Below are 57,671 nucleotides of genomic sequence, written 5' to 3'. Positions count from 1 at the left end.
GAAAAGAACGTATCCGGTATTAGCTCCGGTTTCCCGAAGTTATCCCAGTCTTATAGGCAGGTTGCCCACGTGTTACTCACCCGTCCGCCGCTAATCTCAGGGAGCAAGCTCCCATCGATTCGCTCGACTTGCATGTATTAGGCACGCCGCCAGCGTTCGTCCTGAGCCAGGATCAAACTCTCCGAAGAAATGTTTGACTTGCTCATTTTGCTTTTTTGATAGTGTGTGCTCACTTAAAATTTAACGTTGGCGCTTTGTTTTGTTCAGTTTTCAAAGAGCAATGTCTTTCGAAACAGCTTATTTATAATAACATTTTTCATTACTCGAAGTCAACAACTTTTTAAAACTTTTTTTAAGTTTGTAATTTGTTTGCAACTCGTTCGTAAGGACAGATATAAATATAACACCATTACGTTAACTGCGCAATACCTTTTATTAAGTTTTTTGAGATAATATTAATTTTCTTTCAAACCTTAGAATCCAATCGATTAAAAGGCATGAAATTATAATTAAAAAACAAAAACCGAATTGAACTTCCCGAGATCATGAGCTACGCCCAAAGAATCCCAGTCGTTCAAATTCGGTCCTGCAATCATTACTCATCTTGCATTATTAACGATGTCTCATTAACGGGAATAACAGAACATCACGTATAGAAGGAGAATTGGTCAATAGCATAACCAGACGGTCAACACCAATTCCCAATCCGCCTGTTGGCGGCATTCCATATTCTAAAGCTTCCAAGAAATCCTCATCCATTTCATGAGCTTCATCGTTACCTTGCTCCCGTTCTTTTAATTGAGCTTCAAACCGTTGACGTTGATCAATAGGGTCATTAAGTTCCGTGAAGGCATTCGCATGCTCCCTACCCACTATGAATAACTCAAAACGATCTGTGAAACGGGAATCTTCAGGATTCTTCTTAGCTAACGGAGAAATTTCCACTGGATGTCCATAGATGAATGTAGGCTGAATTAATTTGTCTTCTACCTTCTGTTCAAAGAATTCATTCACTATATGACCAAACTCCATGGATTCCTTAATTTCAATCCCGTTTTCTTTAGCAAGCTGCTGAGCTTCTTCTTTACTCATTTGAGCCCAGAAGTCCACACCTGTGTATTCTTTAACGGCGTCAACCATGTGAAGTCTTTTCCATTCCGGTTTTAGCTCTATCTCGTATTCCCCATACTGGATCGTAGTCGTCCCCAGGACCTCTTGAGCTATATGAGCAATCAGGTTTTCCGTTAAACTCATGATATCCTTATAATCTGCATAAGCCTCGTATAATTCAATCAATGTGAATTCCGGATTGTGTCTTGTAGATACTCCTTCATTCCTGAAAACCCGGCCAATCTCATAAACTTTCTCTAATCCGCCAACGATTAAGCGTTTTAGATGAAGCTCGATCGCAATCCTTAAATTCAAAGGCATATCCAGGGCATTATGGTGAGTAAGGAAAGGGCGTGCAGCAGCTCCACCAGCAACAGAGTGCAATAGTGGCGTCTCCACTTCCAGGTATCCTTGATCATCCAAATATCGTCTCATAGCTTGAACAATACGACTGCGCATGATCAACGTGTTTTTACTTTCCTCATTTGTAATTAAATCCACATAACGTTTCCGATATCGCTCTTCAACATCCTTTAAACCATGAAATTTATCAGGCAGCGGACGAAGGGCTTTTGCAAGGAACACATAGTCCTTCGCTTTAATGGATAGTTCCCCAACTTTTGTTTTGAAAATAACACCAGTGATCCCTACGATATCCCCAAGATCCGTTTGGTTGAAAATTTGGTATGAATCTTCACCTATTTTATCTAAACGAACGTAGATTTGGATTTGACCGCTTATATCCTGAATATGGGCAAATCCCGCTTTCCCTTTACCGCGCTTGGTCATGACACGGCCAGCAATCGTAACCTCAATTTCTTTTTCCTCAAGGTCTTCCTTTTCTAATTCCCCATAGGCACTGACTATCTCCAGAGTTGTATGGGTGCGCTCGAATCTGCTCCCAAAAGGGTCTTGTCCATTATCAATCATGGTCTGCATTTTATCGCGTCTTACCTGCAGTTGGTCATTCAATTCTTCATGACTCACGAAAATCATCTCCATCTTTATTAATAAAAGCCTTATATAATTAATCAATATTTCTTTTACATACTTATTTATTCTTACATAAAGTACAGGAATTCAACAGCTTTTTATCTTAAAATCTTGTTTATGTACATATAAAAACTGCCAGGATTACTGGCAGTTCAAGATAAGCGTATTATAGGAAAACAGGAAGGTAATGTCAAACATCAGACCATTTGGATATTCTGTTGCTTCGCTTCAATATCATCAACAAGTCCATAAAGAAGACTTACAACATCTTCCCTTGTTTCACAATCATTGATCCCCTTACGACCCTTAGCATTCCCTTTAACACCTTTTAAATACCAAGAAGCATGCTTACGCATTTCACGAACGGCGACATTTTCATTCTTCAATGCAATTAGACGATCCATGTGAAGAACACAAACATCCATCTTTTCACGAACAGAAGGTTCATCCATCAGTTGTCCGGTTTCTAAATATTTAACAGTCCGGTACATCATCCATGGGTTACCTAGAGCTGCACGGCCGATCATGACTCCGTCAACACCTGTTTCTTTCAACATTCTTTCGGCATCCTGTGGAGTTTCCACATCACCGTTCCCGATAAGAGGAATATTGATCGATTTCTTCACTTCACGAATGATGTCCCAGTTAGCCTTTCCTTCATACATTTGCACTCGAGTTCTGCCATGCATGGAAACAGCTTTTCCACCTGCGCGTTCAACAGCCTGGGCATTTTGAATGGCAAAGACATGCTCTTCATCCCAGCCAATGCGCATTTTCACAGTCACCGGCTTTTCAACGGCATCGACCACTGCTGAAACCATTTCATAAATCTTATTCGGATCGAGAAGCCACTTCGCCCCTGCGTCACATTTAGTGATCTTAGGGACAGGGCAACCCATGTTGATATCAATGATATCAGCAGTTGTATTTTTATCTACGAATTGTGCAGCTTCCACCAAAGTTTTTTTTTCACCGCCAAAGATTTGTAAGCTTAACGGCTTTTCTCTTTCATCTATATAAAGCATATTCATCGTTCTAGCATTTTGAAGAACGATTCCCTTATCACTGACCATCTCCGCACAAACTAGACCAGCACCAAATTCCTTGACGGTCAAGCGAAATGCCGAGTTACAGACTCCTGCCATCGGTGCTAGCACAACCGGATTCTTCATTTCTATATCGCCTATTTTTAACACGTTGGACCTCCTATAACATTCTTTCATTTATCCTCAGGTGGTTGAAGCTCCTCAATGGAAACATGGAGTATTTCCGCCACCTCCAGTAAAAATGCTTCCGAGGGGTTGCGATTACCTCGTTCAACTTCTCCCAGCAAAGAAACGGATACACCTATTTCTTTCGCAAAACCTTCCTGGGTATAACCCTTTAACTTTCGAAAAGCGCGAATACGCCTTCCCCATTTTTCGCCTTCCATAATCGAACTCCTTCTTTATCCGAAATCTGTTCAAACAGGTCGCTCAAAGGTGTATGCATTTGCGGAAGTATAATATCAGGGTCCACTTCCATTAAAGGCACGATAACAAAAGCCCTCTCGTGCATACGAGGGTGCGGGACTGAAAGAATCTCTGTCTCAATATTTTCATGATTATATAACAAAATGTCAAGGTCTAAAGTACGGGGACCCCACCTAATTTCCCTTTTTCTCCCAAATTCTTGTTCAATTTGCATACAAGCGTGAAGTAACTCTTCTGGTTCTAAATCCGTTTCCACTTTAAGAACAGCATTCAAAAAGCAGTCCTGGTCTGTGTATCCAATCGGTTCTGTTTCATATAAAGACGAGCAGGCAACCAACTTGATGGACGGGTTTTCAGCTAATAATTGGAAAGCTTCCTGAAATGTATCAAGGCGATTCCCCAAGTTCGATCCAATTGAAAGGTAAGCAATATTCACCACAATCAGCGTCCCCTTACAATCTCTATAGCAACCGAGTCATAGTGCCCTGCTATAGGTGGATCTGGTTTATAAACCTTCACGGTGCATTTCTCGATTGAAGAATACTTATTAAGTAATTCCGAGGCAATCTTTTCAGCGACCGCCTCCACTAACTTATAAGGTTCACCCTCAACAACGCTTTTACACACTTCATATAACTCGCCATAATTAATGGAGTCCTCGAGCTTGTCACTCTTCCCTGCCTTGGCTAAGTCAGTCTCAACGATCAGGTCCACTTTAAACCGTTGCCCAAGCTTCGTTTCTTCCGGAAAAACCCCATGATAACCGTAAAACTCCATTTTATTCACAAATATCTTATCCATTTCATTCACCTTTTCCTAAAAGAGCATCCATCATCTTTGCAGTCCGTGACATTTCCTTTACATCATGCACACGAACCATTTGACAGCCTTGCTGAATTCCATGGCAGATTGTAGCGGCAGTGCCTTCCATCCGCTCATTAGGCGGCAAATCAAGGACATGTCCAATCATGGACTTTCTTGATGTAGCAAGTAACACGGGATAGCCTAATGATACCAGCTTATCAAGATTCCTCATCATTTCCAAATTTAACTTTAGGTCCTTCGCAAACCCAATGCCTGGATCGAGGATGATGTTTTCCTCCTTGACTCCTGCATCCTTTACCAACAAAATGCTTTCGTATAAATCTTGAAAGACATCCCGAACGAAATGTCCGTACTCCATATTATCCCTGTTATGCATCAGAATAATCGGCACCCCATATTCCGCTGCAACCTTAGCCATCAAGGAATCTGCTTTCCCGCCCCAAATATCATTTAATATATGGGCTCCTGCTTTTACCGCCTCTTCTGCTACTCTTGATTTATACGTATCGATAGATATAGGCACCTCAATATTACGGGAAATCGCTTCGATTATCGGGGCAACTCTTTCGATTTCCTCCTCATCCGATATCCTCTCATAATTTGGACGGGTGGACTCTCCGCCTATATCCAAAATATCCGCTCCGTCGTTGACCATCCGTTCAGCGTGCTTCAAAGCAGCATCTACCCTATTATATTTCCCTCCATCTGAAAAAGAGTCCGGCGTAACATTCAAAATCCCCATAATCAATGTTTTCTTGCTGTAATCCAATTCAAATGAACCGCATGTTATTTTTGACGCTTCAGCTAATGACATCCATCGTTCTCCTTCTCCTAATGAAATCTATATATACGAGTTTACCCATTTACATAGGTTAAGTGCAAGCTACATCAAGAATGGGAACACTCTTTAAAACTTTTCTACATAAAGAAAAACAAAGCCCCTAGGGACTTTGCTTCTCGTTTAAAGCATGGTCTTACTCAAAGTTATATAATGGCGTACTTAAGTATCGCTCACCATTACTTGGTATGATAGCAAGGACTTTTTTGCCTTTTCCCAGTTTTTCAGCTACTTTAATAGCCGCAGCAATTGCGCCTCCAGAAGAAATACCACCGAGGATTCCTTCCTCTTTAGCTGCTCGGCGAGCGTAATCGAACGATTCCTCTGTATTGACCTGAATGATTTCGTCATAGAGATCTGTATTTAAAATACTTGGGATGAAGCCTGCACCGATTCCTTGAATTTTATGCGGCCCAGGGGTTCCACCGGATAATACAGGAGAATCCGCAGGCTCAACAGCGTAAATTTTAATGTCAGGATATTTTTCACGTAAAACTTCACCAGCACCTGTAATCGTTCCTCCAGTACCGATTCCGGCAACGAATGCATCCAGACCTTCTTCACCAAAGGCTTCAACGATTTCAGGACCTGTCGTGTTACGATGAACTTCAGGGTTGGCTTCATTCTCGAATTGTTGAGGAATAAAGTAGCCTTTTTCTTTAGACAACTCTGTAGCCTTGGCGATTGCACCTTTCATTCCTTCAGGTCCAGGTGTAAGAACTAACTCTGCCCCATAAGCACGAAGCAAGTTACGGCGTTCCAAGCTCATTGTCTCAGGCATAACAAGGATTGATTTGTAGCCTTTTGCTGCAGCTACCATGGCAAGTCCTATTCCAGTGTTTCCGCTTGTAGGTTCGATGATCGTATCTCCCGGCTTAAGGTTGCCGTTTTTCTCTGCTGCTTCGATCATCGCAAGGGCGATACGGTCTTTTACACTGCTCCCCGGGTTAAAGTACTCAAGTTTCAAATAAATATCTGCGCTGTTTTCATTTTGAAGCTTGTTTAACTTCACGATAGGTGTTTGTCCAATTAAATCAATTACAGAATTAGCTATACGTGCCATTTTCTCCACTCCTTATCATTTCAATGCCGAGTATGTTTATTGGTTTTATAAATTAAAGTTACCAGTTTTAATAGTTCATTGTCAATGATTATCTATTATATTCTAAATATTCTCACACATCCAATGACCTATTTTTGTTCTTTCATTCCGTAAAACCATTCTACATCGAATTCGTCCCAGAAAATCTTCCCGGATACCGGTGCCTGAATCTGTTCAAGAGCTATTTGGCGGTGAATCTTATCTTTAACTTCTTCATACTTATACTGCTCGCCCTCTATCTTCTCATGCAGATAGAGAACCGCCCAGCCATCATCCGTTTGCACTGGATCACTCCACTTGTTCACCTGTAATTTTTCAGCAGCTGTAATATATTCCTTGGATACTTGCTCGTTATCCTGAGAAATATAACCCATGTCGCCTCCCTGGTTGGCAGTGAATTCATCAAGGGACTTTTCCATCGCTAAGACATTAAAGGAGACACCCTTCTCCAATTCACGTATGATTTGGTCCGCTTGCTTTTTTGTAGCCAAAGTAATATGGGAGATATGATATGTAGTAGGGATTCGATAGATATCCTTATTATTATCATAATATTTCTGCATGGCCGTATCCGAGACCGAAACGTCCTTGGTGAGGAGCTTCTCAAGCAGGAGGCTCGACTCAATTTCCTGCCTCAATTGACCAGCGCTTTTATTAAGAGTCTGGCCGGCAGTACCATACATCGTTTTCATCATTTTAAGTTCTCGATCAACCTCTTTTTCTGAAATTTTCACTTTGTATTTTTCTGCTGCCTGTTTCACTACCTCTTTATCAACCATATCCTCAAGTACATCTTCCCCATATCTCTTTTCGAGCTCATTAATCCACGCTTCCCGGGAAATATCCTTAGATCCAACCTTTGCAGCCGTTTCTTCTCCCATAACGGATTTCGAGATGATTAATGGTTTTATGACAAAGATCATGATAGTCAATAGGTTCAAGAAGGCAAGGCCGGCAATAATCGCCCGAAGCTTTTGTTTAGGCAAAACCCTTTTCCCCCGTCAATTATTTTTTGGTTTCCGCTTCTAGTTCCTCTAGGTCTTCTTTCGAGAATTGGTAGGTCTCATTACAAAAATGGCATTGCGCCTCTGCTTGTCCCTCTGTCTCTATAATATCCCGAATCTCCTCTTGTCCAAGGCTGATCAATGCATTGGCAATTCTCTCCCTTGAGCATTGACAAGAAAACTCGACATCCATTTTTTCTAAAATATTCACATTTCCCTCACCTAAAATCTCCGTTAAGATTTCCTCAGGAGTCAGGCCATTTTGAATCATTTTAGAGACAGGAGCTATCGTGCTTAGCCTATTTTCGATTTTCGAAATCGTTTCATCTGATGTACCAGGCATCAATTGAATGATGAATCCGCCTGCTGCAAGGATCGAGTTATCAGGGTTCACGAGGACCCCAACTCCCACTGAAGAAGGCACCTGTTCGGAAGTTGCAAAGTAATACGTGAAATCTTCCCCTAATTCTCCAGAAACAAGCGGTACTTGTCCTGAAAAGTGGTCACGCAGACCAATATCTTTCACAACAGTCATCAATCCATCAGTACCTACTGCTTTCCTTACATCCAACTTTCCTTGTTCATTCAAATCAAAATGGGTTTGCGGGTGAGTGACATACCCGCGAACTTCACCCTTTGCATTGCTATCGACCAGGATGGACCCAATCGGACCTCCGCCCTCGATTTTGATCGTCAGCTTTTCTTCACCTTTCAACATGCCGCCCATCATTACGCCAGCCGTCATTGCGCGCCCAAGGGCAGCGGAAGCAGTAGGCCATGTATAATGGCGACGCTGGGCTTCCCCTACGGTATCCGTTGTTGAAACAGCATATGCCCGAACCTGTCCTTCATAGCCTAATGCCTTTATCAAATAATCCTTCATTTATTGTGCTCCTTCCATGCTGTGTATTCCTTCTTTTTACTTCTTCACTTGCTCACGATTGCGTTTATAAATCAACTGCAATCCCTTTAATGTCAAAAATGGTTCAACAACGTCAATCACTGTAGACTCATTAGCAATTAAGGTTGCTAATCCGCCTGTCGCTATTACCGTTGGTTCTAGATTACTTTGCTCCTTAATACGATTAACGATTCCTTCCACTTGTCCAACGTACCCATACAAAATACCAGCCTGCATGGCGGATACCGTATTTTTCCCAATGATTCCTTCGGGTCTGCTGATTTCTATTCTTGGAAGTTTTGCCGCTTTTGAATAAAGGGCTTCTGTAGAAATGTTAATACCAGGGGCAATGGCTCCGCCCATGTATTGTTTATCCTCATTTATATAGCAATATGTCGTGGCCGTGCCAAAATCCACGATAATGAGAGGGCTTCCATATTCCTGAATGCCCGCAACAGCATTAACGATTCGGTCAGCCCCCACTTCACGGGGATTTTCATATTTAATATTCAATCCAGTTTTTATTCCAGGTCCCACTATAAGTGGTTTTATGCCAAAGTACTTTTTGCACATGCGTTCAAGCGCAAACATGATTGGCGGAACTACCGAAGAAATTATGATTCCATCAAATTGATCAAACGAAAGACCTTCATGTTGCAGCAAAGACTTTATGACCATTCCATACTCATCTTCTGTCTTATGACGGCTGGTCTCAATTCGCCAATGATATTTTAAAATATCTTCATCGTATACGCCTAATACAGTATTTGTATTCCCAACATCCAATACAAAAATCATCGCTTCATCACTCCGGTAATTTATTCTCCAACATCATACCACACTGTGTATTTCCCACGCTATTAGTCACACTTTTCGAAAGGTAAAAAAATCCCAGCCTCCTTTTCTTGTGTACCCAAATTCATTTATGGGTTAAGAAAAGGGTATTTCCGAGGCGGAAATACCCTTTTGATTAGTCAGCTTAAGACTTTTTATTGTCATCTTCGTTCGGGAAGGAAAGCGGCTGATCTTGAGGTGTACCTTCTTTGATTGGAGGAGTATTCAATCCTTCCTCCGTTATTTCAAGGTCCTCAGGTCCTCTCTTATCCAATGGATCTAAAAGGGCCTCTTTTTCTTCCTTCTTCGTATTGATGTTCACCTTAACATTCTCATCGGTGGTTAAATTCCCATTCAGAGCGGCATAATCACGTTCTGGCAATTTACCGTTATGGAATAAACTTTGGATTTGATCTGCATCAAGTGTTTCCACTTCAAGCAAGGTTTTAGCAACCAAATCAAGTTTTTCACGATTTTCAGTAAGTATCGTCTTACATCTTTCGTAAGCTTCCCTGATGATACGTTGAATTTCAAGATCTATTTCATATGCTATTGCATCTGAATAATTTTGATCATTGTTGAAATCGCGGCCTAGGAAAACCTGACCTTGAGAATTACCGAATTGAAGAGGTCCAAGCTTACTCATACCATATTCCATAACCATGCTGCGAGCTATGCCCGTTGCACGTTGGAAGTCATTATGTGCACCAGTACTCACTTCTCCGAATGTAACTTCTTCGGATACACGGCCACCCAAAAGTCCTACGATTTTATCTTTCAGTTCAGGCTCCGTCATGAAGAAACGATCTTCTTTAGGCAGCATCACTGCATAACCGCCAGCTTGACCACGAGGGACAATCGTAACTTTATGAACGACTTCGGCATCATCCAAAACCAACCCAATAATGGTATGGCCCGCTTCATGCCATGCTACAATATTCCGTTCCTTTTTGGAAATGACACGGTTTTTCTTAGCAGGTCCCGCGATAACGCGATCTGAAGCTTCATCCAAATCGGACATATCGATCTTCTTCTTATCTTGACGAGCAGCTACAAGTGCTGCTTCATTCAGTAAGTTTTCAAGATCTGCACCAGAAAAACCAGGTGTACGCTGAGCGATCGCTTTCAAATCGACAGTTTCTGCTAAAGGTTTATTACGTGCATGCACTTTCAGTACTTCTTCACGGCCTTTTACATCAGGGCGGCCTACCGTAATCTGACGGTCAAATCGTCCTGGACGCAATAATGCCGGATCCAATACATCGGCACGGTTAGTTGCGGCAATGATAATGATTCCTTCATTCCCACCGAAACCATCCATTTCTACAAGCAGTTGGTTCAATGTTTGTTCACGTTCATCGTGACCGCCACCAAGACCTGCGCCACGTTGGCGTCCGACTGCATCAATTTCATCGATAAAGATGATACATGGTGCATTTTTCTTAGCATTTTCAAACAAATCACGAACACGAGATGCACCGACACCTACAAACATTTCAACAAAATCAGAACCACTGATTGAGAAGAAAGGAGTACCGGCTTCACCAGCTACTGCCCTTGCAAGTAAAGTTTTACCTGTACCAGGGGGCCCAACTAAAAGTACCCCTTTAGGAATACGGGCTCCGAGCTCGGCATATTTGCGAGGATCTTTTAAGAATTCAACGACCTCGACAAGTTCCTGCTTTTCTTCGTCCGCTCCGGCTACATCATTGAAGCGCACTTTTTTCTTATCATCATTATACAATTTCGCCTTACTTTTCCCGAAGTTCATGACGCGGCCACCACCGCCACCTTGAGCTTGGTTAAGTAAAAAGAAGAAGAGAATAAAAATGATTACAAATGGAATGATGGAAGTGAAAAATGTCACCCAGCCACTTGTCTTTTCTGGAGGTTCAACAGTGATGATGTCTTTACCCAACTTAGTTACGGCATCATTGATTCGACTTTGCGAATATTCACTGAATGGTACGTACGTCACAAAGTATTTGTTTTCCTCATAACCTTTGAGCTTCCCTGTAATTTCAAATACACTGCTTTCGGGCTGCATCGTAAGTGATGTAACGTCCCCACTCTCCAAATGCTTATAGAATTCATCTTGGGTCATTTTCTCTGTTGGTTCATTGTTATTATTAAAGATGCTTACAATCCCAATGATGACCAAAAAGATCAGTAAATAAAATATCGTATTACGGAAGATCCGATTCATCCCTTACCTCCTCCCACGGGTAAACAAACTATAGTAAATACTATCATACAAAATTAATGAATTACAATAATTTAACACCGCTGTTTTTATCTGGTCTTTTCTTTCAAACAGGTACGATTAATTCGAGTAAATTTCCGGCTTCAATATGCCAATATACGGGAGATTACGATATTTTTCTGCAAAATCCAGACCATATCCGACAACAAATGCATCCGGAACGATAAATCCAGCATAGTCCGGAGTTATATCCGCTTTCCTGCCTGTTGGTTTATCCAATAAGGTAACGATTTTAATTGATTTTGCTTTTCTATAACGGAAAAGTTCCGCAAGATAGCTAAGCGTTAATCCGCTGTCGATAATATCTTCGATGATTAAAATATCTCGGCCTTCAACTGATGCATCAAGATCTTTGATGATTTTTACTTCACCGGAAGAAACAGTGGAGTTACCATAGCTTGAAACATCCATAAAGTCCATTTCAAGATGTGTATCCACACGTTTCAGTAAATCAGACATGAATGGCATGGCACCTTTTAACACTCCGATAGCGAGCGGAAACTTACCTTGATAGTCAGATTCAATCTGCGCACCCAATTCCCTGATTTTTTTTTGAAGGTCTTCCTCGGTTATTAACACTTTTTCAATATCGTTTTGCATGGTCATTGTAATTAATTGCCCCCCATGAAGAATTAAGCTTTATTATATTCTAAGTAAATTAAACATGTTTCATCAGAAATCATTTCCGGCTCAACATTCGATTTCTTTAAACCAGGAAGCCAAACGGCAGTCCCAGCTTGATCGACGATTACCGGCCACGCATTTCTTTCTAGCATCGGGATTTTTTCATTTATAAAAATCTCCTTCAACTTCTTCGTTCCACCTAATCCCTTTACTGCCATCCGTTCGCCTTCATGCCTGGTTCGGACTGTAAGCGGAAACTGAACAGCTGATTCAGGAAGTATAAAAGAATGATTTCCTCTAAGTTCCGGAATTTCTTCTTTTATATAGTGCGCTTTAATCTTATATCCATTCGGAAGAATAGTCTCACCGGGAATTTGTAATTTCAAGGAATATTCATGGCTTTTTTGCCGAAAAAATCTAAAGGTGCAAATATGATATGATTTTTCCGCAATAAGGCCCTCCGGAAGATGCAATTCTGCAGATGGCTGAGGATTTAAAAACAAAACTAAAAGTTGATCAATATGTAATGCCGAAAGCGATGACGGTTTCTCCAAATAAAGATAGTTTAATATTAGTTGAACCGCTCTTCTTTGTAAAGGTTTAGGCATCGCAAGAACCTCATCAATCTGAATAACCGCTTGATCTTTATCTTGTTGGATCCAAACCTCGGACATTTTGCTTGAAACCAGGGTCTGAAAAAACTCCTCATCTTCATAAAGCTCTTCACTGAATCGTTGAAAATGCTCATGAACCTTTCCATTTTCTTTCTTTAAAAATGGAAGAACGGCATGTCTAAACCGATTTCTTACATAGTCATCTTTTTCATTGCTCGGATCAAACCTTGGTTCAATATTATGGAGGTCCGCATATTCGATAATTTGGCCTTTCGTGATGTCAAGGAAAGGCCTGATCAGATGGCCGGTATGGAAACGTCTCTTTATGGGAATGCCTGCTCTCGCCTTGCCTGTCGCCCCTCTTGTTAATCTCATGAGCATCGTTTCGATTTGGTCATCTCCATGATGTCCCAGCACAAGAGTGGCGGCTTGATGCTTATCCATCATTTCTTCATAGAAAGCAAAACGTAACTTTCTTGATGTTATTTGTGAGCTTTCCCCTGTCTGTTCCATCCGGGCAGGGACATCAATCCTTTTTCCTTCAAACTTGATGTCCCACTGTTCACAAATTTGTTCTACATATTTATAATCCTCATATGATTCTTCGCCGCGAAACATATGATCAACACTTGCAACGATCATTTCGTAATGAAAACGAGATTGAAATTCCTTCAGGATATGGAGAAGCACCAACGAATCCGGTCCACCGGAAACGCCTATGAGCAACTTCGAGTTTTCCTGAATTAATTCGTTTCTATAAATGGTGTTCAGAACTTTTTCCTTTAACATACAATCTTCCTTCTTTATGGACAGTTATTAGTTATACGATTCAAACATGAAATGGTTTCAATTATTCCATGGAATTCGTGTATTAACTATATCATAACAACTGTTCATATATGTAAAGAACGTAGAGCATCGATATTATGGCAACAAGCAAAAAAGTTTCAAAAAACCCTCCCCTCTTATTTTTAGAATGGTTTTGGGACCTTCTTGCTTGTCTTGTTGTGGGCTGTCTTGTCGTAGGCTGCCTTGTTGCTGCCTGACTCGTACCCTTTTTCTTCGAGTGATTTTGCTTACTTAGCACAGTGACTAGATCCTCCCGCATTTGAATAGCTGTATCGTACTGCCCTTGCAGCGCTTTCTCCAACATCTTTCTATATGGGAGCAATTCCTTTTTTTGCTTAATCAAGTCGTTAAGCTGTCTATACCCCTCCCCGTTCTTATGAAAACGTCCAGGATAGGCTGAATTGATGATAATCATCCCTACCGCGAACAAGTCATATTGCGGATCTGCCTTTCTCGATCCTAGTCCCCAGTAACCTCTGTCAAAGAACTCGGTGAACTCTTTAACAGATCGGCCAATTAAAGTCGTTCCACCTACATCCACGCAACGCACTTTGTAGGCTGGTGAAGTCACGATCAAATTCTCAGGTTTTAAATCGCCGAATACCCAGCCATTTGTATGCAAGGCAGACAAACTGGTTAATAGTTGAAGCATTAAGACACCAATCCACGATGACCCTTTCTTTTCAATGAAACGCAAAAAATCGTGTCCATGGATGTACTCCATGACATAAAAAGGCAGCTGCTTTCCAGTTTTGATGAAATCGTCCGCTTCCAAAAAGGAAGGCCCAAGGGTAGACCCCTGGACCTTTGAAAAGGATTTTAGGATATTCATCTCCGAAATAATGGACGTCCCATTATCACTGAGCTTTAAAGCATAATGACGATTTTCTCTTTCCACCAAGTAGACGATCCCGTTCGCTCCACACCCCAATTCCTTAATTATTTTGTACTGGTTTTTATTCCACTTTCCAGTGACCAGACTGCCAGCCAGGAGTTTACATTGATTCCTCAAAGTATTGTTCATCATCATGTGATAACAATCCCCTCAATGAACGTTTTTTATTGAAATATGTTAATGCCTCACGAATGGCTGGACCTGTCGGAGTAAGTCCCCCTGTACTAAGCTTAGGAAAAGTTGCTGTCAATGCTTCAAGGTTCGGGGTCCAATCTAGCAACTTTTCCACATCATTTCTTTTCCCAGGAAATACGAATACGGAAAAACGGCTGTCACCCATTCTTGCATTCATACTAAGGGAAAGGTCTAATAAGGAATCTTTTACGGTAGGGAGCTTATGTTTCATGCTTGCACTTGTATCAACAAGGATCAGCACTTCTAGCTTGCTTGTTTCCCCAAGCTCATCGACCACCTCCATCACTTCTCCCCGCTTTTCGGGCGGGAGATCCTCCATCGTTCTTGAATCCCCTAATATTTGTTGAAGTTCACGATTGATAACTCCCTGTATAGTTTGAGTCATTGCCTTTTGGGTCACCATTTGGACGGTCTGTGACAGCTGCTGGGCATAGACAATTTGACTGACGCCACCTCCTGAATCAGCAATCTTTTCGATTTCCTTAAGTCCCTTTTCATCTATCACATCATTTTCCATGACACCTATGACATTGATGGTTATGCCTTGCTCCCTTGCTATTTCAGCCATGGCAGACGGCTCCTCACCATGATTTGAACATCCGTCGGTAATAAGCAAAATCTGCCTTAATGTTCCTGCTTTCATGTTTTGCTCTCCCTTCCTTTCAATCTGTTACCATAATTGACTAAAAAGAGGGAATTTATACGCCACAGACATACGCAATCAAGTCACCATCGGTGGAGTCATTGGATTTTTCCGCAAGTTGATCTTTTTTACCTTTTACCCGTCTTTCAATACCCCCACCTCACTTTTGAAATTATTTATTTTATATATATAAACGGCCTCCTACTGGGCCTTTTTCCTTTTTGGAGAAACGGGAATGGATGCCCATTTCGGTGTATTATGTTTAATTTTGGATGTTACCACTGTCATATCATCATCTATGATCCCTTTTGTTCGGATGACTTCTTCCAATATTAAATCGGATATTTCCTGAGGATCGTCTGTCTCCATTTCCTTGATTTTTCGTTTAAGCCAGAACTCGATATTTTCCACATGGGATGGACCATCGAACACTCCATCACTCATCATGATTAATATATCCCCTGCCTTCAGCTCTTCTGATACAACATCGACATCGAAATCCTGGATGATCCCCATAGGCAGGTTACTCGATTCTATTTTTATGATCTTATCACCCCTTTTAATGAAACTCGGTATCGAACAGATTTTTAAAAACTTAGCCCTTGCGTCCTGAAGATCAATCATTGCCAAATCAAGAGTTGAAAATATTTCATCGGTAGTGCGTAGAGATAATACGGAGTTTACGGATTTAATGGCTATTTTTTCTTCTATTCCCGATTGTAAAAATTTTTGAAGCAGCTTCAATGTCTCTGTACTTTCAAAATGGGCCCTTTCCCCATTTCCCATTCCATCGCTAATGGCAATTGCAAATTTACCGCAACCAATCTCCATGGTCGTAAAACTATCTCCTGATACAAGCCCTCCCCCCTTGGCAGCATGAGCCACACCCGTTTCGACCGTGAATTTTTTTGCTGACCTAAATATCACCTCACATTGCCCGTTTGGATATGTTGCACACTCTTCTGAATGGACGACTATCGTTTCCCCTAAAATGTCCGAAAGCATAGGTGCTATCAGCTTTTCACATTCCCCTCTTCCCTGGCAGTATGGAACACTCATCTCTATATCAACATTTCCTTGTTCTAGACTGTATATTTCAACATGGCCTATATGCAGGCCAAAATCCTGTATGGCCTCCATAATGGACTCCTCATGTAAATGATGATTCTTCCTTTCCCTCTGAATTTCTTTGGCGAAATCATCCATCACTGCAGAAACGCCGCGCAATTGATCCGCCACTAGTTTCCGGCTTTCTTTCACCTGCCTTTTTAACTTTTGGTTTGCCTCAAAATAAGTGAGCTCCTGTGATATTGCCCCAATGACCTGCGGTCCACGACTACAATATTTCCCCCACTCTTTGGAAGTCTTTTGAGGGAGTTGTCCATCATTTTCACTTAATTGAAGCATAATTTCCTGCATGCCATCATAGGTTGTATTAAAGTTTTTGGCCCAGCATTGTTCCTTTTTAAAACAGAGTTGGCATGTCTTTTCAGTTACCTTACTTAAAAAGTAATCGAACTCTTTCTCATCTTCCTCCAATTTCCCCCTTTCATCCACTTGGGCAAAGCTGTTTGAGAGCGCTTCAAATACATGTGAGAATTGTTCCACCCTTTGAGCGGTAACATCCCTCACTTTCCGGGCATACTGCTGCTGTTCATCGGAATTCTCAACAGTTCCCGGTATATGTTTCGCTATTTTGTTGATTATCGATGACGGTGTTAATATAAATAACGCCACAGCTACAAGTGATTCATAAAGGGTCACCATTATATTATTGGTACCCTCACCATATAAACCTATCAGTAACGTAGCAATTAAGAGGCCTGCAGCGACCCCTAACTTTTTTCCCTCCTTCAACAACCCCCCGAGCAATCCGGAAAAGGCGAGAAGGCTCATTTGATAAAGACTTGCTATACTCGCCAGGCTGAATATCAATCCAGTAACCACTCCTACAGTGGAGCCTATGGCGGCCCCTCCCGCCAGCCCGAAGAGGAGAACCAGGTATCGTGAGAATATATGGTCGAGTGATAGATCATATATCATCCAGCCAATTGTTCCTGTCATCACGGAAGCCAGTAAGATAATGATGCTTACGATTTCCTCCGTCTTTAATGATTGGGACTTTGTACGTATCGAGAGAAGCGGGATCGACTGTATGAAGATTAAGGTTAATATCATGGCCAGTCCTGCCTCTACTCCAATCATCATAAGGTCGTACAGCTGAATCGTTCGGAATACCAGATATTGCTCGGCCAAGTTAACCAGGAATAGTGAGGCAAAGACGTACATCGACATCGTCTTGAATTGTCCTTCTACGGCGGGCTTCTTGACCTTATGAAACAACAGAAGCAGGAACGCCGATGAAAAGATGACTAAGCTATTGGAATAATGTACGGTTAGGCCGCCTGCAATCAATCCGAATAGTGCTAGTGGAGCCCTGTCACGTCTCATGAGAAAAACAGCTGCGAAAAACGGAAGTCCAAATGGTGCCAACTGTGAAAGAATTAACGCTCGTCCTAATAAGAAACCGATAATGGCTAAAGAGATACCTTTCTTTATAAATATATCTTCCGTTTTCATTTGTAGTTGTTGGATCCAATTGATTGCTTCTGCCTTCGCTTCTTTTAATTGAACATCCCCAAGAGGTTCCATCATTGGTCTTTCTACTTTTTCCATTTCAACACCCCATTCATATTAGTGATTTTTATTATAAAGAGGGCATGTCTATTTTTTTGTCAGAATTTTAAAAGCGGAAAAGAAAAACGTTCGACGAAATTCTTCTTGAACAATCATTTGTATACAGGTTTTTGGACCGTTTTTGTATATATAGAAACGGGTGTTCTTTTTTTTTTGAGGAAAAGCAAAGTTTTTAGGTTATTTTTGCGGAAAATAACACGAATACATATTCAAAAAATGGAAAACGACAAACTTTATTTTTTTTGTTGACATTTTTTCCTCACGAATGTAAGATATAACTTGTGCTTCAGTAGCACTTATCATTATGGCGGCGTAGCTCAGCTGGCTAGAGCGTACGGTTCATACCCGTGAGGTCGGGGGTTCGATCCCCTCTGCCGCTATCTTTTACTATTTATCATGGCCCGTTGGTCAAGCGGTTAAGACACCGCCCTTTCACGGCGGTAACACGGGTTCGAATCCCGTACGGGTCATCCAAAACCAAAGAAGCGCCTCTGTACACTTGTACAGAGGCGCTTCTTCTTGTCGTTGAAGGCTAATGACTATGGGTATATCTTATAGAATTAAAAGAAGACAAGCCAGCAAGCTTGCCTATATCTATACTATGAAAATTTCACAGGAAAAGTTGCTATTCTATTATTTTCAGCAGCAGGTTTATCCGCGTCTTCCTCCTCGACCTCCCCGTTTCGTTTCGGTGCTACGTTTAAGGGTCGTTAAGCGGTCTTCGCTATCTTTTAAGAATTTAGCCATTTTTTGCTCAAAGTTTTCCTTTGGTTGAAAACTATTTCCTTTTGAGCGGAAGTCTTTGGAACGGTTGTCATTCCCTCTTCCTTGGCGCGGACGTGGTGTGTATGCAGGTTTTTGCTCACTTTCTGGACGGTCTATCGCTTTTTTTATGGACAAGCCAATCTTTCCATCTTTTTCTACATTGATGACTTTCACCTCAACTGTATCGCCCACTTTTAAATGATCATTGATATCTTTCACATAATTATCAGCCACTTCACTGATGTGGACAAGACCGGTTGAACCTTGAGGGAGCTCTACAAATGCACCAAAATTAGTTATGCCTGTTACTTTACCTTGTAACTTGCTGCCTACTTCGATTGACATAAAAAAAATGTTCCTCCTTAGAAATGTTAAAAAATCTCTTCACACTATATTATAACGAAAGTAAAAAAACAGTGTCAATATTAGTCACTATCTTCCTTCCCTTTTGGAAGGTTAAAAATAATTTCACCTTTGTCCGATAAAAAATAATCCCGTCTGGCTATTTTTGCAATATATTCATCATCATTAAGTTTTACGATTTCTTCTTTAAGAAGGGTCTCGTCCTTTTCCAATTTTGCTAACTTCACATGCAGATCTTCCTTCTGTTTAACTTTCTCATCCAGTGCAGCATTTTGCGTTATGAGGGTGGTAACAGCCAAAATCAAAAAGAGAGCGGCGAAAACTGAATAAAGAGTTAATCTGCGCATTAAACCACGCTTCTTTTTTTTTACGGTTTGTACTTTTTTCTCTTCTTGAGCGACGTAGGGATTTTCTATTTTGGCCACTTTCCTTTTACGAAGGCTACTCATGTTTTATCGCTCCTCATTTCTTTTTAGTTCTCCATCTATTTAGCATTCTACTTATAGAATTCTTTATTTTCAATAAAATCCCTTTTCCTTTATTATAAAACTTCCCGACGTTTTTTGTAACAAAAACCGGCAATAAATTCCATATATAGGTCAAGATCCATTTTAATGGCTTCCAGAAAATATTTAAAATAAAGAGAAGTATTTTCCCCGCCCATTTTAATAATGTCAAAACGAACTTACATATCCCGATGATGATGGCTATGGCGGATACTATCACCCATTTTATCGGCAGAAATACCAGCATGTGAACTGAAGCAGTTATAAACCTAGTCAACTTTATCACCAGTATAATCAAAAACTCCAACAAACGTTGATAGAATCCTTTGAGAAGTGCTTGATAAGCTGAAAAACCGCATAATAAGGCCAAAAATAAATAGAGGCGGAACTCTCCCTCATTCACTAAAAACAAAACATAAAAAATAAGGAGACCTTGAATGATCCAGAAGAGGAAATCGTGGATGAATACAATCCACCTTTTCCTTTCTGAACGTTTCAGAAACCGGCTATACGTATCTAGGGCAGCTCCAAAAGCACTGCCCATGCCTATCATCGCAAGCAACGTATAAAATTGGATCGTTAAGTTCATTTGAACAATTTGCCAAAGAAACCTTTAGCTTTCTCCCCTGATTGCTCATCTAAATAAACAAGGTCGAAAATCTTCCCCTTAATCGAAACGATCCCTTTATCAACGTCTAAGTTCTTCATTTGTAAGTTTTGACCCCGGATTGATAAGAATCCCATTGACGTTTCAAGTAGAAACTCTTCATTATCAAAGCTTTCCACTTGTTTGACACCGGTAATATCCAATAAACGGCGGCCTTTCATCGTTACATCATGTTCTTGGGGCGTTCCCTTTGTGTAACCAGCATTCGGATCAATATATTGGCTCATTTTTTCATCCCTCACAGTAACACTGATTTTGTACAAGTGTATGTCCATATGAAGGGAATTAGAACCAAGCCTGTCCTTACTCCTCTGCCAGCTTTTCTTCCTTTACGATTGTATACATATCTGCAGCCGCTTCTTTTTTAGTCGTTTCCTGAATTTTATCGACTCGCACAGTAACAAGCTTTTGGCCGAATCGTACAGTTAATTCATCGCCATCTTTAACATTTGAACTTGCTTTTGCCTGTTGTCCGTTAATCGTTATTCTCCCTTTATCCGCAACTTCCTTCGCAAGGGTGCGGCGCTTAATCAATCTTGAAACTTTTAGGAATTTATCTAATCTCATCGACATTCAATTCTCTCCCTTAATTAAAGTCCTTTAGCCTTTGCCTCATCCCAATATGAATCCAGTTCCTCTAATGTAAAATCCTCAAACTTCTTGTTTACCTTTTGAATGCAAGCTTCTATATATGTAAAACGCTGGTGAAATTTCTGGTTTGCTTTGTAGACGGCTTCTTCTGCTTGTATGTCATAATAACGTGAAATGTTAACAAGCGCAAAAAAGAGGTCGCCCAACTCGGATTTAATCCGGTCTATATTCCGTTTCGGGTTCATTATTTCATCTTCTAACTCCTGCACTTCTTCTATAACCTTCTTCCACGCTTCGGAAACTTCATCCCAATCAAATCCAACCTTCGCTGCCCTTTTCTGGTACTCTTCGGCACGAAGTAAGTTTGGCAGCGATTTCTCAATACCATCCAGGATGGAATTCAGAACCTTTGTTTCGCTCCCTTTCTCTTTCTCTTTGATTTTCTGCCAGTTCACTAATACCTCTTCCTCACCATTCACTTCAACATTTCCAAATACATGAGGGTGGCGTCGAATCATTTTTGAAGTGATGCCTTCTATCACATCATCAATCGTGAACATTCCTTCATCTTCACCGATTTGTGAATGAAGCATCACTTGAAGAAGGACATCCCCGAGTTCACCAACCATGCCCTCATCGTCCTTCTCATCGATGGAATCAATAAGCTCGTATGCTTCTTCTATTAGGTATTTCTTCAAGCTTTCATGAGTTTGTTTTTTATCCCAAGGGCATCCGTCAGGCCCTCTAAGGTCTGCGATGATCTGCCGCAGTTTAGAAAACTCCCGATACTGTAACGCTTCTTCTCTCACAGGCGGGACATACACACTCGTCAAGTTACTTAACTCCATCTGACGGTCGAGCTCGAACAGTGCGCATTTTGTCACTTTTTCCTGACTGCTGCCTGCTGCTGTAACGATATATACCTCATAGTCATCCGGAAGCTTTTCCATTAGCGTCAATTTCACATTGGACGCGCTGAATGCATCATACACTTGTCCAATTATCATATGCTGGGTAATGTGCAAGTCATCTGGTGAAAGATTTGTTCCATCCAAAAGCTGAAACCCTTCAATCGGATCGATTCGAACAGCTTGAAACAATGGGTCAAGGAAACTTTGCCCACCTTCTAGCTTAATCGCCATTCCAAGAGCCGGACCCTTTTCGAGCAAAAGTTGAACCGTCTTTTCCGCAACCATCGGATGCCCTGGAACGGCATATAGAACGGAACGACTTAAAGCCTCTTGTAATAATGTTTCAGCAATTTCTTCATAAACCGCTTCGAATTGATCATGCTTTTCATATATCTCGTCAAAAGCCGTGAAATTGATTCCTTCTCTTTTCAAATCTTCGATTACCGGATGATCCATCGTTCTGACGAAGCATTGCCGGGTTTGTGTTAACTTTTTATAAATCCCTAGAGGAAGCTGATCTAAATCCCCTGCACCAAGGCCTATTATCGTTATTTCATTCATGATTTCATTTACTCCTATTCGTTATTATAAATCGTTTAAACTTAGATCCTGCAGGAATAAGTGAAAGTTCTTCTTCACCGAATAAACCTGCCCGAATGGCGGTCATCACAAATACAGCTGCACCTATCGTTACACCAATCAGTGCTTGGATCGTAGCCATCAACCGGCTCTCACCTGAAAACATCACTTGGAATAAGGCATTGAACAGAAGAACCACCGTACACATGTAGACCGTACTCTTCAAGATAATGAACACGTATTTCTTTTCCATCAATGTTTTTTTAATATGTACTTTCAATACCATATAAAATAATACAGTCATGATCATAAAGGCAAGTACTGTTGCCGTGGCTGCTCCCGCAATTTTGTAATGGGGCACTAGAACAAGGTTCAAAGCCCACTTGCAAACAACCCCAACAATCGTAATGATCACCGGTACAATTGAATAACCTAAACTCTGAATAACCGCTGCTTTTGCCATGATGAGGGATGTGAATAAAATCGATAAGGAGAAGATGGCTAAAGTAATTGTCCCTTTCGCATCTGTGAACAACATATGATTGACCGGCTCCATCATGACCACCAGTCCAATCGAAGCAGCGAGTCCAATCGTCGCACTTACACGCAGCGTCAACTTAATCTTATTGAGTAATTCTTGTTCATTTTTCTTTTGCACGAATCCAGATATGACTGGTACAAGCGCCAATGCAAAAGAATTAGCCACAACTGTCCCTAGCTGAAGCAAAGGCTGTCCACGGTCATATACCCCTTTCCATTCTTTGGCTTCCATTACCCCCATCCCCGTTTTCCTTAATAGAGAATATAGGTGCAGTGAATCCACAAACTGGAACAAGATAATGATCAGGCCCGTTATGCAAAACGCCAACCCTTGAATAACCAAGGCTTTAGAAATCTTGATGAAATTTACCGGCATCATTTCCATTCGTAAAAAAAGCTTCCATTCTTCTTTTAAAATTACGAAAGCAAGAAGCAGAACCAGGCCAGTTATACCACCTGTAATCGACCCGAAGACCGCTCCCTTGCCGACCACGTAAGGAGAATAGCCCTGATACACGAATATTGTGGAAAGCACCAATATCGTCAATACCCGGATACATTGTTCAGCGACCTGCGAACTTGCCGTAGGAAACATGTCGTTTATACCTTGGAAATAGCCTCTTAATACAGATGAAATCGGCATTAATAAATAGGAAAAGGCAATGATTCTGAGCAGACTGGCTAGATTCGGATCTTTCATCAAGCCGGCAATCCAATCAGCACCAATAAACAGTACAGCAAACATTACGATTCCTATCGTACTTAAGACGACAAATGATGTCACTAAAATGTCCTTGACCGCAAAATTATTTTTAGCAGAATCCCGTTCTGCAATCAGTTTGGATATGACAACCGGGAAGCCCAGTGTTGATAACGTTAAAGCAACACCGTAGAAGGGATATACCTGCTGATAGATATAAAACCCGATGTCACCTGCGATGTTCTGATAAGGTATGCGATAGGCCGCACTCAAAACTTTTACGATGATCGCTGCAGCGCTTAGGATCAGCGCACCTCGAAAAAGTTCATTTGAAGTTTTATAAGGCTTTACAGCCATTCTTTTTCCCCTTTTCACTCTTATGTGGTAGTTATTATAGCATAATCCTAGTGGTCTTTTTTCTTTTGTAACCATACTGTTAATTAACTTCCATATTAACATCACAGAATAGGTTCCCCGACTTGTGCTCTCTTCTATTTGGTTTAACTTTAATGAAAAAGCAAAAAGGACAGCGATTGCTGACCTTTTTACATTAAAAATATAATGGCATGTCCAAGGTTACTGTTCCATTTGTCTAGCTAGGAAACTTGCTGCTGTTTCAACCGATTTCTGCTCCACTTCACCAACAGTGCCTTCTTTAGAGAAAATCAGGACGGCACCAATCGGGTCGCCACTCGCGATGATCGGAGCTGCTGTATACGATTGGACCTCTTCATCATTTGAATCAACGAAGGAAATTTGTCCGTTTGGAGATTCCAAGACAGGATTTCTTTCTTCCATGATCTTTTCCACTAGTTCACTAACGCTTTTATTTAAGTATTCTTTTTTGGAGCCGCCTGCCACTGCAATGTAAGTATCCCGATCACAAATCATAACTGGATTTCCAAGGCTATCATAAAGTGCTTCTGCATATTCTCTTGCAAAATCGCCTAATTCACTAATAGGTGAGTATTTCTTTAAAATGACTTCACCATCTCTGTCGACAAAGATTTCCAATGGATCCCCTTCACGAATGCGAAGGGTCCTGCGAATTTCTTTCGGGATGACGACTCTTCCTAAATCATCAATTCGGCGAACGATACCAGTTGCTTTCATCTAATGTTGCCTCACTTTCATCTAATTGATTTGAAAATCCTCTTTTTGTAGCAAAATCATCACCAGCTATTGTACATAGTATTTTTCTAATGGTAAGTTCTATGCACTTTGAAAAAATTTTTCTTTTTGTTGCATTTTATTACCATGGTATCTTAAAAAGAATATCTTCAAGAGGACAATCATTCATTTCAATTTTTTGTTGCTTGAGTCTCCTTTTTTACATGCTGTAAACCCTTAGCCATCTCAAAAAGAATATCGAGCCATTTGCTTTGCTCTACCCCTTTTATGTGCAGGACTAGCTTCATTCGATTCCCGTCCATGCCGAATCCTACCATACGGCCGTACTTCGAACCCAGCCCAAACACCTTTTGACCATCCACATCGCTGCTTACATTTTCCCTAAGGAGAATGCTGATTTCCTGCTTCAATTGTTTAATGCTTTCAATTCCCGCTTTTTCAGCATATACCTTCATTTCAGCAATCAGGAATAAATAGGAGACTTCTTCTGGATACTCCCCGAACCGGTCGAGCATTTCATCTTGTAATTCTTCCACTTCTTCAAGAGAAGTGATGCCTCTGAACCTTTTATACATTTCTATTTTCTGATGTCCGTCCATTATGTAGGCATCAGGGATATAAGCATCCACTTCAACATCAATTTCAAGGGTGTTTTTTTCTTCAACTGGTTGGTCATTACGTTTTGCATCCACTGCTTCTTGCAACATTTGTGAGTACAAATCGAAACCAACTGAATCAATGAAGCCATGTTGTTGGGCCCCCAGAATATTTCCAGCTCCCCTGATGGATAAATCACGCATGGCAATTTTGAACCCAGAGCCCAATTCTGTGAATTCCTTAATAGATTGGAGACGTTTTTCTGCCACTTCCGTCAACACTTTATCTTTCCTATAAGTGAAGAAAGCATATGCTACCCGATTGGATCGCCCTACACGGCCACGTAGCTGATAGAGCTGCGAAAGACCCATTCTATCCGCTTCATTCACTATAAGCGTATTGACATTCGGGATATCAACACCTGTCTCGATAATGGTTGTACTTACCAAAACATCATACTCGCCTTCTAAAAAGCCGAACATAACGGCTTCTAGTTCTTGCTCAGACATTTGCCCATGAGCATACGTAACACGGGCATCAGGTACTAACATGGAAATTTCTTCTGCTTTTCTTGCTATATCCTCTACCCGATTGTATAGAAAATAAACCTGACCATCCCTGGCCAATTCCCGTTCAATCGCTTCCGTTACCAACGAGCCATTATACTCCATGACATAAGTTTGAATCGGGAAACGGTTCTCAGGCGGTGTTTCGATGACGGACAGATCCCTCACGCCCAGCATGGACATATGAAGGGTCCTCGGAATCGGCGTAGCAGTCAAAGTCAGTACATCCACATTGGTTTTTAACCGTTTGATCTTCTCCTTATGTGTAACGCCAAAGCGCTGTTCTTCATCAATGATCAGCAAACCTAAATCACGGTACACTAGATCTTTGGATAAAATCCTGTGCGTGCCAACGACAATATCCACCGTGCCAGCCTTCAGTCCTTTAATCGTTTCCGTTTGCTGTTTTTTTGACCGGAAACGGCTCATAAGGCCAATCGAAATGGGATAATCCTGAAAACGTTCTCTAAGTGTTTCAAAATGCTGCTGAGCGAGGATTGTGGTCGGAACAAGAAATGCAACTTGCTTGCCGTCCATAATGGCTTTAAAAGCGGCACGGATGGCTACCTCTGTCTTCCCATAGCCAACATCACCGCATAATAAACGATCCATTGGTCGTTCCCGTTCCATATCCTTTTTGATTTCAACTATAGAACGTATTTGATCTTCTGTTTCGTTATAAGCGAAAGATGTTTCAAATTCTCTCTGCATATCACCATCAGGCGAAAAAGCATAGCCCTTTGCTGCTTCCCTTTCGGCGTATAACTTGATTAAATCATCAGCTATGTTTTCAACTGAGGATTGTACTTTACTTTTTACACGTTTCCATTCCGTTCCGCCAAGCTTATAAAGCTTAGGTTCTTTCCCTTCAGAACCGACATATTTTTGAACAAGATCAATTTGATCAACAGGAACATACAATTTGTCATCCGCTTGATAACGAATATGTAGATAATCTTTATGGACCCCATTTATCGTAAGGGTTTCAATTCCTAAATATTTCCCTATACCATGGTTAACATGAACGACGTAGTCACCGATTTTTAGTTCTGAATAACTCTTGATCCGCTCAGCATTCGATAGTTTCTGTCTTCGCATTGATTTCTTGGACTTCTTATTGAACAATTCCGTTTCCGTGATGATACTGAATTTCTGCATAGGTAATTCAAAGCCGCTATTAAGGCTGCCTCGTAAAATCTGTACTTTACCTGGAAGAATGCTATTTGCATCAAAAAGTTCTGCCGCCTCTATATCATAATCGGCTAAAACTGAATGCAGCTTTTTCACCCGTTCCTCATCCTGTCCAAGAATGACGACAGTAAAATTCCCTTTTTTCCAACGTTCCAATTCTGCTTTGAACACATTCATCTGTCCATGGAAATTTTGCATCTGTTTACTGGCAAAATTCAGGATATTCTGAGGATTGGTATGCGGTACGTGCCGTAAAAACAATGAAAGGTAGACAAACGGGCTGTTAGATTTCATTATTAATTCCTGCATGGGATGTGCCAATTTTATATCATGGATAATCTGTCCCTGACTTAAAAGGTCCGTGTACCAGCCAGCCTCTTCCTTTTCCAGAGAATCATTAATCTCCTGAATTCTACTGATTTCATCCAAGAACACCAAGCCATTTACAGGTAAATAATCTATTAAACTAGCTGGATTCTCATAAGCTAAGCTTAAGTATTTAAAGATCTGGTCGGGTTTATTCCCCATTTTCAGCTGTTCAAGTTCATAGCTGACCGTTTGAACAAGTTGTTCCTTTGTTTTCTCATCTTTAAGTTTCTTCAAGCTTTTACTTAAACCGCTTTCAAGCCTTGATATGATTCTTTCGATGTGCTCTGTTTCTAGCAAAGCCTCACTAACAGGACCAATCATCACTTTCTTGAGTTTCTCGATGGACCGCTGATCCTCACTCGAAAAAGTCCTTATTGAATCTATTTCCGTATCGAATAATTCAATTCTTATTGGATTAGGTTCCGTAATGGGATAAATATCGATTATACCGCCCCGGATGCTGAATTCCCCTGGGGAAGCAACCATTTCAGACCGGTTATAGCCCATGGCAATAAATTTATTAAGCGTTGATTCGAGCTCGATGTCTTCCCCTAAATTAAACGTAAGCTGATGCCTCTTCCAAATATCCTTCGAAGGAAGTACACGACGCACCCCTGGAATTGGCGCAATGACAATCCCTTTCTTCCCCTCCGCCCAAAAGTTCAATGCCTCTACGCGTTGGGCTCTTAATTCCGGACTGGCTACACTTAAATCAGCCGCAATCAATTCATTGGCGGGATATATATATAATTCTTCCTCAGGAATAAAACTGGATAAGTCCTCATGGAATTTTTGAGCCTGCAATAAATTATGGGTTACTAATAAAATCGGCCTATTTGTTTTTTCATATACGGAAGCCAGCAATAGTGATCTAGAGGAACCTGTCAAACCAGAGACCATTTGTTCCTTAAGTCCTTCATCAATGCCGGCTATTAACGAATGAACATCCTCTTGTTTGGAGAACAAGTTTTGTAATCCATTCATTTTCTTTCCCCCCTCTCTTTAACGTGCGCAATCCTAAAATCATTGTATTTGAACTTGGCCAATTCAACCAAGCGTTCTTTTTATTAACGGCAATTTTTCATTTTATGTGTTTCTGTAAACAAGACAAACGGAAAAATGCTTTGGATTTTGTCCAAAGCCCTCTTCCGCTAATGAATAATATAATCGTTTTCATATAATTCAGGGTTTTTTTGCAGCGATTCATGGCAATCTTCACATATCGCCCTTATATGCATATCTCCCTCAGAATCATAAACGATCATCTCTTGTCGCTCTTCATCAGTAAGTTGATTAAAACCTAACTGCTCCGTACTCAGTGAGTGTGCCTCGATTGAGCCCAGTTTAGTTCCGCAATGTCGGCATCGATAATGGAGAGCCATTTCGTAACCCCCTATTTTATAATAGTGTTAGTATGTACAAAAGTAGGGGGGAATTATTCAGCGAAACAGGAAGATATTATTCTTTACTTATATCTACTCTTAGCTTATTGGTTATATTCGTTCATGACCTGTATAAATGATTTTTCCAACCAGGCTTCACAAGAAGCTGCACTTTTTTCGATTGTCGCCCCTACATGATCATATTCTTCAGGCGAAAAACGTCCTAAAACGTAATCAGGTACTGGGATACGGCCAATCGGTCGGCCAATGCCTATTCTGATGCGGTTGAATTCTTGCGTACCCAAATGTGCAATTGTAGATTTTATCCCATTATGGCCGCCTGCGCTTCCTTTTTGACGAAGACGAAGTTTCCCTGGAGGCAAATCGAGGTCATCATATATAACAACTACATCCGCTATATCCACCTTAAAGAAATGCATGACAGCAGAAATGGATTCTCCTGATAAATTCATGTAGGTTAAGGGCTTAAGCAATAAAACTTTTTCTCCCTTTATCATTCCTACACCATATATTCCTTTATGTTTAGCTTGATCAAGTGGAATCGACCATTTTCTGGATAACTCATCTATTACTTCAAATCCGACGTTATGCCGGGTTTTTTCATATTGTTTACCTGGGTTCCCTAACCCTACAATAATTTTCATGATTCACACTCCGTCATTACGGTTATTTAGGGAGTTACGTTGGGACGAAGTTTTTCCAAGATCATTGACCTTAGAAAAATAGTACCCTAATTTCAAGCTGGCCTGCAAGCGACCGGAGAACTAATTAGAAAAAAATACTAATTAAAGAACTCCACTCCTAAAAATGGTCTGGTCTGTTTAATCAGAACATCCAGAGATTGAAAAGACGTAACTCATTAAGAGCTACGCCTATTATATCATGATTCACTTGTTTAATCCCGGCATCATGACTCTGGTGAAGCCTTGGTCTCCCTGCCCTCTTCATTTTCAGGGATACCACCATCTTGCTGTTCACCTGTACTTATTTCCTCTTCCTGACGAGGAGCCAAAACAGATGCAACTACTTCTTCGCCATCATTATCGATTGTAACTTGCTCATTCGATTTGATATCGGATATGTAGATTGTATCACCTACCTGAAGTTCGGTAACGTCAACATCGATCGACTCAGGAATATCATTAGGCTTAGCCGTGACCGTCACTTCATGAAGAGACTGCTGAAGAACCCCACCGTCTTTCACTCCTTTACTAACACCCACAAGATTGATACGAACCTGAGCCTGTAACTGAGCGGACATATCCACAATTAAAAAGTCAGCATGATAAATGAAGTTCTTTATCGGATCCTTTTGATAGTCAGAGAGCATGACTTTATAACTCTTACCTTCCAATTCCAAAGAAATGATACCATTACGGCCTATTTCCTTGATAGTCTTTTGAAGTTCAATATTATTGACCGAAATGGCGGTACTATCATTTTGATTGCCATATACTATCGCCGGGATTTCGCCGCTTTCTCTCAAATTCCTTAAATTAGAGTGTTTTAAATCCGTACGTTCTTTTGCAGCTAATAAATTACTCATACTATCCTCCGCCTTCCTAATTCTAAATTACAAGTTTCTCTATATTTAACATTTCCCTAAATAGTGGGGCATTAAACATGAAAGGTAAAATCAGGAGGCTTCACTAAGCGTAAACATATGGTAAACAAAGGAATCTCGCCACAAAAAAATTTTTCATTCTTTTTGTTTCTAAGCGTGAATCGCCTGTTTTTCCATTTGTCCCTCTTGCATGACTCTGTTAAGGATTTGGGCAGCTAATGATGAATATTGAAGATTATCCTTTTGCCGTGGTCTCGGCAGATTGATTTCCTTGTTCATGACGACTTTGCCTTCTTCAATTAGTATGACACGGTCAGCAAGCAGTACGGCTTCTTCAACATCATGTGTAACGAGTAAGGCAGTAAAATTCCTTTTCCTCCATAGTTCTTCTATAAGCCTTTGCATACCAATCCTCGTCAATGCATCCAATGCCCCCAACGGCTCATCCAAGAGAAGAATATCAGGCTCGTTCACCAATGCCCTCGCTAAGGCTATCCTTTGTTTCTGTCCCCCCGACAAAACGGATGGCCAATCATTTGCTCGATCTGCAAGCCCCACTTGCTCCAGTAACTCCATAGCTTTTGGCTTCCAATCCCCTTTTAAGCCGACACCAATATTTTGAAGAATTTTTTTCCAAGGAAAAAGCCTGCCATCCTGAAACATCGTACGTGACGATTTATTCAGTCCATTTAATGACTTTCCATTCACCAGGATCTTCCCGCCCGTCGGCTTATCCAGACCTGCCACAAGACGTAGTAAGGTACTCTTTCCACACCCACTCTTACCAACGATCGCTATGAATTCCCCTTTTTTAAAAGCAAGGTCCATCCCCTTTAAAACCTCAAATTCCCCAAAATCTTTTTTTACACCCTGCAACTCCAATGAATTTCCACTTTTCATAATAAAGGCCTCCTCATTGGTATGATGGATGCCATTTTAAGCATCTTTTTTCAACTATTTTGGCAAAAACATCCGATACTTTTCCTAATAAGGCATATAAGAGAATGCTGAGTACAACGATATCCATCCTCATGAATTCCCGTGCATTCATAGCCATATATCCAATTCCAGAATTAGCGGATATTGTTTCGGCAACAATTAATGTGACCCACATGATTCCAAGGGAAAAGCGGACACCCACCAAAATGGATGGAAAGGCAGCAGGGAGAATCACATTCCAGAATAAAGAAAAACCATTTAACCCATAAACCCTCGCCGCTTCAATTAAACCTTTATCCACCGATTTCACGCCATGGAATGTATTTAAATAGATAGGGAATAGGACTCCTAAGGCGACAAGGAATATTTTCGCTTCTTCTTCTATGCCAAACCATAGGATCACAAGCGGTATTAAAGCTAAATGTGGTATATTACGCAACATTTGAAGTGAAGTATCGAATAATGTTTCGGCAATGGATGATAACCCATTTAACAACCCTAGTACAAAACCAATAATTCCGCCGATGAAAAAGCCGATGAAGGCCCGCTGGGCACTGATGCCAATGTAATCTATAAGTTCGCCTGTTTTCAATAAAGCGACGCCAGCATGAAAGACTTCAGTCGGGGCGGGTAATATCCGTTCCGACAGAATCCCCCACAAAGACAGCAGCTGCCAAATTACCAAGAGCAGAATGGGTACGATCCAAGATATGAGGGAAAACCTATTGAACTTTTTGTTTAACTTTGCCTGCATCTTCTTTTTCACTTCCTTTTGTAGGGTAGTGGTCATTTGCCAGTATTTCCCCGAATGGACTCGTCGCTTTCGAAACGGGAACTTGCAGTTGTTCGACAGGGAGCAAAGGGAATAATAATTCCGCCACACGGTACGCTTCTTCCAGGTGAGGGTACCCGGATAAAACAAAAGATTCTATTCCGATTTCTTCATATTCCTTCATTTTAGCGGCAACATTTTCTGCACTTCCGACTAGTGCTGTACCGGCACCACCGCGCACAAGACCTACACCTGCCCATAAGTTTGGACTGATTTCGAGTGAATCCCTGTTTCCATTATGAAGTTGCGACATCCTCTTTTGTCCCACTGAATCAAATCGACCAAAAATCTTTTGTGAATTTTCAATCATTTCATCATCCACATATTTAATAAGTTCCTCTGCTGCCTGCCAAGCTTCTTCTTCCGTTTCTCTTACAATGACATGCATGCGAATGCCAAATCTGACTTCACGTCCATACTCTGCTGCTTTTTTACGTACCTTTTCAATTTTTTCAGCCACTTGCACTGGCGGCTCACCCCAAGTCAAGTAGACATCAATATGTTTTCCCGATATATCGATGGCTGGATCAGATGAACCTCCGAAATAGAGCGGTGGGTACGGTTTTTGTACAGGTGGCAACAGAATATTTCCACCTTCAACCTTTAAGTGATCCCCTTCAAAGTCCACACTCTCGCCAGACATTTCCTTTCTCCAGATATCGAGAAATTCATTTGTTTGCTCATAGCGTTCCTTATGATTTAGAAAGACGCCATCACCTGCCAATTCGACAGGATCCCCCCCAGTTACAACATTGATCAAAAGGCGGCCATTCGACAACCGGTCGAAGCTTGCAGCCATACGCGCAGCTAAGGTTGGTGACATTAAACCTGGACGAATTGCAACCAAAAATTTCATTCTTTCCGTTGCAGAAATCAATGAAGAACCCACTACCCAAGCATCTTCACAGGAACGACCTGTTGGAAGCAAAGCCCCTTCAAAACCTAAATGATCGACTGCCTGTGCTATTTGTTTTAAATAAGGAAGTGTAATCGCCCTCCCTCCCTTTGTCGATCCTAAATAGCGACTTTCCCCATGTGATGGCAAAAACCAAAATACTTTCATATTATTTTCCCCCTTAATTTTTTTTAACATCTGTAGATGCATCTAGAACATTAATCTTGCTTGGAATTAATTTAAGATTTAAAAATGTATCGGCAATCTTTTGTTGATCATCCAAAACCGTACTGGAAATCTCCTCAAGACCATATTCTTTTCTTTTTAATGTTTTTTCTAATGCCTCCACACTCATACCAATTTCCGGAGATAAAAACTCAGCGACATCCGTTGGGTTCTCTTCAATCCATTTATCAACTTTTATCAGTTCTTCTTTAATGATCTTTAAAGCCTCTTCGTTCTCGGCAAATGAATCAGTTGCCAAAAAGAATTCACGATTCGCCACTAGTCCTTCTCCATCCTGAATCGTTTTCGTATTAAGTTCCAATTCCGCCGCCGATAAAAATGGATCCCATATTACCCAGGCATCGATTTGGTTTCCTTCAAAAGCAGCCCTCGCATCAGCAGGTGGCAAGTAGACGGGCTGAATGTCATCAAGAGTAAGACCTGCTTCCTCTAACGCTTTGACCAATAAGTAATGAACATTTGAACCTTTATTCAAGCCAACCTTCTTACCTTTTAAATCTTTCACATTTTTAATGGGTGAATCCTTTTGCACGACTATAGCCTCTCCCGAAGGGTTTGCCGGCTGATTAGCAATATAGACAAGTGGTGCATTGGCTGCTTGTGCAAATATCGGTGGCGCCTCCCCTGTGTGCCCAAAATCAATGCTGCCGACATTCAAGGCTTCAAGTAGTTGAGGGCCTGCAGGGAATTCAGTCCAATCGACCGTATACCCCACTTCCTTTAAATGGCTTTCCAGCTCCCCCTTTGATTTTAAAATATTTAATGTCCCAAATTTTTGATAACCGATTCGGATCGCCTTGTCGGATTCCTTTGCGTCAACACTCTTGGAACTGTTTTTTTCCTGCCCACATGCACTTAATATCAGCATGAAGATGCTAAGAATGGACAACAGCACTACATTTCGTTTTTTCATATTTGCACACCCTTCTTAAATTTATATAAAAATAAAAAGCTCCTTTTCTTCACCAAAAGGACAATAGGGCAAAAAGATGCCTAGTGTTCAGTGGTAAGTGAAAGGAGCCTTCGGTAGACCGATCGGCGTTCATCATGTATGAATTCCAAGAGTTTTCTTCATTCCATAAAGATGAAATTTATTTGTACCATCATTTTATTATTAGTATTCACACCTGTCAACTAAGAATTGAGTGTTTTCTAAATATTGCGTCTTTCAACCAAAAACATGACGAGCCCAAAGGCCCGCCATGTTAAGGTTACGTCTATTAATTTTTATCAATCGAATAATGTGCTGACTGATTGTTCCTCATGGACACGAATAATTGCCTCTGCAATCAAAGGTGCTACAGAAAGTCCACTGATTTTATCGATTTTCTTGTCTTCCGATAGGGCGATCGTGTTAGTCACGACCAATTCCTTTATCGTTGAATTTTGAATCCTTTCGATGGCAGGACCTGAAAGGACTGGGTGTGTACAACAAGCATACACTGCTTTAGCACCATTCTCTACAAGTGCATTTGCCGCAAGTGTAATAGTACCAGCCGTATCGATGATGTCGTCGATCAGGATCGCCGTTTTGCCTTCAATATTACCGATGATGTTCATGACTTCAGCCACATTCGGTCTTGGGCGGCGTTTATCGATAATGGCAATCGGTGCTTTTAAGCGATCTGCCATTTTACGGGCACGCGTTACACCACCATGATCAGGAGAAACGATGACAATATCACTTAAATCTTTTTCTTTAAAGTAATCCGCTAAAATTGGAACAGCAACAAGGTGATCGATCAAAATATCGAAGAAACCTTGAATTTGTGGCGCGTGAAGATCTAATGTGATGACACGGTGGGCACCAGCAGTTTCTAAAAGGTTTGCAACAAGTTTAGCTGTAATTGGTTCACGGGCACGTGCTTTACGGTCTTGGCGGGCATAACCGTAATATGGCATAACAATATTAATCGTTTTAGCTGAAGCACGTTTAAGAGCATCGATCATAATTAAAAGTTCCATTAAATTTTCATTGACTGGTTGGCTTGTTGATTGGATCACGTAAACGTCACAACCACGAATACTTTCTTCAATGTTAATCTGAACTTCACCATCACTGAAACTTGTTACGCTACATTTACCAAGTTCAACACCGATTGCAGCCGCAATCTCTTGAGCTAAACCAAAGTTTGAATTTAAAGAGAATACTTTTAAATTAGGATCTAAATACTGATTTGACATGATGACCTCCGTCGGTTATTTATTAAATTTCAATTTATTCACATAATCTTCTTTGTTAACTTGACGAGCCCGAGCAACGGATAGAGCTTCCTGAGGTACATCTTGTGTGATGGTTGACCCTGCAGCTACATATGCCCCTTCTCCAATCGTCACAGGTGCAACAAGGTTAGAATTGCAGCCTATGAAGACATTGTCTTCAATCTTCGTCAAATGTTTATTTTTCCCGTCGTAATTCACGGTAATAGATCCGCAGCCTATATTAACATTCTCTCCAACCTCTGCATCACCAATATAACTCAAATGAGAGGCTTTGCTTCCTTTGCCAAAAACGGTCTTTTTAATTTCTACAAAATTACCGATTTTTACGGAATCCCGGATATCAGAATGAGGTCTAACATGTGCAAAAGGACCGATTTTTACGGAACTTCCAATACTGCTTTCATGAACAACCGATTGGAGGATTTCCGTTCCATCACCAATTTCACAATTACTGATTTCAGAATTCGAACCAATCAAGCAATCCTGCCCGATAATACTTTTCCCTTTTATGCATGCCCCAGGGTTAATGACCGTATCCTGTCCTATTTGCACATCTGCTTCAATGTACGTAGTAAGCGGGTCGATGATCGTTACACCATTCCTCATATGTGATTCATTGATGCGTTTCCGTAAAATCTGCTCAGCCTGTGATAAAGCCACTCGATCATTTACGCCTAACGTTTCCTCGAAATCACTCGATTGGAAGGCCGTCACTATTTCGCCTTCTTGTTTTAAAATTTCAATAACATCCGGTAGGTAATATTCTCCTTGGACATTTTCATTTGAAACTTTTTTCAGCGCGCTAAATAAAGCTTGGTTATCGAAGCAATATGTACCGGTATTTATTTCCTTAACATATCTTTCTTCATCAGAGGCATCCTTATGCTCGACGATTTTTTTTACAAGGCCGCCTTCACTGCGAAGAATTCTCCCATAGCCAGTCGGGTCATCTGCATATGCCGTTAAGATTGTTGCTTTCGCCTGACTTTGCTCATGCAATGCTATAAGCTCTTCCATCGTTTCAGCTTTAATCAAAGGCGTATCTCCGCAAATGACAAGGGTCGTTCCACTTTTTTCGGATAAAACGCTTTCCGCTTGCATGACAGCATGTGCCGTACCCAATTGCTGATCTTGTAAGGCATACTTGCATGAATCACCAAGTTGTTCTTGAACTTTTTCAGCCCCATGGCCGATGACTGTTACAATATCTTCTATTTGAAGTTGATTGACTTGATCGATAACATGTTGTACCATTGGTTTTCCGCAAACAGGGTGCAAAACCTTATAAAGCTTAGATTTCATCCTAGTACCTTGCCCAGCGGCCAATACTATTGCATAGCGATTACTCATAACAGGCCTCCATATTTACCTTTTTATCCACTAAAAATATTATCTCAAATAGTGATTCTTTTCAAGGTAACAATTAAAAGTACATATTATTGTCAACAGCTAAGGCAAAAAAAATTTCCATTTTTAACAGCCTTACTAACATTATTAATGGGACTCTTAGGAATATACGAACCACTCAAATAATAATTATACGCCTGTTGAATTGTTTTTCGAGCATGAACATAATGACAGAAACCCTCCTTCTCCCCCTTACAACAACGCGCACCCCATTATCCCAAAACACTGCTTGTATTGCTTTATGACCTGTGTGGACACCATTAAGAAGCACCGCATCCATCGTAATCCCTCATTCCGAAATCGCGTTGGCTTTTCCATTTTATTTCGATGACTAGCTGATAAGAGACCTTCACTAATAAGGATTACGCAATCCCACACTTACAAAGATTGTAAAATCAAGACGTTTAAAAGGGTTTGAAAAATAAAAAGATTGGGTATTTAAACTTTTGAAGATGCATCGCAGATATTACATTTTACTCCAAATAAGGCGTAACTTGTCTGAAAAAGTGATATGTTCTAAACCGATCCTTTCCGAATAAAATAAAAAAGAGCACTACTTATGAAGTAGGCTCTAGGTGCACGAATTATAAATTTAAAGGTTGAAAGTATAGTCAATTAAGAAGCTCCAGCTCCAGCTTCCTCTAGTTCAGTTTCAAGTTCTCCCAATCGGTGATATTCTGTTAAGACAGCTTCTTGAATTTTCCCGCGTGTAGATGAATTGATTGGATGAGCGATATCCCGGAATTCTCCATCTGGAGTTCGTTTACTTGGCATTGCTACAAATAAACCATTGTTTCCGTCGATCACACGAATATCATGAACCACAAATTCATTATCCAGTGTAATTGATGCGATAGCTCTCATACGACCGTCCGTATTCACACGGCGTAATCTTACGTCAGTTACTTCCATTTAAGCTCACCATCCCTTTTTGTTGTTGTTAAAACTTAAAGTACATATTCAACAAAAAAACGTGAACTCCTTCTATTATCTGTAAGTTTTTTAGAAAATTCAGCCTAGTTTTCAAAAATAATAGAAAACACCCTTTTCTTACAGAAAAATTACCCATTATGAATTCCCCTGAAAGAACAAAAAAAACGCCCGTTTATTTAACGAGCGCAATCACTTCAATTTCCACAAGTACATCTTTAGGAAGTCGTGCTACCTCTACACAAGAGCGGGCAGGTTTGTGACTAGAAAAATATTCACCGTAAACTTCATTAATCGAACCGAAATCATCCATGCTTTTAATGAATACCGTAGCTTTAATGACCGATTCTAATGAGGCTCCCGCTTCTTTCAATACAGCTTGGAGATTCTGAAAGACCTGGTGTGTCTGTTCCTTAACATTGCCCGTTACCAATTCACCAGAAGCAGTAAGTGGGATTTGTCCTGAACTGAAAAATAACTTATCGACGATCACACCTTGTGAGTATGGGCCGATCGCTGCCGGTGCTTCATTCGTATGTATCGTTTTCATGAAATGATTCCCCCTATTCATTTTTCAAAAAGTAATTTCCTCGACTGACATTGATTTTTTTGTCTCTTTCGACCACCTGAGTCAACTTGATTAATGAAACATAGTCCTCGACAAGACATTCTTCCGTATGTTCTGATTCGACCAGAACCGCAATTCCGGCAACTGTTGCCTTAAATTCATCCAATAAACTGACCATACCATTAATGGTACCCCCAGCTTTCATGAAATCATCTACAATTAATACATTCGAACCCTCAACCAAACTTCTCTTAGAGAGTACCATGGTCTGAATTCTCTTTGAAGATCCAGAAACATAATTGATGCTCACTGTGGAACCTTCCGTTACTTTATTATTCCTTCTTACAATGACAACTGGAACATTCAAATAATTTGCCACGGCGTATGCTAATGATATACCTTTAGTTGCCATTGTCATTATGACTGAGACATTTTTCTTGGCATACATAGAAGCGATTATCCTTCCAACCTTATTCACGGTTTGCGGATGCCCTAATATGTCTGTCATATATAGATAGCCGCCAGGGAGTAACCTTTCGGGACTGGCAATTGTTTTGCATAATCCGTCAATGAAGGCATTAGCTTCATCTTCCTTGATGGAAACAATATACTTCACTCCGCCCGCTGCACCTGGAACGGTCGTTAAAGATCCTATCCCACGTTGTTCAAAGGTATCTTTGATGATTGTCAAATCTTCACTGATCGATGACTTTGCCGAACTATACCTTTCAGCAAAATATGTCAGCGAAACAAGTTCCCCTGGATGTTCTAATAAATAATTGGTCATATCGACTAGCCTCTCGCTGCGACGAAATTTCATTGAGACACCCCCTTTGTGAATTCCGAATATTATAATGCAACTATACCACTAATGTACGTATCTATTCAAGGTTGTTTCGATCACCTAATAAGCGAACCGCATAGACTTGATCACAGAATCCCCGAAGTCCGTTATAAATCCTTTGCATGCGCGAATCATGTTCCACTAAACCAAAAACGGTCGGACCACTTCCGCTCATTAAGACCGAGTCTGCTCCAAATGTCTTCATTTGATCTTTAATATTCGCAACTTCCGGGTATAACTGCAATGTCACTTGCTCTAGAACATTGCCCAAACCCTGACATACATCCTCGTAACTGTTTTCGTTAATAGCCGAAATCATTCCAGGTACATCCGGATGCTCCATTTTTGATACTTGGAGCCTTTTGTATATATCGGCCGTAGAAACACCGATTGTCGGTTTGGCCAAGATGACCCAGCATTTTGGCGGTGCAGGAAGATGCGTGATTTTTTCCCCGCGCCCTCTGGCCAATGCCGTTCCTCCATAGACACAAAATGACACATCCGAGCCAATTTCGGCTCCTATTTCCGCAAGCTCATCCATGGAAAGACCAAGCTTCCACAGTCTATTTAAGCCTCTCAAGGTAGCTGCGGCATCACTGCTTCCACCAGCAAGTCCCGCCGCTACTGGTATATTTTTCTCTATAGTTATAGAAACACCTTTATTGATCCCAAAACGTTCCTTTAGAATAAAAGCGGCTTGATAAGCTAAATTACGATGATCATCCGGAACAAATCGATTATGGGATAGAATTTTAATTTGGTTTCCCTTTATTTCCTTTAGTTCAATTCTATCGGCAAGGTCGACTGTCGTCATGATCATTTCCACTTCATGATACCCATCAGGCCGTTTGAAAAGCACATCCAAAGCCAAATTAATTTTAGCCGGGGCTTTTTCCATAAGCTTCAATATGTCCACCTACTTTAACGTTCTTAAAAGTTCTTGTCCTATTCTATCATATTTGTTTATATTCTAAAGGTTTTTTCATCGTAATTTCAATGTATTCAAGCTAAGATTGGCCTTTAGAGGAGAATAGACACATGTAGGTACATGGGAGAGCAGCTCGTTCCTGCAACCCAAAAGACTTGCTACATACCCATATAGCATTACCCGATACATAAAAAAACCAGACTCCTTATTTACAATGTAAGCAAAAATGAATAGTGCTATACATTATATAAAGAGTCCGGCTTCGTTCACAAGGACAGCATGATACAATTAAGTGTTATCTTACTCTTTGTTCACTAATTGACGTTGTGCTTTTTCGATAGCAAGTTTTACCATGTTACCTGCGTCTTTGGCTCGGATTCCTCCCCAGCCTTCTTTTTGGACAACATCGTAAAATCCAAGTTCTTTTGCCAATTCTTCTTTAAGACCATCTGACATAATCCCTTTTTTCCTGCTCAAGCGAAGCAACCCCTTTCACATGCTGTCACATGCCTAGTGTTTGCATCATACGCTATTTCATTACATCCTTTTTACGCCTATATTGGGCCGCTCAGGTAATTTATACAAAACAAAAAGCAGCAAACATAATTGTTCACTGCCTCGTCTAAGTTACATCTCTTGTTGTTTGTTTAAAAATGTTAGTTCCACGGTTTCCGTTAAAACATCCGCATAGCTGTAAGATACTCTTTCAAACGCATTTTCATCTTGGTCGAGCTCAATTACAAAAACAGCCGGATAAGTTTCCGCCAAAGTTCCAAAACGTTCTACAGTCTTTCTTCTTCCACCGTTTGCTTTTAAAAGCAATCTTTTGCCTAGGTTTGAATCAAGTGCAGTTTTAATATCAGCTAGAGTTTTTGGCATTTTCGGTCCACCTCACTAAGTTAAGTATATCACAATTCACAAATATACGCAAACAAAATAATAAATTATATCAGTACTTAAAAATGCAGTCAATATATTTTTATCTGAAATCCGGCAAAATCGCGAACAATTTTATTATATCCTGGGAAATGAAAAATTATGTAAACGAACTATTTCATTTTAATCAAGCCGAATTTTCGTAATTAAAACATCATTTCGTGTCGTTACTCCTCAAAAAAGCTCGATTTTTTTGAGTATATCCGAACTCCAACACGTTAAAAGCAAGCTGCATTATTTCAAAATGCAGCTCGTTCATTCTTCCTGAAATGGCCTGAAAGGCAGACCGGTCCGTAACACACCTTTTGTCTCAATTCCGCCTAACCCCTTCTCTCCTGTTAATGTATTCCGAAGGACATCCCATACATGAATATGCTCAGTAAAAGGCGTAAAGCTTACCTTTCCAACAATATATACTGGATCTAGAGCATGAATATTGACACGGGAAGGCGAGCTTGCAAAATTTGCCCCAGCTTGGATCAGCGACTCAAAATGAGATTGACAAGCTCCTGCAAATATTATCAATTGGTCTAAATGTGAAACCTTCCTTCTCGCTTCTCTAACTGTCTGTACAAAGTCCTTGGAGTGACGGTAAGCATTGATATCGGACATTGGTCCTTTTGATTTTGAATAGGCATCATGACCTGTCACAACAAGGATATCCGGCCTATAATGATCCAACAGCCCCCCGATTCTTTGGGGCATTTCCTTTTCACTGCAATAGACACCATTGACCGGAATACTGAATTTCTGATATAGATCCAGGCATTTCCTTAAGTAAGACGCATCCCCATCAACATGGAGGACCCTGCCTGGTATCTGAAAATATTCACCGCTATACCGGTAACCATTACTGGATTGATATCCGTTTTTTTGTTGTTGCAGCTCAAGATCTTGTGTTAATAAGCGGTAAGATTGTTCTTGTAGTACCTCATTGGACCTTTGTCGGTCACTTCTTTCATTATCATTTATGATCATTAAATCCTGAAAAGGTGCATCTGCAATCAATCGGAAATCTTCCCCATAAAGAATCGCTTCACGTCTTCCATCTACATCCCGGATATCAATTACCCGGAACACCAGGTCGCATTTATAAGAAACCCGACCAACAATATCGTTTATTTGAATATTCATGGCCCCACCCCATGAGAAGACTTATTTTCAGCCTGCCCTAGTTTATTTTCATTCTTAAGTTATGCGAACCATTCTTGAATGGTGAAAGATGGGGATTGACTACATTTCCATTCATGAAAGTCATATCCAGAACAAAAAAAAGCCGGAAGTTGGGAGTAATCCCGTTCCGACTTTGACTTTTTCTACTTATTCTTCATTTAAAATTTGGCAATAACGCATCACTTAAGCGGCCAAATTCTTCTATGCTCAGTGTTTCACCGCGTCTGGATGGATCTACATCCGAAGCCTCGAGAGCAGCAAGTACGAGTTCTTTTTTTGATTTACCATCTGGCAGCTGACTGGTTAAGTTGTTTAAAATCGTTTTCCGGCGCTGCGCGAAGCTCGCCCTGGTCACAGTGAACAAGAAATCCTCATCCAGGACTTCAACGATTGGCTTAACTCGTCTAGTAAGGCGTATTACAGCTGAATCGACATTAGGTTGAGGCATGAATACCGTTTTGGGTACGATCATCACTGTTTCCGCTTCGGTATAATATTGAATGGCAATGGATAACGAACCGTATTCCTTTGTCCCAGGTTTAGCGGCAATTCGATCGGCGACTTCCTTTTGCAGCATGCACACGATGCCTCTAATGGGAAGGTCCTCAGATAATAGCTTTAAAATAATGGGTGTCGTGACATAGTAAGGCAGATTTGCAACAACCATCAAGTCCGAAAAGCCAGCGAATTCCTCCTCAATGACCTTCTTAACATCCGCTTTTAGAACATCTCCGTGAATGATGTTCACGTTGTCATAAGGGGACAGTGTATCCGATAAGATGGGCAGTAAACGCTGATCGATCTCAAAGGCCGTAACCTTTTTGCTGCTTTTCGCTAGTTGTTCCGTCAATGCGCCGATCCCAGGCCCGATTTCAATGGCGCCGCTTTCCTCTGTCAAATTTGCATGTTCGACAATACGCTTCAAGATATTCGTATCAATTAAAAAGTTTTGGCCTAAGCTCTTTTTAAAGGAGAATCCGTACTTCTTTAGTATATCTTTCGTTCTGACAGGGGTTGCAATATCTTTATTCATGTTTTTCCTCCTGATTTATCTGTACCATTGCTTCATAAAAAGCCTCAGTTGATATTTGGAACATTTTTAGTCTCTTATATAACTGTTTACCATTCGTAAATCCGATTTTCAAAATAGATCCAAGTCTTTCCCTTCGTTCCTTGGCACCCGATCCTCCAATTAAACCTGCATCTATTAAATCCTGCTGTGAAATCTCTTCTGCAGCCTCTTCATCCATTAACTGTGCGTCCTTCAAGGCATTACGAATGGCCTCGGGGGAAGCATGCTCCACACCTATCCCTCTACCTGACTTAGGAAGGGCTTCCTTCTTCGTTAAAAAGGCGTGTTTACAGCCCTTTACTTGTTCTGAAATTATATTCCTGATTTTTTGACCAGGAAAATCAGGATCTGTGAAAATGATGGCTCCTCGTGTCCTCTGTGCAAGTCTCACCTGCTCGATACAGGATTCATTCACAGCAGAACCGTTCGTTTCTATTGTATCAGCATTAACAGCCCTTTTTATCGCTACCGTATCGTCTTTACCTTCTACAACAATAATTTCTTTAATCTTTTTCATATTTTCCTCCATACAGAAAAGCGCAAGCGCTTTGATTAGCTCGTAATAAATGTAACTGGTCCTCTTAAAAATACCTACCCTTTTCTTATTAAACTTGTAGGATAGGAATTCACTCCAGCCAACATCATTTATGAAAATTCACCTATAATGAACTCTTATGGAATATTGATACGTCTATCTTATTAAAACAGTTTTACATAGGGTTTTTCAACAAATGGAAAATAAAACGTCAAAAAACAGGAGACGAATTCATCTCCTGCGAGAGAAACCTTATTAGTTCAATACGCGAACCTTTACTTTCTTTACACCCCAGCGATATGCATCATTTTTTGAGGAAAAGAAGACATCTATCCTATTTCCCTTTATTGCTCCACCTTTGTCAGCAGCTACTGCATAGCCATATCCCTCTACATAGACTTTCGAACCCAAAGGAATTACGCTTGGATCGACAGCAATGATTTTCGCACCTGGATTACTCTTAAGATCTACGCCTGTAGACGTGACACCGGAACAGCCCTTACAACTTGCAGTATAAGCCGTTGATGATACATATATTTCTTTTCCATTTGTAGAACTAACGTTGGTTACTCCGCGTGATGCTTGGGCAACCGTCGTTTGATTTCCGACCGTTACAACCTTATCCTGCTTTTTATGAACTACTTTCTCTGAAAGTAATTCTCTTTTGACCTCTTTGCCATTTTCTTTAATAACTTCATACTTCTTAGAAATGAGTCCGTCTTTTCCTTCTTTGACAACTTTCTCTTTCCCTTTTGATAAGGAGTCATCTTTTTTAGTTATGACAGCAAAGTCAACTGGTTCTTCCACTACATCGGTGACTTTTTCAATTCGAATAACGTTTACCGTATTCTCAGCTTCAACTTTTTCGGCTAATTCTGGCTCAACTCGATCCAAATCATTGAGTTTTACTCCTTGTTGCTTTAAAAAGTCAGCGACAGTAGTCGAAGTTGACCATACCTGTTTTTCGTCTCCACCCACCACTAATTTCAGTGAAAAGGCTTTGTCTATGGCAACTTCCATATTCGCTTCCAGCTTCGTATTTTTGGAAGGCGTGATCTTATCCTGATCCTTTATATTAAGATCTTGTTCTTTTAAAAGTTCGCCTACCGTATCGGTAGTTGACCAAACTTCCTTTGCCTTGCCATCTTCGACCATGACGATTTTTTGCGCAGGCTTCCAGACCACCTCTAAATTATCATCGACCTTGCTGTCTCTTGATGGGTGGACATAGTCTGCGGCTTGAACGGTAATCTCTAAATCTTTCAACATATCATTTACAGTAGATGCGTGTGTCCGCACTACCTGTTTTTTTCCGTCTAGCATTATTGTAACTGTATGCTTTGTTCCTTGATAGATTAGTATTCCCAATGCTGTAGAAACAAGAATCGCACTGCATATGGCAATTGCCATTCTCTTCTTCCCAAAAGGTTTGGGAATAAGGTTTTTCATAGTTTTTAATAGAATGAAAAACTCCTCCTTCCTCCCGGTGATTATATAGACATAGTTATCAAGCTGTCAACCCATTCACTTCTCATTTAGGAAATTACTACCTATTATGCATATTCCGCATTGAAAAGGAAAGGGTGACTTCTCGACATAATAACCCTATAAATGGTGTGAGATTTGTAGAAATCTTAAAAAATGCGATTTTAGCTAGCGAACCCCGGGGAATATTGTAAAAAAAACTGTCAGTTAATGCCGAATAATTTCTTGGCATTTTCCGTTGTTGCCTGGGAAATTACCTCTATCGGGAGTTGTTTGATTTCAGCAATTTGTTCTGCAACAAGCTTCACATAGGAAGGTTCATTACGTTTCCCTCTATAAGGATGGGGCGCTAAATATGGACAATCTGTTTCAATCAATAACCGGTCTAAAGGTACGGCTGCTGCCACCTCTTTAGGTTTTTTTGCATTTTTAAAGGTAACGGGGCCACCCAATGAAATATAGAAATTCATATTAATACATTCCAAGGCTGTTTCTGCACTTCCGCTAAAGCAATGCATGATGCCTCCCACCAAAGATGCCTCTTCTTCCTTTAATATGTTCACGATATCCGCGGTCGCTTCCCGATTATGGATGATGATGGGCAGCCCCACCTTTTTCGCCAATCGGATTTGCTTCCTGAAAACCTCCATTTGAACATCTTTCGGTGATTTATCCCAATGATAGTCAAGACCCATCTCACCAATGGCCACAACCTTTGGATGATTGGATAATTCCTCGATCCATAGTAAATCCTCTTCTGTCATATCTATAGCATCCACAGGATGCCATCCGACTGCGGCGTACATGAAATCATAAGTTTCTATTAATTCCATCGCCCTCGTAATGGTAGGCCGGTCAAAACCAACGACTACCATATTATTCACTCCTGCTTCCTTAGCTCTTTTGATGACCTCTTCCAGATCCTCGTTGAATTGTTCCGCATTTAGATGAACGTGTGTGTCGAATAACATTATTCTTCTTCCTCTCTAGCACTATTTTATTAAAAAAAGAAAGTTTTATGTTTCACATTTAGGTAACAAAAAGATTACAGAGGGCCTATATGCCCCACAAGTGACTGTAAACCTAAAAAACAAACCTATAATCATGTACTTTATCCAAAAGCATAAAGAAAAAAACATAAAGATGTTTCATATGAAACACCTTTATGTTTTTATGGGTTTATTTCACCTTTGAACCATTTGGAATCGCTGAATCAATTGTAGCCACTGAGAGCACTCCATCCTGGCTACCTGCCAAAATCATTCCTTGAGAGAGCTCGCCACGCAACTTAACAGGTTTTAAATTCGTTACACAAATCACCTTTTTGCCTACTAAATCCTCAGGTTTATAGTGCTGTGCAATCCCTGATACGACTTGGCGTTTCTCATAGCCTAAATCAAGCTGCAGTTTAAGAAGCTTATCCGCTTTCTTTACTGGCTCCACTTCCATGACCTGGGCAACACGAAGCTCCACTTTTGTAAAGTCATCAATAGTGATTTCATCAACCTCTGGAATAGTCTCTTCCACTTTTTCCTCGGCCTTAGGGGTTCCACCCTGCATTTGTTCTTTAATATATAAAACTTCCTCTTCCATGTCCAAACGAGGGAAGATAGGCTCCCCTTTCAAAACCTTTGTTTCAGCAGGAATTTGTCCGAACTCCGCTAAGCTATCCCAAGATTTTAAAACATCGTCCTTGATGTTAAGCTGTGCAAAGATTTTTTCAGGTGTTTGCGTCAAGAAAGGCTTCAAAAGAATTGCGGTCCTGCGTAATGATTCCGCCAAATGCACCATGACACTAGCAAGCTCTTCTTTACTTGATTCATCTTTAGCAAGAGTCCATGGCTGAGTTTCATCAATGAATTTGTTAGTTCTGCTCACAAGTTGCCAAATGGATGTTAGCGCAACTGAAAATTCCATGTTTTCCATGGCTTCCTCATACTTGCCTACCGCAACTTGATTCATTTCAAGCAAAGCCTTTTCGAATTCGCCATTGGATCCTTGGTAACTTGGAATCACACCATCAAAGTACTTATTGACCATTGCCACTGTCCGGTTTAATAAATTCCCTAAATCATTTGCCAAGTCAAAATTGATTCGTTCTACAAAGCCCTCCGGCGTAAATACTCCATCAGAACCAAAGGGAACTTCACGCAACAAGTAGTAGCGTAAAGAATCCAAGCCATATCGATCTATCAATGTAACAGGATCGACTACATTTCCTTTTGATTTGGACATTTTACCATCTTTCATGAGAAGCCAGCCGTGGGCAAAGACTTTCTTAGGAAGCGGTACATCCAGAGCCATTAACATGATCGGCCAATAAATAGTATGGAAGCGAACTATTTCCTTTCCGACCAGATGCACATCAGCAGGCCAATAATTCAAGTATTTAGAATCGTTATCCGTGCCATATCCTAATGCCGTTATATAATTGGTCAATGCATCAATCCATACATAAATGACATGTTTCGGATCACCTGGCACCTTGATGCCCCAATCGAACGTCGTACGGGAAACGGCCAGATCTTCCAATCCAGGTTTAATGAAGTTATTGATCATTTCGTTTTTGCGGGATTCCGGTTGAATGAAACCCGGGTTTTCCTCATAAAACTTCAGTAATCGATCCGAATATTTACTCATCTTAAAGAAATAAGACTCTTCTTTTACCTTTTCAACTGGTCTGCCGCAATCTGGACAGTTTCCATTGCTTTCTTCCACCTGACGTTCAGTAAAGAAAGATTCACAAGGTGTGCAATACCACCCTTCATATTGGTCCAAGTATATATCACCCTGATCCAATAGCCTTTTGAAGATTTTCGCTACAACCTCTTTATGACGATCTTCTGTAGTTCTAATGAAATCATCATAAGATATATCAAGCTTTTCCCAAAGCTCTTTAATCCCCGATACGATATTATCTACATATTGCTGCGGTGTGATTCCTTCTTCAGCGGCTTTGCGCTGGATTTTTTGACCATGTTCATCAGTGCCCGTTAAATACATGACATCAAAGCCACGCATCCTTTTATAACGAGCCATGGCATCTCCTGCCACTGTGGTATACGCGTGCCCTATATGTAAATTACCACTCGGATAATATATGGGTGTCGTGATATAAAATGTTTTTAATTTATCTTGCACTTCGTTCCCTCCTCATCGTTTGAAAAACTGGCTTTAGGACTGGCCAAAAACCTACAGTCTATATTTAAAGCTATTATCTCTATTTTAACGCTATATACGATTCTATGCGACAATAATCACTAATCAAATCACCATGTTAATAGAATAAAAATTTCAATTAAACTGAAGGGTAAACATCCCTTATGTCAGCATTACCTCTTACCTCAACAAAATATACCTAAAATTCTTTTTTTGTGCAACAACTCACAAGTTATAGCTTTTTTGAAGAATTATCCTTAATTCAGAACTTTTGTTTTGAAACTAAATTGTATTTAATCATATAATAGAGTAGGAGAAGGATATTCTTACATGCACAGTTTGTCGAATAATGGTGAAGCGAGTAGTTCTTTGTAGCCTATATTTTTTAAAATTTACAAAGGCATCGCCGCTTTTTTTCTTTATAACCCTTTTTGTTCCTTGGAAATGCAGCCATACTCTTTTTTTACAAAAAAATGAAAATAAATCATTGACGTATTTGGGAATGGCTGGTATTATATATTTATAAAAAAATTTGTCGAATATTGACGAAAAAAATAGAAATAGGGTACTAGATTGTAATCTGAGAGGAGAATTTTCAATATGAAATCTACAGGTATTGTTCGTAAAGTTGATGAGTTAGGCCGGGTCGTTATTCCAATTGAACTTCGTCGTACATTGGGAATTGCTGAGAAAGACGCTCTTGAAATTTATGTTGATGACGAGCGCATCATCTTGAAAAAATACAAACCAAACATGACTTGCCAAGTTACAGGTGAAGTTTCCGATAACAACCTTACACTTGCTAATGGTAAATTGATTCTTAGTCGTGAAGGTGCTGAATTACTAATCCAAGAAATTCAACAAAACTTCGCTACTTCTAAATAAATGATATAAATAAAAAACTTCCGATTTTCGGAAGTTTTTTTTGCTTATTTACCATCGTAAACATTATTCCATATCAATGTGATACGCTTGATACACATCACGTTTTTGTATATTACGATCTTTTGCGACCTGCTTGATTGCATCCTTTGAACTGAACTGCTTGATTTCTACATAATGATCAACATGACCGACTAAATCAAGGGCCATCCACCAGGCCTCCTCTGGTTCGTCCTCCGACCATTGCCCACCTTCTACTATTAAACAGAACTCACCACGGATCTCGGATTCCATCGCCCACGTCAATGCTTCACCTACCGTCCCCCGAATGAACTCTTCAAATTTCTTAGTTAATTCGCGGCATAATACTATACGACGGTCGCCTAGAATGTCTTGCATGTGTTTTAATGTTTCTTTTAAACGATGTGGCGATTCATAAACGATCCATGTCGATTCAACCTTTTTTAACTTTTCCAGTTCTTTCTTTTTTTCTTTAGCACCCCGCTGTAAAAATCCATAAAAGTAAAAAGGCTGTGGAGCGAGTCCCGATGCAATCAATGCCGTTAATGCAGCATTTGCCCCCGGCAACGGTATGACTTTAAACTGCTCAGCAATCGCATCCTTGACCAGTTCATATCCCGGATCGGAAATCGTCGGCAAACCAGCATCACTTACCAATGCGATGACCTCTCCTGATCGAAGCCTCTCTAGCATCTGCTTCCCGCTATATTCCTTATTATGTTCATGATAACTGACGATAGGTGTCGAAATTTCGAAGTAATTACATAATTTCTTTGTGTTTCGCGTGTCCTCAGCAGCAATGACATCCGCTTCCTTTAAGATTCTTAAAGCCCTAAAGCTCATATCCTCAAGGTTTCCTATCGGGGTAGGAACCAGATATAGAGCTGGCTCCAATCCCTCTTTTTCAAAACTCTTTTGCTGCCACATATCATGTATCCTCCTTTGCCATCCACTTTTGTTTTTGTTTTCTTGTCAGTTGCTTAAACTGATATTCAGCCTGCATGGCCAATGTCTGGGTTTCAAATATTTCATGATGAATCAATTCAACGGGGGTCCGCCCTCTCGTATACTTTGCCCCCTTGCCTTGATTATGAGCATCTATTCTACGATCCAAGTTATTTGTATACCCAGCGTAATAGCTGCCGTCCCTGCATTTTAAAACATAAAAATAATGCTTATTCCTCTCCATACAAAATCCTTCTGATTTCAGGATTATAATCATTTTGATCATTATACACAACAAGGGGAGGAAGAATCTTTAAATCAGGGTTCCCATCCTTTATCCCTTCAATAAGAATCGTATTTGCTTCTTTCGAGCTTTTGGGATAAACGAATTGTAGTCGCTTCGGCTCAATCCTATACATCCTCATTAAACGCAGGATATCCATCAGGCGGCCAGGTCTATGAACGAATGCGGCTTTCCCCCCTTGACGAAGCAACTGACTTGAAACACGCATGACGTCCTCAAGATTACACATGATTTCATGCCGGGCAATTGCAAAATGCTCATTTTTGTTAATTTCCTCGATTGATGGCGTCGGAAAATAGGGTGGATTGCAAGTAACCACATCATATTTGCTATACCCTATCTGCTTTGGAATCTCTTTTATATCTCCATGAACCATCTCGATCTGGGAAGATACGCCATTATAGTCCATGCTCCTCTGGGCCATGTCATATAAACGCTCTTGAATCTCAACACCCGTAATTGTCCCTTTCGTTCTTGTACTCAGCAGCAATGGTATGACCCCATTCCCTGAGCAAAGATCCACGATTTTCCCTTTTTGAATCGGAACATTCACGAACCTCGATAATAAAACGGCATCTAATGAAAAAGAGAACACCGATGGACTCTGGATGATCCTTAAATTCTCGGCCAATAGATAATCCAGACGTTCGTCTCCTTTAAGTTCTACCATTGCTGTTACCCTCCTATTTATGTATAGAAAAAGCATGCTTAGGGCCCATGCTTCGACATTTGTATCGTACAAAAAAGGGGCCTGACTCATAGTATGCGTCAGACCCCGAATCACTATATATTGTAAACGGTCTATCTATCACGTAAAAGAGATGGAACATTCTTTTATATTATTCCATTATCACTTCTTATTTAAAAAAGATAAACAGAACAGGCAATCTCCTTCTTTTCGTAAACTGCCGAAATGCAGATTACAAATATGGAAGCCTTCTTGATAGATACGGGCTAAATTATCATAGCCTTCCCCGATATCCATAACCTTGTCCGCACTAGCAGTACGGTTTTTCACTTTTTGTTTAACCTTTACTGTAGCAGGCGCAGTTTCGACTTCCACAAGGCCTAACCGATTACGCAAGTGCTCGTTTTCCAGCTTGAGCGACTGATTTTCCTCAAGAATTTCAGCTAAGTTCTGCTTCAATTCTCCAAGCTGCTTATATAATTGGCCTATCTGGGTTTCCATATTGGTCACCGACTCAAAAATATCTTTCTTATCCACGCTCTCCCACCACCTTAATAATCTGTGGCTTGAATAGAAACGGCTCCCTCTTTTAGAATCTCATCTAGAGTATACTCTAATACTCTTTCCTGCTCGATTAGTTCAATCTGAAGTACGCGTTCTAGAATATTAAGCCCCACTACTTTGCCTTTGCCACCAGGCGTATTAATCATTTCACCTAAATCAGGAAGCATTTCCTTCGCACTTTCATACTCATCATTTTCATATTTCAGACAGCACATCAATCGACCGCATAACCCTGAGATTTTTGTAGGGTTTAATGATAAATTTTGATCCTTCGCCATTTTGATGGAAACGGGTTCAAAATCTCCAAGAAATGTGGAGCAGCAAAGCATTCTGCCACATGGTCCAATGCCACCAAGCATCTTTGCCTCATCCCTTACCCCAATTTGGCGCAGTTCTATCCGAGTTCTGAATATGGCAGCTAAATCCTTTACTAAATCACGGAAATCCACGCGACCATCCGCTGTAAAATAAAATACGACTTTATTTCTGTCGAAAGTATATGACACATCTACTAGCTTCATATCCAGCTTATGCTCAACGACTTTTTGACAACATATAGAGTAAGCCTCTTCTGCAGCTGCCTTGTTCTCATCAACAATAAGCTTATCTTTTGCATCAGCGACCCGTAGTACCTTTTTCAATGGCAGGACAACATCGTTTTCATCTACTTGCTTACGGGCTGTAACAACTCTACCGAATTCAACACCGCGGACAGTCTCCACTATTACAAAATCGTCCTTAGGAATAGCGAATTCACCCGGATCAAAGTAGTATATTTTGCCCGCTTTTTTAAAACGGACACCTACAACATCATACAAATCATGATCCCTCCTGCAAATTCAGCACAAGCTGTTCCATCAACAGCTGTGGATTCGTGTTGGACATCAGCTTTCTTTTTGCTTCCAAAATACACACCATATGTTCAGCAAGGCGTCTTGGGGAAAGATGAAGAGCGTGAGTTTCAAATTCCTTCAGTTTATTCTGGAATACAACGAAGTCCTTTTTGTCCAACTGAATGTATAATAAATCCTTATATATAAGAAGTAACAAATCAAGACCTCTGTCTACCTGTTCTCTTTCTTGGAAGTGTGGAAACCAATCCGTCTGAAGGTACAACAAGGCCTTCAATGAATTGAGTTTTAACACTTCATATAATTTTACCACTATTTTTTGAGCTTGTACAAACCATTCATCATTGCTTAGCTCGATTCCGGCTTCCACATTCTGTGTTATATGCGCGATAACCGAAGCAAGCTGTGGCTCTAAATCCTGTTCTACCAGCTTCCGTTTCACATTCTCCGGGGATAATGGCTTGAACGAAATCACTTGACACCTTGATAATATAGTCGGCAGAATCCTCTGAAGCTGTTCGGTCATCAATATTGCCACCGTACCGGCCGAGGGCTCCTCTAAAAATTTCAATAGACTGTTGGCTGCCCCAACCGACATTTTGTCCGCATCGGCAATCATATAAACCTTTCGATCGGCCTCTACGCTTTTTTTCGAAAATTCTTCTTGAAGCTCTTTAATTTGTTCCTTCTTTATTGAGAGTCCATCTTTTTCTATCAAATGGACATCAGGATGATTTCCACTTGAAATCCGTTTGCAATTCCTGCAAAGTTCGCATGGCTCATAACCTGCTTTTGGTGCTTCGCATAGTAAGCTTTTGGCAAAGGTTTTACTTATTTCTTGCTTACCTGTCCCTTTTTCCCCTTCAAATAAATACGCATGAGCGACTCTGTTCTTCGTTATGCTATTTTGCAGCATCGTCATTACCTGTGGCTGAATTTGACTCATATCCTGCCATGTTTTATCCAAAACCATCAACTCACTTACGTATATAAATTAATCAGAAGCCCTTTAATTTCACCAATCATTTCTAATATTTCAAGCGAGCTTTTCTCTTTATTAAGAATTTCCTCGCTTAATTCGACTAGTCTTGCATCTATCGTTTCTACGGTTTTCAATGGCCGGCTCTGACCATATTGGTTCCAGCTCGTCGATTGCTTCAGTTCCAGTCCATAATCGACCGCTTCCTTAACAAACCGTTTCACTAGTGCTTTATATTTTGCCAATTCCCTAAAAGTACGTGACCGAACTAAACGCTGGCCAGCCCCTTCAATGTCGCCTATCAAACGGTTTAAAGTTTGGATTTGCATTTTTTGATCCTGTGTCTGGACCAGTTGTTGAAATCTCCCGTTTCCTGTTTGGAACTGTTTGGCATCTTGTCTCGCTTTATCCAACTTAATGGGGATATCATGGTTGATTTTCATAATGAACCTCCATGCAGCTAACCGTTAAAATTGTAAAAAGTTTTCAACCGGTAGTACAAATATGGTTGCACCGCCTACTTGTATCTCCACTGGGTAAGGTACGTAGGACTCGGCATTCCCGCCCATCGGTGAAACAGGTGACACTAACTGGGATCGTGACTGACAATTTTGTTTGATGATCTGGATAGCTTGTTCAACACGTTCATCCTCTGTACCGATCATAAATGTCGTATTACCTGATTTTAAAAACCCGCCAGTGCTGGCAAGCTTGGTTGTTCCAAAATTATTTTCTACTAATTCATTCAGCAGCCGATGACTATCCTTATCTTGAACGACAGCAATGATCATTTTCATTCTCATCATCCTCCGGTTACTCTGAATTTTTTCATATCTCTATTATAGCAACTAGTCCATGCCCGGAATAGTATCCCGTTGAATAATATGGTAATCAATACTTTTTTTCTAAAATGTTTAACAAGCCGGCTTTCGATTCTTCAAAAACTTCATCAATTGTCCGGCCTGCATCCACGATAATGAAACGGTCCTTCCATCTATTTATAATGAACTGATACCCGTCATATACTTTTTTATGGAAGTCCAGTGCTTCAAGGTCCAACCGGTTCACTTCCCGTTCTCTATTGGATTGGATGCGCCTCAATCCTTCTTCAGGCATGATGTCAAAAAAGAACGTGGCATCCGGCATCATGTCTCCAATTGCGAATTTATTGATATTGTAAACCTCTTCTATATCCAAGCCCCTTGCATGGCCTTGATAGGCTAACGAGCTATCTATAAATCGGTCACAGAGGACTATTCCCCCTCGTTCCAACTCCGGCATGACCACTTCCACTAAATGCTGACGTCTTGCTGCGGCGTATAATAAAGCCTCTGTTCTCGAGTCCATAGCTGTATTCGCTTTATTCAAGATAACCTCCCTAATTTGCTCCGAAATGGGAACTCCTCCTGGCTCACGTGTTAATAGGACTTGGTAGCCTTCTTGTTGGAGGGCCTTGCCTAGCATTTGGGTGATTGTTGTTTTCCCAGCACCCTCAGGCCCTTCCATTGTTATAAAAATACCGCGTTTCATCGATGTACCTCCAAGGTTCTTTGTTTGTAGTATATCATTTTAACCATCCTGACCGCTTTCATAAACGATTAATTCTCCGTTTGAAAGGGAGGAACCGCCATGAAACCTGGATCCCAGGTCAAGCAGCCTCCTTAAGTTGGTTATATGCTCAGCAGTAATCATTTCCCCGGACATAATTAAAGGGATTCCCGGAGGATAAGGAATGACCATCTCGGCAGATACCTTACCTATGGCACTTCTCAATGCGGCCGGTCTCGATTTTTTTTGTTTCATGACGGAGTATGGCATTTCAAGACCCGTCATTGACCTTTCATCAAGCAAGCTAACAACTTGATTTGCTTTCCAGCTTCCAGTTCTGTCTTTAGTGGCGTTTTTTATATTTTGGACGATTTCAGAAAAAGGGAAATCGGTACCCATCTTTAATAAAGGCAAAATCATTAACACATTATTAGGATCAGCTAATTCTGTAAAAATACCTTTGGCTTCACACAACTGCTGTAACTCAAAACCACTTAAACCCATTGTTGATTGAATGACGACTTTCAATGGGTCTGCTGAAGTGCCTGGTGGCGCCTCTAATACTCTTATTGATTGTAGAGCGGCTAATTCACCTCTGAAACCTACTATCTTTTTAATTAGGCTATTTTTATCTTCTGATGTAAAAGAGGCTAAGTAGGCTCTTGCTAAATCGAGCGATCCCATAATTGGGTAAGATGGACTGCTCGACTGAAGCATTTGTAAATAGAACGATACTTCATCGGCAGCAACTAAGGATGAATTGAGATGAAGATATGACCCCATCGTCATAGCCGGCAATGTTTTATGTGCTGAATGAACAACGGCATCTGCACCTGCCAATATAGCTGATTTAGGAAAAGGACTTCCTAACTGAAAATGAGCGCCATGTGCCTCGTCTACCAGCACAGGGATTCCCCTTTGATGGGCAAGTCTCACGATTTCCGTCAAATCCTCACCGAGACCATAATAATTCGGATAGGTTACAATAATGGCTTTTACATCAGGATGGACACCTAAGGCTTCTTCCATTAATTTTGATCCTACACTGCCAGCAATGTCCCATTTCTCATAAAAGTCCGGTTGTAAAAAGATCGGTTGAACATTCGCTAACATCAAACCATGTAAGATCGATTTATGGCAGTTTCTTTGAACGAGTACCTTATCTCCTTCACGGCAGACCGCAAGGATCATCGCAATGTTACCTACGGTTGACCCATTAACCAGAAAATAACTCCTCTGTACACCATATAAATCAGCGAGTAGTTGCTCAGACTTTAAAATGGCCCCTTCTGGAGCATGCAGGTCATCTAAACCGTTTATCTCTGTAGCATCCAAACCAAGCAGTGGGTTATATAGAAATTGCCCTTTTTTACTGAACACCTGTCCATTTTTATGTCCTGGAACATGAAGGGATATTGGTTTTTTTTTATAAAAATCACTCATTGCATCGAACAACGGTGTCTGTGATTGATTCATTTTTCTCTTCCCTCAAATCATAGTATTTTATTATTTTATCAAATAAGTTCAAATTTATCTCATATTGCGGTGACAGAAAGGCAATTATGCAGGGAAAATATGAAAACATAAGTTGGATACGCAGCATTCATCCAAAAAAAGAGTCAGAGAATGAGGAAACAATCCATTCCTTCATTCTCTGACTCTCCAACTTTCCATAAACTATTTTTTCATGAAAATATTTCAGGATTAGTGATTTTTCTTAATTGCTTTAAGTAATATTTGTACCGGGGATCATTTGTATCCGTGCCGATCATATCCCTTTCACATTCCTCACAAATAAAGGTCGTATATAGATGTATTCCCATCCCTTTTATTTGTTCACAAACCACGCACGATTCCCCTGCCGTTGTTTTGGTTGTTGTTGCCAACATCTCCACCTCCATACCTGCATTCTCCCCAAAAACCATCGTTCGCATACATTAGTTTAAATAGTTTAAGAGAACCGGGGCTGCTTTTAACAATGTATGATGAAGATTTTCAATACGTGTATGTCTCTATAAAAGTTTCCATAATTGAAAAAACCACTATAACTACTGGTTTTTCTTTTTTTTAACGAAAAAAGACCAGCCGGATGGCTGATCTTTAAAATGGCTTGGCGGCGTCCTACTCTCACAGGGGGAACCCCCCAACTACCATCGGCGCTGAAGAGCTTAACTGCCGTGTTCGGAATGGGAACGGGTGTGACCTCTTCGCTATCGTCACCAAACATATCAGGAACGTTGTTCCTTCAAAACTAGATAATAAGAAGGTATTTCATTTTTCAAAAAGCGTTGGTTAAGTCCTCGATCTATTAGTATCAGTCAGCTCCACATGTCGCCACGCTTCCACCTCTGACCTATCAACCTGATCATCTTTCAGGGATCTTACTAGCTTGCGCCATGGGAAATCTCATCTTGA

The 57,671-nt window shown here is 40.6% G+C and carries 58 protein-coding genes, 2 tRNA genes and 3 rRNA genes (1 of these 63 running past the window's edge); 3 read left to right on the top strand and 60 right to left on the bottom strand.

Annotation, left to right across the window (positions count from 1 at the left end):
* From LQ203_RS24120 to spoIIE, 17 genes are all read right to left on the bottom strand, one after another.
* Window positions 1-188, bottom strand: a 16S ribosomal RNA gene (locus tag LQ203_RS24120); its annotated part reaches 14 nt to the left of the window's first position; the annotation flags it as partial.
* Between the two features lie 424 nt (window positions 189-612).
* Window positions 613-2,112 (bottom strand): lysine--tRNA ligase, encoded by a 1,500-nt coding sequence (gene lysS, locus LQ203_RS24115; RefSeq protein WP_290370643.1) that lies wholly within the window; start codon window positions 2,110-2,112, stop codon window positions 613-615.
* 188 nt (window positions 2,113-2,300) lie between these two features.
* Window positions 2,301-3,299 carry a tRNA dihydrouridine synthase DusB gene (gene dusB / locus LQ203_RS24110; protein WP_230162076.1) on the bottom strand — a complete coding sequence of 333 codons (999 nt, stop codon included), beginning with the start codon at window positions 3,297-3,299 and terminating at the stop codon, window positions 2,301-2,303.
* 23 nt (window positions 3,300-3,322) lie between these two features.
* On the bottom strand, window positions 3,323-3,535 hold the full coding sequence (locus LQ203_RS24105; protein WP_063235935.1) for a helix-turn-helix transcriptional regulator: 213 nt from the start codon (window positions 3,533-3,535) through the stop codon (window positions 3,323-3,325).
* Window positions 3,487-4,014, bottom strand: a complete 528-nt coding sequence (gene folK / locus LQ203_RS24100) for a 2-amino-4-hydroxy-6-hydroxymethyldihydropteridine diphosphokinase (RefSeq protein ID WP_230162073.1) — start codon at window positions 4,012-4,014, stop codon at window positions 3,487-3,489. Before folK ends, LQ203_RS24105 begins: the two co-directional genes overlap by 49 nt.
* A 2-nt stretch (window positions 4,015-4,016) precedes the next feature.
* A complete protein-coding gene (folB, locus tag LQ203_RS24095; protein ID WP_230162072.1) occupies window positions 4,017-4,376 on the bottom strand; it encodes a dihydroneopterin aldolase in 360 nt (119 codons plus the stop codon).
* Between the two features lies 1 nt (window position 4,377).
* A complete protein-coding gene (folP, locus tag LQ203_RS24090) occupies window positions 4,378-5,214 on the bottom strand; it encodes a dihydropteroate synthase (RefSeq protein ID WP_230162069.1) in 837 nt (278 codons plus the stop codon).
* Window positions 5,215-5,374: 160 nt separating this feature from the next.
* Entirely contained in the window at window positions 5,375-6,301 is a 927-nt protein-coding gene (gene cysK, locus LQ203_RS24085; protein ID WP_230162068.1) for a cysteine synthase A, read from the bottom strand.
* Between the two features lie 128 nt (window positions 6,302-6,429).
* On the bottom strand, window positions 6,430-7,326 hold the full coding sequence (locus tag LQ203_RS24080) for a peptidyl-prolyl cis-trans isomerase (protein WP_230162066.1): 897 nt from the start codon (window positions 7,324-7,326) through the stop codon (window positions 6,430-6,432).
* A gap of 19 nt (window positions 7,327-7,345) precedes the next feature.
* The gene (gene hslO / locus LQ203_RS24075; RefSeq protein WP_230162063.1) at window positions 7,346-8,227 is read right to left on the bottom strand and encodes an Hsp33 family molecular chaperone HslO; all 882 of its coding nucleotides are present in this window, start codon (window positions 8,225-8,227) and stop codon (window positions 7,346-7,348) included.
* Between the two features lie 36 nt (window positions 8,228-8,263).
* Window positions 8,264-9,043, bottom strand: a complete 780-nt coding sequence (locus tag LQ203_RS24070) for a type III pantothenate kinase (protein ID WP_230162061.1) — start codon at window positions 9,041-9,043, stop codon at window positions 8,264-8,266.
* Between the two features lie 181 nt (window positions 9,044-9,224).
* On the bottom strand, window positions 9,225-11,285 hold the full coding sequence (gene ftsH, locus LQ203_RS24065; protein WP_230162059.1) for an ATP-dependent zinc metalloprotease FtsH: 2,061 nt from the start codon (window positions 11,283-11,285) through the stop codon (window positions 9,225-9,227).
* Between the two features lie 117 nt (window positions 11,286-11,402).
* Window positions 11,403-11,942, bottom strand: coding sequence for a hypoxanthine phosphoribosyltransferase (hpt, locus tag LQ203_RS24060; RefSeq protein WP_230162080.1), 540 nt, complete (start codon window positions 11,940-11,942; stop codon window positions 11,403-11,405).
* A 32-nt stretch (window positions 11,943-11,974) separates the two neighbouring features.
* On the bottom strand, window positions 11,975-13,369 hold the full coding sequence (gene tilS / locus LQ203_RS24055) for a tRNA lysidine(34) synthetase TilS (RefSeq protein ID WP_230162057.1): 1,395 nt from the start codon (window positions 13,367-13,369) through the stop codon (window positions 11,975-11,977).
* Window positions 13,370-13,460: 91 nt separating this feature from the next.
* Window positions 13,461-14,459: a protein kinase family protein gene (locus tag LQ203_RS24050; protein WP_356715329.1), complete on the bottom strand. Its 999-nt coding sequence runs from the start codon at window positions 14,457-14,459 to the stop codon at window positions 13,461-13,463.
* A complete protein-coding gene (locus LQ203_RS24045) occupies window positions 14,425-15,162 on the bottom strand; it encodes a VWA domain-containing protein (protein WP_230162054.1) in 738 nt (245 codons plus the stop codon). The genes LQ203_RS24050 and LQ203_RS24045 overlap by 35 nt, the downstream gene beginning before the upstream one ends.
* Before the next feature lie 201 nt (window positions 15,163-15,363).
* On the bottom strand, window positions 15,364-17,838 hold the full coding sequence (gene spoIIE, locus LQ203_RS24040; protein ID WP_230162051.1) for a stage II sporulation protein E: 2,475 nt from the start codon (window positions 17,836-17,838) through the stop codon (window positions 15,364-15,366).
* A 327-nt stretch (window positions 17,839-18,165) separates the two neighbouring features.
* Here spoIIE and LQ203_RS24035 point away from each other — a divergent pair.
* Window positions 18,166-18,239: transfer RNA gene (locus LQ203_RS24035), tRNA-Met, on the top strand.
* A gap of 18 nt (window positions 18,240-18,257) precedes the next feature.
* Window positions 18,258-18,329, top strand: a tRNA-Glu gene (locus LQ203_RS24030).
* Between the two features lie 181 nt (window positions 18,330-18,510).
* Here the strand turns inward: LQ203_RS24030 and LQ203_RS24025 are convergent.
* The 30 genes from LQ203_RS24025 to metG form a co-directional block, all read right to left on the bottom strand.
* Entirely contained in the window at window positions 18,511-18,969 is a 459-nt protein-coding gene (locus LQ203_RS24025; protein WP_230162049.1) for a S1 domain-containing RNA-binding protein, read from the bottom strand.
* An 80-nt stretch (window positions 18,970-19,049) separates the two neighbouring features.
* Window positions 19,050-19,436 (bottom strand): septum formation initiator family protein, encoded by a 387-nt coding sequence (locus LQ203_RS24020; RefSeq protein ID WP_230162047.1) that lies wholly within the window; start codon window positions 19,434-19,436, stop codon window positions 19,050-19,052.
* Window positions 19,437-19,449: 13 nt separating this feature from the next.
* Entirely contained in the window at window positions 19,450-20,082 is a 633-nt protein-coding gene (yabQ, locus tag LQ203_RS24015) for a spore cortex biosynthesis protein YabQ (protein WP_230162045.1), read from the bottom strand.
* Window positions 20,079-20,387: a sporulation protein YabP gene (gene yabP, locus LQ203_RS24010; RefSeq protein ID WP_230162043.1), complete on the bottom strand. Its 309-nt coding sequence runs from the start codon at window positions 20,385-20,387 to the stop codon at window positions 20,079-20,081. Before yabP ends, yabQ begins: the two co-directional genes overlap by 4 nt.
* A gap of 76 nt (window positions 20,388-20,463) precedes the next feature.
* Window positions 20,464-20,727, bottom strand: coding sequence for an RNA-binding S4 domain-containing protein (locus LQ203_RS24005; RefSeq protein WP_034316386.1), 264 nt, complete (start codon window positions 20,725-20,727; stop codon window positions 20,464-20,466).
* Window positions 20,728-20,750: 23 nt separating this feature from the next.
* Complete coding sequence (mazG, locus tag LQ203_RS24000) at window positions 20,751-22,223, bottom strand: nucleoside triphosphate pyrophosphohydrolase (protein WP_230162041.1); 1,473 nt, start codon at window positions 22,221-22,223, stop codon at window positions 20,751-20,753.
* 4 nt (window positions 22,224-22,227) lie between these two features.
* The gene (locus LQ203_RS23995) at window positions 22,228-23,838 is read right to left on the bottom strand and encodes a polysaccharide biosynthesis protein (RefSeq protein WP_230162039.1); all 1,611 of its coding nucleotides are present in this window, start codon (window positions 23,836-23,838) and stop codon (window positions 22,228-22,230) included.
* Between the two features lie 219 nt (window positions 23,839-24,057).
* Window positions 24,058-24,594: a stage V sporulation protein T gene (gene spoVT / locus LQ203_RS23990; RefSeq protein ID WP_230162037.1), complete on the bottom strand. Its 537-nt coding sequence runs from the start codon at window positions 24,592-24,594 to the stop codon at window positions 24,058-24,060.
* A 188-nt stretch (window positions 24,595-24,782) separates the two neighbouring features.
* Window positions 24,783-28,319: a transcription-repair coupling factor gene (gene mfd, locus LQ203_RS23985; RefSeq protein ID WP_230162035.1), complete on the bottom strand. Its 3,537-nt coding sequence runs from the start codon at window positions 28,317-28,319 to the stop codon at window positions 24,783-24,785.
* 167 nt (window positions 28,320-28,486) lie between these two features.
* On the bottom strand, window positions 28,487-28,717 hold the full coding sequence (locus LQ203_RS23980) for an anti-sigma-F factor Fin family protein (RefSeq protein WP_230162034.1): 231 nt from the start codon (window positions 28,715-28,717) through the stop codon (window positions 28,487-28,489).
* 104 nt (window positions 28,718-28,821) lie between these two features.
* On the bottom strand, window positions 28,822-29,382 hold the full coding sequence (gene pth, locus LQ203_RS23975) for an aminoacyl-tRNA hydrolase (protein WP_230162032.1): 561 nt from the start codon (window positions 29,380-29,382) through the stop codon (window positions 28,822-28,824).
* A gap of 263 nt (window positions 29,383-29,645) precedes the next feature.
* The gene (locus tag LQ203_RS23970; protein WP_230162030.1) at window positions 29,646-30,284 is read right to left on the bottom strand and encodes a 50S ribosomal protein L25/general stress protein Ctc; all 639 of its coding nucleotides are present in this window, start codon (window positions 30,282-30,284) and stop codon (window positions 29,646-29,648) included.
* 168 nt (window positions 30,285-30,452) lie between these two features.
* Window positions 30,453-31,202, bottom strand: coding sequence for an ATP-binding cassette domain-containing protein (locus LQ203_RS23965; RefSeq protein ID WP_230162028.1), 750 nt, complete (start codon window positions 31,200-31,202; stop codon window positions 30,453-30,455).
* Between the two features lie 13 nt (window positions 31,203-31,215).
* Window positions 31,216-31,995: an aliphatic sulfonate ABC transporter permease SsuC gene (gene ssuC / locus LQ203_RS23960; protein ID WP_230162026.1), complete on the bottom strand. Its 780-nt coding sequence runs from the start codon at window positions 31,993-31,995 to the stop codon at window positions 31,216-31,218.
* Window positions 31,964-33,136, bottom strand: coding sequence for an FMNH2-dependent alkanesulfonate monooxygenase (gene ssuD / locus LQ203_RS23955; protein ID WP_230162024.1), 1,173 nt, complete (start codon window positions 33,134-33,136; stop codon window positions 31,964-31,966). Before ssuD ends, ssuC begins: the two co-directional genes overlap by 32 nt.
* Window positions 33,137-33,149: 13 nt before the next feature.
* Window positions 33,150-34,127 carry a sulfonate ABC transporter substrate-binding protein gene (locus LQ203_RS23950; protein WP_230162022.1) on the bottom strand — a complete coding sequence of 326 codons (978 nt, stop codon included), beginning with the start codon at window positions 34,125-34,127 and terminating at the stop codon, window positions 33,150-33,152.
* A gap of 317 nt (window positions 34,128-34,444) precedes the next feature.
* Window positions 34,445-35,398, bottom strand: coding sequence for a ribose-phosphate diphosphokinase (locus LQ203_RS23945; RefSeq protein WP_230162020.1), 954 nt, complete (start codon window positions 35,396-35,398; stop codon window positions 34,445-34,447).
* Between the two features lie 15 nt (window positions 35,399-35,413).
* Window positions 35,414-36,787, bottom strand: coding sequence for a bifunctional UDP-N-acetylglucosamine diphosphorylase/glucosamine-1-phosphate N-acetyltransferase GlmU (gene glmU / locus LQ203_RS23940; RefSeq protein WP_230162018.1), 1,374 nt, complete (start codon window positions 36,785-36,787; stop codon window positions 35,414-35,416).
* A 672-nt stretch (window positions 36,788-37,459) separates the two neighbouring features.
* Window positions 37,460-37,756, bottom strand: a complete 297-nt coding sequence (gene spoVG / locus LQ203_RS23935; RefSeq protein WP_034316332.1) for a septation regulator SpoVG — start codon at window positions 37,754-37,756, stop codon at window positions 37,460-37,462.
* Between the two features lie 193 nt (window positions 37,757-37,949).
* Window positions 37,950-38,324, bottom strand: coding sequence for a RidA family protein (locus LQ203_RS23930; RefSeq protein WP_230162016.1), 375 nt, complete (start codon window positions 38,322-38,324; stop codon window positions 37,950-37,952).
* 13 nt (window positions 38,325-38,337) lie between these two features.
* Window positions 38,338-39,162, bottom strand: a complete 825-nt coding sequence (gene purR, locus LQ203_RS23925) for a pur operon repressor (protein ID WP_230162014.1) — start codon at window positions 39,160-39,162, stop codon at window positions 38,338-38,340.
* 61 nt (window positions 39,163-39,223) lie between these two features.
* A complete protein-coding gene (gene ispE, locus LQ203_RS23920) occupies window positions 39,224-40,093 on the bottom strand; it encodes a 4-(cytidine 5'-diphospho)-2-C-methyl-D-erythritol kinase (protein ID WP_230162012.1) in 870 nt (289 codons plus the stop codon).
* Between the two features lie 321 nt (window positions 40,094-40,414).
* Complete coding sequence (locus LQ203_RS23915) at window positions 40,415-40,591, bottom strand: small, acid-soluble spore protein, alpha/beta type (protein WP_230162010.1); 177 nt, start codon at window positions 40,589-40,591, stop codon at window positions 40,415-40,417.
* 150 nt (window positions 40,592-40,741) lie between these two features.
* Window positions 40,742-40,993: a biofilm formation stimulator Veg gene (veg, locus tag LQ203_RS23910; protein ID WP_034316343.1), complete on the bottom strand. Its 252-nt coding sequence runs from the start codon at window positions 40,991-40,993 to the stop codon at window positions 40,742-40,744.
* Window positions 40,994-41,305: 312 nt separating this feature from the next.
* The gene (gene yabG, locus LQ203_RS23905; RefSeq protein WP_230162008.1) at window positions 41,306-42,184 is read right to left on the bottom strand and encodes a sporulation peptidase YabG; all 879 of its coding nucleotides are present in this window, start codon (window positions 42,182-42,184) and stop codon (window positions 41,306-41,308) included.
* 193 nt (window positions 42,185-42,377) lie between these two features.
* A complete protein-coding gene (rsmA, locus tag LQ203_RS23900) occupies window positions 42,378-43,256 on the bottom strand; it encodes a 16S rRNA (adenine(1518)-N(6)/adenine(1519)-N(6))-dimethyltransferase RsmA (protein ID WP_230162006.1) in 879 nt (292 codons plus the stop codon).
* Entirely contained in the window at window positions 43,249-43,812 is a 564-nt protein-coding gene (gene rnmV / locus LQ203_RS23895; protein ID WP_230162004.1) for a ribonuclease M5, read from the bottom strand. The genes rsmA and rnmV overlap by 8 nt, the downstream gene beginning before the upstream one ends.
* A gap of 273 nt (window positions 43,813-44,085) precedes the next feature.
* Entirely contained in the window at window positions 44,086-45,240 is a 1,155-nt protein-coding gene (locus tag LQ203_RS23890; protein WP_230162002.1) for a G5 and 3D domain-containing protein, read from the bottom strand.
* A gap of 278 nt (window positions 45,241-45,518) precedes the next feature.
* A complete protein-coding gene (locus tag LQ203_RS23885; protein WP_230162000.1) occupies window positions 45,519-46,286 on the bottom strand; it encodes a TatD family hydrolase in 768 nt (255 codons plus the stop codon).
* A gap of 208 nt (window positions 46,287-46,494) precedes the next feature.
* Window positions 46,495-48,456 carry a methionine--tRNA ligase gene (metG, locus tag LQ203_RS23880; RefSeq protein ID WP_230161998.1) on the bottom strand — a complete coding sequence of 654 codons (1,962 nt, stop codon included), beginning with the start codon at window positions 48,454-48,456 and terminating at the stop codon, window positions 46,495-46,497.
* Window positions 48,457-49,074: 618 nt separating this feature from the next.
* On the opposite strand from metG, the gene LQ203_RS23875 reads away from it, so the two are divergent.
* Window positions 49,075-49,359, top strand: coding sequence for an AbrB/MazE/SpoVT family DNA-binding domain-containing protein (locus LQ203_RS23875; RefSeq protein WP_230161996.1), 285 nt, complete (start codon window positions 49,075-49,077; stop codon window positions 49,357-49,359).
* A 63-nt stretch (window positions 49,360-49,422) separates the two neighbouring features.
* Here the strand turns inward: LQ203_RS23875 and rsmI are convergent, their stop codons facing one another.
* The 13 genes from rsmI to LQ203_RS23810 form a co-directional block, all read right to left on the bottom strand.
* Complete coding sequence (rsmI, locus tag LQ203_RS23870) at window positions 49,423-50,304, bottom strand: 16S rRNA (cytidine(1402)-2'-O)-methyltransferase (protein WP_230161994.1); 882 nt, start codon at window positions 50,302-50,304, stop codon at window positions 49,423-49,425.
* A 1-nt stretch (window position 50,305) separates the two neighbouring features.
* Window positions 50,306-50,566 carry a GIY-YIG nuclease family protein gene (locus LQ203_RS23865; RefSeq protein ID WP_230161992.1) on the bottom strand — a complete coding sequence of 87 codons (261 nt, stop codon included), beginning with the start codon at window positions 50,564-50,566 and terminating at the stop codon, window positions 50,306-50,308.
* A complete protein-coding gene (locus LQ203_RS23860) occupies window positions 50,553-51,296 on the bottom strand; it encodes a tRNA1(Val) (adenine(37)-N6)-methyltransferase (protein WP_230161990.1) in 744 nt (247 codons plus the stop codon). Before LQ203_RS23860 ends, LQ203_RS23865 begins: the two co-directional genes overlap by 14 nt.
* A gap of 180 nt (window positions 51,297-51,476) precedes the next feature.
* On the bottom strand, window positions 51,477-51,851 hold the full coding sequence (yabA, locus tag LQ203_RS23855) for a DNA replication initiation control protein YabA (protein WP_230161988.1): 375 nt from the start codon (window positions 51,849-51,851) through the stop codon (window positions 51,477-51,479).
* A 14-nt stretch (window positions 51,852-51,865) separates the two neighbouring features.
* Window positions 51,866-52,696: a stage 0 sporulation family protein gene (locus LQ203_RS23850; RefSeq protein WP_230161986.1), complete on the bottom strand. Its 831-nt coding sequence runs from the start codon at window positions 52,694-52,696 to the stop codon at window positions 51,866-51,868.
* A gap of 1 nt (window position 52,697) precedes the next feature.
* The gene (gene holB, locus LQ203_RS23845) at window positions 52,698-53,696 is read right to left on the bottom strand and encodes a DNA polymerase III subunit delta' (protein ID WP_230161984.1); all 999 of its coding nucleotides are present in this window, start codon (window positions 53,694-53,696) and stop codon (window positions 52,698-52,700) included.
* Window positions 53,697-53,710: 14 nt separating this feature from the next.
* Entirely contained in the window at window positions 53,711-54,151 is a 441-nt protein-coding gene (locus LQ203_RS23840) for a YaaR family protein (protein ID WP_230161982.1), read from the bottom strand.
* 24 nt (window positions 54,152-54,175) lie between these two features.
* The gene (locus LQ203_RS23835) at window positions 54,176-54,505 is read right to left on the bottom strand and encodes a cyclic-di-AMP receptor (protein ID WP_230161980.1); all 330 of its coding nucleotides are present in this window, start codon (window positions 54,503-54,505) and stop codon (window positions 54,176-54,178) included.
* Between the two features lie 94 nt (window positions 54,506-54,599).
* On the bottom strand, window positions 54,600-55,238 hold the full coding sequence (gene tmk / locus LQ203_RS23830; RefSeq protein ID WP_230161978.1) for a dTMP kinase: 639 nt from the start codon (window positions 55,236-55,238) through the stop codon (window positions 54,600-54,602).
* 39 nt (window positions 55,239-55,277) lie between these two features.
* The gene (locus LQ203_RS23825) at window positions 55,278-56,732 is read right to left on the bottom strand and encodes an aminotransferase class I/II-fold pyridoxal phosphate-dependent enzyme (RefSeq protein WP_230161976.1); all 1,455 of its coding nucleotides are present in this window, start codon (window positions 56,730-56,732) and stop codon (window positions 55,278-55,280) included.
* A gap of 209 nt (window positions 56,733-56,941) precedes the next feature.
* The gene (locus LQ203_RS23820; RefSeq protein WP_230161974.1) at window positions 56,942-57,157 is read right to left on the bottom strand and encodes a sigma factor G inhibitor Gin; all 216 of its coding nucleotides are present in this window, start codon (window positions 57,155-57,157) and stop codon (window positions 56,942-56,944) included.
* A 207-nt stretch (window positions 57,158-57,364) separates the two neighbouring features.
* A 5S ribosomal RNA gene (gene rrf / locus LQ203_RS23815) occupies window positions 57,365-57,480 on the bottom strand.
* 64 nt (window positions 57,481-57,544) lie between these two features.
* A 23S ribosomal RNA gene (locus LQ203_RS23810) occupies window positions 57,545-57,671 on the bottom strand; the annotation flags it as partial.

Source organism: Peribacillus sp. Bi96 (assembly GCF_918698115.1).
Classification (GTDB): Bacteria; Bacillota; Bacilli; order Bacillales; family DSM-1321; genus Peribacillus.
The sequence above is the reverse complement of the archived record's forward strand: the minus strand, read 5'-3'. Positions and strand labels throughout refer to the sequence as shown.

Bases quoted from the DNA above. Each gene is read 5' to 3' on its own strand.
- lysS (WP_290370643.1), bottom strand. From the start codon at position 2,112: ATGGAGATGATTTTCGTGAGTCATGAAGAATTGAATGACCAACTGCAG.
- LQ203_RS24105 (WP_063235935.1), bottom strand. From the start codon at position 3,535: ATGGAAGGCGAAAAATGGGGAAGGCGTATTCGCGCTTTTCGAAAGTTA.
- folB (WP_230162072.1), bottom strand. From the start codon at position 4,376: ATGGATAAGATATTTGTGAATAAAATGGAGTTTTACGGTTATCATGGG.
- folP (WP_230162069.1), bottom strand. From the start codon at position 5,214: ATGTCATTAGCTGAAGCGTCAAAAATAACATGCGGTTCATTTGAATTG.
- cysK (WP_230162068.1), bottom strand. From the start codon at position 6,301: ATGGCACGTATAGCTAATTCTGTAATTGATTTAATTGGACAAACACCT.
- hslO (WP_230162063.1), bottom strand. From the start codon at position 8,227: ATGAAGGATTATTTGATAAAGGCATTAGGCTATGAAGGACAGGTTCGG.
- LQ203_RS24070 (WP_230162061.1), bottom strand. From the start codon at position 9,043: ATGATTTTTGTATTGGATGTTGGGAATACAAATACTGTATTAGGCGTA.
- ftsH (WP_230162059.1), bottom strand. From the start codon at position 11,285: ATGAATCGGATCTTCCGTAATACGATATTTTATTTACTGATCTTTTTG.
- hpt (WP_230162080.1), bottom strand. From the start codon at position 11,942: ATGCAAAACGATATTGAAAAAGTGTTAATAACCGAGGAAGACCTTCAA.
- tilS (WP_230162057.1), bottom strand. From the start codon at position 13,369: ATGTTAAAGGAAAAAGTTCTGAACACCATTTATAGAAACGAATTAATT.
- LQ203_RS24050 (WP_356715329.1), bottom strand. From the start codon at position 14,459: ATGATGATGAACAATACTTTGAGGAATCAATGTAAACTCCTGGCTGGC.
- LQ203_RS24045 (WP_230162054.1), bottom strand. From the start codon at position 15,162: ATGAAAGCAGGAACATTAAGGCAGATTTTGCTTATTACCGACGGATGT.
- spoIIE (WP_230162051.1), bottom strand. From the start codon at position 17,838: ATGGAAAAAGTAGAAAGACCAATGATGGAACCTCTTGGGGATGTTCAA.
- LQ203_RS24025 (WP_230162049.1), bottom strand. From the start codon at position 18,969: ATGTCAATCGAAGTAGGCAGCAAGTTACAAGGTAAAGTAACAGGCATA.
- LQ203_RS24020 (WP_230162047.1), bottom strand. From the start codon at position 19,436: ATGAGTAGCCTTCGTAAAAGGAAAGTGGCCAAAATAGAAAATCCCTAC.
- yabQ (WP_230162045.1), bottom strand. From the start codon at position 20,082: ATGAACTTAACGATCCAATTTTATACGTTGCTTGCGATGATAGGCATG.
- yabP (WP_230162043.1), bottom strand. From the start codon at position 20,387: ATGAGCCAATATATTGATCCGAATGCTGGTTACACAAAGGGAACGCCC.
- LQ203_RS24005 (WP_034316386.1), bottom strand. From the start codon at position 20,727: ATGAGATTAGATAAATTCCTAAAAGTTTCAAGATTGATTAAGCGCCGC.
- mazG (WP_230162041.1), bottom strand. From the start codon at position 22,223: ATGAATGAAATAACGATAATAGGCCTTGGTGCAGGGGATTTAGATCAG.
- LQ203_RS23995 (WP_230162039.1), bottom strand. From the start codon at position 23,838: ATGGCTGTAAAGCCTTATAAAACTTCAAATGAACTTTTTCGAGGTGCG.
- spoVT (WP_230162037.1), bottom strand. From the start codon at position 24,594: ATGAAAGCAACTGGTATCGTTCGCCGAATTGATGATTTAGGAAGAGTC.
- mfd (WP_230162035.1), bottom strand. From the start codon at position 28,319: ATGAATGGATTACAAAACTTGTTCTCCAAACAAGAGGATGTTCATTCG.
- LQ203_RS23980 (WP_230162034.1), bottom strand. From the start codon at position 28,717: ATGGCTCTCCATTATCGATGCCGACATTGCGGAACTAAACTGGGCTCA.
- pth (WP_230162032.1), bottom strand. From the start codon at position 29,382: ATGAAAATTATTGTAGGGTTAGGGAACCCAGGTAAACAATATGAAAAA.
- LQ203_RS23970 (WP_230162030.1), bottom strand. From the start codon at position 30,284: ATGAGTAATTTATTAGCTGCAAAAGAACGTACGGATTTAAAACACTCT.
- LQ203_RS23965 (WP_230162028.1), bottom strand. From the start codon at position 31,202: ATGAAAAGTGGAAATTCATTGGAGTTGCAGGGTGTAAAAAAAGATTTT.
- ssuC (WP_230162026.1), bottom strand. From the start codon at position 31,995: ATGCAGGCAAAGTTAAACAAAAAGTTCAATAGGTTTTCCCTCATATCT.
- ssuD (WP_230162024.1), bottom strand. From the start codon at position 33,136: ATGAAAGTATTTTGGTTTTTGCCATCACATGGGGAAAGTCGCTATTTA.
- LQ203_RS23950 (WP_230162022.1), bottom strand. From the start codon at position 34,127: ATGAAAAAACGAAATGTAGTGCTGTTGTCCATTCTTAGCATCTTCATG.
- LQ203_RS23945 (WP_230162020.1), bottom strand. From the start codon at position 35,398: ATGTCAAATCAGTATTTAGATCCTAATTTAAAAGTATTCTCTTTAAAT.
- glmU (WP_230162018.1), bottom strand. From the start codon at position 36,787: ATGAGTAATCGCTATGCAATAGTATTGGCCGCTGGGCAAGGTACTAGG.
- spoVG (WP_034316332.1), bottom strand. From the start codon at position 37,756: ATGGAAGTAACTGACGTAAGATTACGCCGTGTGAATACGGACGGTCGT.
- LQ203_RS23930 (WP_230162016.1), bottom strand. From the start codon at position 38,324: ATGAAAACGATACATACGAATGAAGCACCGGCAGCGATCGGCCCATAC.
- purR (WP_230162014.1), bottom strand. From the start codon at position 39,162: ATGAAATTTCGTCGCAGCGAGAGGCTAGTCGATATGACCAATTATTTA.
- veg (WP_034316343.1), bottom strand. From the start codon at position 40,993: ATGCCAAAAACTCTAGCTGATATTAAAACTGCACTTGATTCAAACCTA.
- yabG (WP_230162008.1), bottom strand. From the start codon at position 42,184: ATGAATATTCAAATAAACGATATTGTTGGTCGGGTTTCTTATAAATGC.
- rsmA (WP_230162006.1), bottom strand. From the start codon at position 43,256: ATGAATAAAGATATTGCAACCCCTGTCAGAACGAAAGATATACTAAAG.
- rnmV (WP_230162004.1), bottom strand. From the start codon at position 43,812: ATGAAAAAGATTAAAGAAATTATTGTTGTAGAAGGTAAAGACGATACG.
- LQ203_RS23890 (WP_230162002.1), bottom strand. From the start codon at position 45,240: ATGGCAATTGCCATATGCAGTGCGATTCTTGTTTCTACAGCATTGGGA.
- LQ203_RS23885 (WP_230162000.1), bottom strand. From the start codon at position 46,286: ATGTTATTCGACACACACGTTCATCTAAATGCGGAACAATTCAACGAG.
- LQ203_RS23875 (WP_230161996.1), top strand. From the start codon at position 49,075: ATGAAATCTACAGGTATTGTTCGTAAAGTTGATGAGTTAGGCCGGGTC.
- rsmI (WP_230161994.1), bottom strand. From the start codon at position 50,304: ATGTGGCAGCAAAAGAGTTTTGAAAAAGAGGGATTGGAGCCAGCTCTA.
- LQ203_RS23865 (WP_230161992.1), bottom strand. From the start codon at position 50,566: ATGGAGAGGAATAAGCATTATTTTTATGTTTTAAAATGCAGGGACGGC.
- LQ203_RS23860 (WP_230161990.1), bottom strand. From the start codon at position 51,296: ATGGTAGAACTTAAAGGAGACGAACGTCTGGATTATCTATTGGCCGAG.
- LQ203_RS23840 (WP_230161982.1), bottom strand. From the start codon at position 54,151: ATGAAAATCAACCATGATATCCCCATTAAGTTGGATAAAGCGAGACAA.
- LQ203_RS23835 (WP_230161980.1), bottom strand. From the start codon at position 54,505: ATGAAAATGATCATTGCTGTCGTTCAAGATAAGGATAGTCATCGGCTG.
- tmk (WP_230161978.1), bottom strand. From the start codon at position 55,238: ATGAAACGCGGTATTTTTATAACAATGGAAGGGCCTGAGGGTGCTGGG.
- LQ203_RS23825 (WP_230161976.1), bottom strand. From the start codon at position 56,732: ATGAATCAATCACAGACACCGTTGTTCGATGCAATGAGTGATTTTTAT.
- LQ203_RS23820 (WP_230161974.1), bottom strand. From the start codon at position 57,157: ATGGAGGTGGAGATGTTGGCAACAACAACCAAAACAACGGCAGGGGAA.